This window comes from Micromonospora sp. CA-246542 (assembly GCF_050942905.1).
Taxonomy (GTDB): Bacteria; Actinomycetota; Actinomycetes; order Mycobacteriales; family Micromonosporaceae; genus Micromonospora.
On sequence record NZ_CP192040.1, the window covers coordinates 113,400 to 170,060 of the forward strand.

Genomic DNA, 56,661 nt, shown 5'->3' on the forward strand with positions numbered 1-56,661 from the left:
GACCGGTGACACGTGGCACGCGCCGATCTTGCGGTTTCGGTGGTTGAAATGAGTGGGCAGCTCCTTTTGTCGCCACAGAAAGTGCAAGATCGTGAGGGATGGAAACGACACCCGTCGGTGAAGATGGGGCGATGCGGATTCGGCCCGTTGGGGCGCACGCCCTTTTGATCGAGTTCAGCGCCACCGGCCTGACCGCGTCTGAACTCGTGGAGGCGTGGCGGGCCGAGTTGTGGCAGCGCCGCGAACACGGGGACCTGGCCGCAGTGGAGATCGTCCCCGCAGCCACCACGGTCCTACTGGACGGGCTACCAAACCCCACCGCAACCGCCGCCCTGCTGTCCCGCTGGGCACCCGAAGTCACCGCCGCCGCGAGCGCCCCCTCCCCTCCCGCCGATCTTGCACTTTCTGCGCCGACGAAACAGCCTGATCAGGTCATATCGACAACAGAAACTGCAAGATCGACGCACGAGGCCCATGGCGCGGACGTCGTCGTTCCGGTTTTGTTCGACGGGCCGGACCTGCCGGTCGTCGCCGAGCACTGGGGCGTCGACGTGCCGGCGGTGCGGCGTCGTCTGACCGACACGCCGTTTCGGGTCGCGTTCTGCGGCTTCGCCCCTGGCTTTCCCTACCTGACCGGGCTCCCCGCCGAGCTGGCGTTGCCCCGGCTGCCCACCCCACGCCCACGGGTACCGGCCGGCTCGGTCGCCCTGGCCGGCCCGTACGCCGGGATCTATCCCAGCGCGTCCCCCGGCGGATGGCTGCTGGTCGGCCGGACCGACCTGCCCCTCTTCGACGTCGACAGCGACCCGCCCGCCCGGCTCGGCCCCGGCACCCGCGTACGGATGGTGACGGCGTGACAGGTCCCGCCGAGATCGAGGTGCTGCGCGCCGGGGCGCTCACCACCGTGCAGGACCTCGGCCGGCCCGGCTGGGCGCACCTCGGCGTACCCCGCTCCGGCGCGCTCGACCCGGCCGCCCTGCGCTTCGCCAACCGGCTGGTCGGCAACGCCGAGGAGGCCGCCGGCCTGGAGATCACCCTGACCGGCTGCGCGCTGCGGCTGACCCGCGCCACCACCGTGGCCATCACCGGCGCGCCGGTGACCGTCCGGGCCGGGGACCGGGCGGGCGACACCGGACGCCCGCTCAGCCTGCCCGCCGGTACGGTGCTGCGCGTCGGCCCGGCCCGTCAGGGCGTACGGAGCTGGCTGGCCGTGGCCGGGGGCATCGACGTGCCGACGGTGCTGGGCAGCCGCTCCACCGACACCCTCGCAGGTCTCGGCCCGGCCCCACTGCGCGACGGTGACCGGCTGCCGCTCGGCGTACCGACCGGCGAACCCCCACCGGTGGACGTGACAATCGGTGCAACCCCCGCGCCGGAACTGCGTTTGGGCGTACGCCTCGGCCCCCGTGACGACTGGTTCACCCCCACCGCTCTCGACCGGCTGTTCGGCAGCGCGTACACCGTGAGCCCGGTCAGCAACCGGGTCGGCGCGCGGCTCGCCGGCGCGCCGCTGCCCCGCGCGGTGGCCGGCGAACTGCCCAGCGAGGGCATCGTGCTCGGCGCGGTGCAGGTGCCGGCGGACGGCCAACCCCTGATCTTCCTCGCGGACCATCCGACCACCGGCGGTTACCCGGTCATCGGGGTGGTCACCGACGTGACCCCGCTCGCGCAGGCCCGCCCAGGTACTACCGTCAGGTTTCATGGACCTCAACGCTGACCTGGGCGAAGGATTCGGCATCTGGCGGCTCGGCGACGACGACGCCCTGCTGGCCCTGGTGACCAGCGCCAACGTGGCCTGCGGCTTCCACGGCGGCGACCCGTCGACGATGCGACGGGTCTGCGAGGGCGCGGTGCGGCACGGGGTGGCGGTGGGCGCGCAGGTCGGCTACCGGGACCTGGCCGGCTTCGGGCGGCGGCGGATCGCGTACGACTTCACCGAGCTGCGCGACGAGATCACCTACCAGTTGGGGGCCCTGGACGCGTTCTGCCGGATCTTTCGGACCCGGGTGCGCTACCTCAAGCCGCACGGCGCGCTGTACCACGCCGCCGCCACCGACGAGTCCCAGGCAGCGGCCGTGGTCGCCGCAGTCAGCGACCACAACCCCGACCTGCCCGTGCTCTGTCTGCCCGGCTCCACGCTCGCCCAACTCGCCGTCGGCGCGGGCCTACCGGTGGTCGCCGAAGCCTTCGCCGACCGCGGCTACCTGCCCAACGGGGCGCTGGTGCCGCGCGGTACGCCCGGCGCGCTGATCAGCGACCCGGAGGAGGTGGCCACCCGGGCGGTACGGATGGCCACCGAACGGACCGTCGTGGCGGTGGACGGCACCGTGATCCCCTGCCCGGTCGAGTCGATCTGCGTCCACGGCGACACCCCGGGCGCGGTGTCCGCCACCGAGCTGGTTCGCGCCAGCCTGATCGACGCCGGAGTCACGGTGGCCCCGTTCGCCTGAGCGCCACGCACCGGGGCCGCAGCGCTACGGGCCCGCCGCGTTACGCGTCGAGGCCGCGCAGCACCAGGGGCAGCCGGGTTGTGGCGCCGTCGACCAGGCGTACCGGGACCCCCCAGTCCTGCCGGGTCAGGTGGCAGGCCGCGTGCTCGACGTCCGCGTCGCAGGTCGCCGCCTGCGCGGTCACCTGGAGCACCCCGCCGGTGACCTCGCCGTTGAGCACCAGCCGGCGGGACAGTTCGGTGCCCGTACCGCCGCCGTCGAGCAGCAGCTCCGGCGGGGACGCCGAGACGACCAGACGGGTGGACGGCCCGTACGTCTCGTCCAGCTTCTGGCCCGGGGCGGGGGTGAAGACGATGTCCAGGGTGACCTCGCCGGCCGCCACGTCGGTCGGCTTGCGCTCGGTGCGGTGCCGAGGGCCGTCCACCGTGCTCGCGCCCGCCGCCGACAGGGCGCCCGGAGCGAGCCGGGTCAGCCGGTGCGCGGCGGACTCCACCACCAGCACCTCACCGGACGGGGTGAGCACCAGGTCGCTCGGCTCGGCCAACCCGTCCGCCACTGTCGAGACCTGGTTGCTGGCCGGGTCGAAGCGGCGCACCGCGCCGTTGTAGGTGTCCGCGATCAGCACCGAGCCGTCCGGCAACGCGCACACGCCCAGCGGGTGTTGCAGCAGCGCCGACTCGGCCGGCCCGTCCACGTGCCCGAAGTCGAACAGACCCTGGCCGACGGCGGTGCCCAGCACCCCGTTCTCGACGTACCGGACGGCGCTGGTCTCGCTGTCGGCCACCCAGAGCCGGACGCCGTCCGCCGAGACGGACAGCCCCGACGGCTGCGCCATCCACGCCTCGGGCAGCGGCCCGTCCCGCAGCGCCTCCACGGTGGTGCCCGCGTACATGCCGGCGGTCCGCTTGATCGGGTCGAACCACCAGAGCTGGTGGATACCCGCCATAGCGATGATCAGCTTGTCGTCGTACCAGGCCAGGTCCCACGGGGAGGAGAGGTCCACGGCGAGCGCGTCGTGGGCGTGGTCGTCGACCGAGGCACGCCACTGCCGGCCGCTGCCGGCGACGGTGACCACCTCGCCGGACTCCAGCCGTACGCCCCGCAGCAGGTGGTTGACGGTGTCGGCGACCACCAGGTCGTAACCGGCCACCTCGGCGACGTGCGTGGGCAGCAGGCACAGGCCCTGCGGCTCGGAGAAGGTCGCCGAGCCGACCGGCCCGTCGGCTCGACCCCGCTCGCCCGAGCCGATCCGGCGTACCGGCGTTTCGCCGTCCGGGGCCACCTCGACCAGCGAGTGCCGCGCCGAGTCGGAGACCAGCAGGTTGCCGTCCGGGAGCAGCACCGCCTTGCCCGGGAACCGCAGCGCCGTCTCCGGCGCCGGCGGAGGAACGTACGGCCCGTCGCCCCGGTGCAGGGTGCCCTTCGCCTCGTGGGTGGCGATCAGCTCGTCGATCAGCCGGGCCAGCCCTTCGGCGTGACCCTCGCCGGCCATGGTGGCCACCACGTACCCCTCGGGGTCGATCACCGACAGGGTCGGCCAGGCACGGGCCGCGTACTGCTGCCACATGTCCAGCTCAGGATCATCGAGTACGGGGTGGTGCACCCCGTACCGTTCGACGGCGGCGACCAGCGCGTCGGCGTCCTTCTCATGCTCGAACTTCGGCGAGTGCACGCCGATCACGACGAGCACGTCGCCGTACTTCTCCTCCAGCGGCCGAAGCTCGTCCAGCACGTGCAGGCAGTTGATGCAGCAGAAGGTCCAGAAGTCGGCAAGAACGATCTTGCCACGCAGATCCTGGAGAGTCAGATCCTTGCCGCCGGTGTTGAGCCACTGCCGGCCCCGAAGCTCGGGTGCCCGTACGCGCGCTGTCGTTCCCATGCCTGCCAGCCTGCCACGCGGCATCGGTGCGGCCGTCGTGACCCGGACGACATCACGCGCCGGGACCACCCGGACGCGAAGCGGCGGGGTCACGGTCGCCCGTGACCCCGCCGTCGTCGGTCCTACTTGGTGGCCGGCTTCAGGCAGAGCACCCGGTTGGTGCCCTCGCCGGGCAGCACCACGTGGGGCTGCGCCGGGTCGGCGCACTTGTCCTTGGCATCCACCTTGGAGACGATCGTGAACGCGCCCGCGTCGGTGCAGGGCACCTCCGAGGCGCCCTGGCCGACCTGCTTGACGCAGGTGCCGACCGCCGGGTCGAAGGCCGGCGTGTCGTTCCCGCCACCGAACTTGCCGAGCAACATGAGCAGACCGAGCGGCACCGCCAGGATGAGCACGGCGGCGATCAGCACCGCGGCCAGCACCCGCCCGTTGCGCACCTTCGGCGTGGGCGGTTCCACCTTGGGCTCGTCGGCGTCCGGCTTGAACGAGTCGAACCGGCCCTGGTCAGATTGGCTGGCCTCCTGGCCCCAGGACGGCGTGGGCTGCGGCGGTGGGAAGGCCGGGAACTGCGCCCCCGGCGGCTGCTCGACGGCTGGTCCGAAGCCCGCAGCGCCGTTCGGCGTGGCGGTGCCGGCGGCCGGCGCGCCCGGTCCGAAGCGGTCGTCCGGACGCTCACCGCCGGACTGCGGCCGAACCCCGTTCATCGGCCGGTTGTTGCCCGGCGCGTCGACGAAGGACGGCACACCGGGCGGGAAGGCCGGCGGCGCGGCGGCGGCCGCTGCGGGCGGCTCACCGAAACCGTTCGGTGCGGACGGCGCTTCCTCGCCCCACCCGGGAAGCCCTGCCGTTCCGGCCCGTTCTGCCAGTCCGGCGGGCTCGGGCGCTCGGGTGCCTGCTGCCAGTCGGGCACGCCGGGACGACCGGCGTCCTGCTGCCAGTCCGGTACGGCCGGGCGGTCGGGCGCCTGCTGCCAGTCGGGCGCACCCGGGTGTTCGGGGCTCGGGCTGGCCTGGAACGCCGCCGGACCCGCCTGCTCCGGCTCGTCCTCGTCGGGCCGGGACGGACGGCCGTACACCCGGGGTTGGGGTGCGGCCGCGCTGGCCGGCCGCATCGCCTGGTCGGCCGGGGGCATCACGCGGCTGGCCAGGGGCACCGAAGCGCTCGCCGAGGCGCGGCCCGCCGGGCCGGCGGACGAGTCGGCGTCCGCCGCCGGTACGACCGCGCGGCCCGCCCCGGACTCCGGCGAGGTACGCGGAGCGGGCACCACGGCGGCACCCGCGGAGGCCTCCTCGCCCCGGCCCCAGCCGACCGGCTCGGCGTCGTGCTGCACGTCCGGGGTGTCCCGCTCGGGGAACGCCGGCTGCTCGGGGAGCGCGGCGAACGGCGTCGGGGGCACGTAGTCGGCCGGTGGGGCGGCGGCGAGGCTCGCACCCGGCACGCGCTGCTCCTGCGGTGGCAGCGGCACGGCGTTGGCGGGTGAGATGCCGGGCGCGGGCGCGGGCTGGTACACCGGCGGCTCGTCACCCCGGTCGGCGTCCCAACCGCCGCGGGCCTGTGCGGATGCCTCCGCCTCGGCGCGGCCCCACACCTCGCCCGCTGCCCACGGCTCGGTGTGGGCGACGCCGGGAGAGGCCGGCGCCTGGTTGTCCGGGCCGGCGGCCGCCCAGCCGGGCGTCACGTCGGTGCCGGGCACGCTGACGCTGGCCCGGGCGGTCGCGGGGCCGGCCTGCTCGGCTTGGGGCCATGCGGTCGGTTCCGGACGCTCGACGGGCTGGTCCTGGGACGGAAGCACCCAGTCCGGCTGCTGCGGACGACTCTCTGCGCCACCCCAGGCCGTCGGCTGCGGGGCCTCGTCCTGCGCGGGCCACGCACCGGCCGGGACCTGGGCCGCGCCGCGCGCTTCGGCCGGCGCCCAGCCGGGGATGCCTGTTCGGCCTGCTCGGCCGGTTGGCCCCAGGTCTGGGGCGGCTGCTCGGCCGGCGTCCACACGGGCTGGTCCTCCCGGGCGGCGGCGGCACCGACGGGCCATCCGCCCGATCCCGACGGGTCGTCCTGCTGCGCGGGTACGCCAGCGCGGCCGGCGTGCTGCGCCGGCTCGGCGTGCCACTGGGGGGCTGACGGGCTGACCGGGGCAGCGCCGGCGGCCCATCCGCCGGAGCGGGACGGGTCGTCCTGGGCGGGCCAGGCGGCGGTAGCCGGGGGCACCTGGGCGGCGCCACGCGCGGCCGGTTGGGCCTGCGCCCAGTCGGGCTGCTGCTCGGAGGCGGCGGGCCAGGCGGGGGCCGGCTGCTCGGGTGGCGTCCAGGCCTGCTGCGCGGGAGTCCACTGGGCGGTCGGGGCCGGCTCCGGAGGGCCTCCGGCGGCCCAGGCGGGCTGCGCCGGATCGCTGGGCTGCGGCGCGGCGGCAGCGCCCCATGCGGGGTTCGGTTGCTGCTCCACCTGGGTCGCCCAGGACGGGTTCGGCCGCGCGGGCGGCGGGGGTGGTGCCCAGCCCAGGTCGGGGCCGGCGGCGTTGTTGCCGTTGTCCGGCTGCGCCGGGCGGTCGCCGTACGGCGCCGGTCCGCCGGCGCCCGGTGACACCTCGTCCGGCTCCTGGCCGGGACGGTGCGGGCCCTCGGACGTCATGGGTGCGCCTCCTCCATCACATGTCGGCCGCCGGTGCCGATCGGTCTCCTCGGCATGGCTGCCGGCGTCACCGGCGTACCGCCGTGCCGGCTCCCCGCACCGTATCCGGTGGCCCCTTGGGGCGTCCAAAGGAGCACCGGTCGTCACTGCCCGTCGCCGGGTGGTGTCGAGTAGCTTCTATCGGCTCGGCGTCGGCCGGGCCGGCGGACGGCGACCGAAGCCCACCGTACCGGGCGCTGCGGCGGTGCGGAATCCCGGTGTCACGTGCCGGCGTCCCGGTGTGACGCACGGGCGGAACGCCGATGGCCCACCCGGTGGGCCGGGTGGGCCATCGATCTGGAGGAGGTGAGGAAAGTTGTGGAGCGTCAGCTCATGTGACGCTGGGCGATGACGAGAAGCTCCTCGCGCACGGCCGGCGAGTTCGCCGAGCGCAACGCGTGCTCGATGGCACGGGCGCGGCGGTTGGCGTCGCGGTGGTTGCGGATTCGCTCGATCATGCTGCTCATTGCTGGGTCCCCCTGGCTATTCGGTTGTCGGCCCCTGATGTGTCTATTCAACCGCAGAAGCCGGCCAACTTCCATCGATTATTAGGTGAGCTGAGACACCTGCCTAACAATCAAAGGTCAACAGGGCTCGACGCCGACGGTTCCTTCGCCCAACGGACACGGCCGGTGTGCCGGGCGTTAACCCGTGGCACATCGGCCGTGGCTGGCGTCTCGAACCGTCAGGTCCAGGCGAGCAGCGCCGCCTCGGGGTCCGCGAGGAAGTCGCCGATGTCGCGCAGGAACTTCGAGCCCAGCTCACCGTCGATGATTCGGTGGTCGAAGCTCAACCCCAGGGTGGTCACCTGGCGGACCTTGACCTTGCCCTTGTGCACCCAGGGCATCTCCCGCACCGCGCCGAAGGCGAGGATCGCCGACTCACCCGGCGGCAGGATCGGCGTTCCGGTGTCCACGCCGAACACCCCGACGTTGGTGATGGTCAGGGTGCCGCCGGACATGTCGGCGGGCGAGGTGCGGCCGGACTTCGCCGTCTGCACCAGACCGTTGAGCGCGTCGGCCAACTCGCGCAGCGAGAGCCGGCCGGCGTCCTTGACGTTGGGCACGATCAGGCCGCGTTCGGTCGCCGCCGCGATACCGAGGTTGACGTACTCCTTGACCACGATCTCGTCACCCGCCCAGGTCGAGTTGACCATGGGGTGACGCTTGACGGCCAGCAGCACGGCCTTCGCCACCAGCAGCAGGGGCGAGACCCGTACGTCGCGCCACTCGCGCCGGCCACGTAGGCGCTCCAACGCCCTCATCGCCCGCGTCACGTCGACGGTCAGGAACTCCGTCACGTGCGGGGCGGTGAACGCCGAGCGCGACATGTTCTCGGCGGTGAGCTTACGGACCCCCTTGACCGGGATGCGCTGCTCACGGTCCGCGCCGAAGCTCGCGGCGCTCGTCGCGGTCGAGGTGGTCGCGACCGGCTCGGCCGCCACGGCCCCGCGGGACGCCTGCTGTACGTCCTCCCGCGTGATCGAGCCCAGCGGCCCCGACCCGATCACCGCCCGCAGATCAACCCCAAGATCCTTGGCAAGCTTCCGAACCGGCGGCTTAGCCAGAACGCCTGCCCCGCCGAACCCCGCCCCGTCGCGTCGATCATGGACTCGTGGTGTCGTACTTGCGGGAGTTGGGATGTTTTTGTCACCCACCACAATTCCATGATCGACCCCAGCGGTGGTCGCGGTGGTCGCGGTCTGTGCCGGGACGGCACCCTTGCGGGGGCGGCGCTTTGCCGTTGTCGTACGGGGGCCGTAGCCGACCAGGACCGCCGTGCGGCCGCCCGGGGCGGGACCGCCGATGAGACCGGGCTCGACCATGCCCTCGGCCGGGGCCACCTCCACTGCCGCCAGCGATGCCGCCGACGGAGTGGGCAGGTCACCGGCGGGCGTGGCCGTGGTGGACGGGACGTCCAGCGGGCCGGCGCCCGGGTCGGTGTCGATCGCGATGATCGGCGTACCGACCTCGACCGTGGTGCCCTCCGGGTGGTGGATCGCCTGCACCTGTCCGGCCCACTTCGCCGGGATCTCCACCGCCGCCTTGGCCGTCTCGACCTCGACGATCGGCTGGTTCAGCTCGATGGTGTCGCCGACCTTGACCAGCCAGGCCAGGATCTCGCCCTCGGTCAGCCCTTCGCCCAGGTCGGGCAGGTTGAACGTCTTGATCCGGGACATGTCGCTCACCAGCCGAAGGTGCGGTCGACGGCGTCGAGCACCCGGTCGAGGTCGGGCAGGTACTCCTCCTCCACCCGGGCCGCCGGGTAGGGGGTGTCGAAGCCGGTGACCCGCAGCACGGGCGACTCCAGGGAGTAGAAGCACTCCTCGGTGATCCGGGCGGCCAGTTCGGCGCCCAGCCCGATGTTGGACGGCGCCTCGTGCACCACGACCGCGCGGCCGGTGCGCTTCACCGACTCGTAGACCGCGCCCAGGTCCAGCGGGGACAGCGTGCGGAGGTCGATGATCTCCAGCTCCCGGCCGTCCTCGGCGGCGGCCGTCGCGGCCTCCAGGCAGGTGCGCACCATCGGGCCGTACGCCAGCACGGTCGCGTCCGTGCCGGGCCGCACCACCCGGGCCGAGTGCAGCGGGTACGCGTCGGACAGCGGCGCGTCCAGGTCCACCTGGCCCTTCTCCCAGTAGCGCCGCTTGGGCTCCAGGAAGACGATCGGGTCGTCCGAGGCGATGGCCTGCTGGATCATCACGTACGCGTCCTGCGGGTTGGCGCAGGTCACCACCTTCAGGCCGGCGGTGTGCGCGAAGTACGCCTCCGGCGACTCGGAGTGGTGCTCGACCGCGCCGATGCCACCGCCGAACGGAATCCGGATGACCATCGGGATGCGGAGCTTGCCGCCCGAGCGGTAGTGCATCTTCGCCACCTGCGACACGATCTGGTCGTACGCCGGGTAGACGAAGCCGTCGAACTGGATCTCGCAGACCGGCCGGTAGCCACGGATGGCCAGGCCGACGGCGGTGCCGATGATGCCGGACTCGGCGAGCGGGGTGTCGATCACCCGTTGGTCGCCGAAGTCCTTCTGGAGCCCGTCGGTGATCCGGAAGACGCCGCCGAGCTTGCCGACGTCCTCGCCCATGATGACGACCTTGCTGTCGTTCTCCAGGGCGCGGCGCAGACCGGTGTTGAGGGCCTTGCCGAGGGTGAGCGTCTCCGTGGCCATCAGTGGGCGCTCCCCTCGAACGACTCCATGTAGCGGTTGAACTGCGCACGCTGCTCGTCAAGCAGCGGGGAGCCGTTGGGGTAGACGTGGTCGAACATCGTCACCGGCTCCGGGTTGGGCATGCTGAGCACCCGCTCGCGCAGGTGCACCGACTCAAGGCGGGCCTGCTCGTCGACCTCGGCGAAGAAGGCCGCGTCGGCGATCTGCTGCTTCTCCAGGAAGGTCTTGACCCGCAGGATCGGGTCCTTCGCCTGCCACGACTCCACCTCGCTGGCGATCCGGTAGCGGGTCGGATCGTCGGAGGTGGTGTGCGCGCCCATCCGGTAGGTGTACGCCTCGATCAGGCTCGGGCCCTGCCCGTGCCGCGCGTTGTCCAGCGCCGTGCGGGTGACCGCGTACGACGCCAGCACGTCGTTGCCGTCCACCCGTACGCCGGGGAAACCGAAGCCGGCGGCCCGCTGGTAGAGCGGGACACGGGTCTGCCGCTCCAGCGGCTCGGAGATCGCGTACTGGTTGTTCTGGCAGAAGAAGACCAGGGGCGCGTTGAACACGCTGGCCCAGACGAATGCCTCGTTGACGTCGCCCTGGCTGGTGGCCCCGTCACCGAAGTAGGCGATCGCGGCCTCGCCGTCGTCGGTGCCGACCTTGCCGTCCATGGTGATGCCCATGGCGTACCCGGTCGCGTGCAGGGTCTGCGCCCCGATGACGATCGTGTACATGTTGAACTTGAACTCGTTCGGGTCCCAGCCGCCCTGGTCGACGCCGCGGAACAGGCCGAGCGGCATGATCGGGTCGATGCCCCGGCAGTAGAGGACGCCGTGCTCCCGGTAGGTCGGGAAGGCCATGTCCTGGGTACGCAGGGCGCGCCCCGAGCCGACCTGCGCCGCCTCCTGGCCGAGCAGGCTGGCCCAGAGGCCCAGTTCGCCCTGCCGCTGCAACGCGGTCGCCTCGGCGTCCAGCTTGCGGACCAGCACCAGGTCGCGGTAGAGCCCGCGGTACTCCTCGTCGGTGAAGTCGACGCGGTACTCGGTGCCGTCCGGTCCGGTGGCGCTGTCGATCCGCTCGCCTTCGGGGGTGAGCAGCTGCACCAGCTCGGGGTTGCCGGCCGCGCCCTTTCTGGAGCGGGGAGCTGCCCGCCTGCTGCGGGTGGTGCCCCCGGGGTCGCCCTTTGCCATCGGTCTCTCCCTGTCGTGTCTGCGTCGGCACCGGGGGGTCACCCGGCCACGCAACTCGTGCGCCTGTCCGGCTGCTGCCGGACCGGTTCCTGGCGGCCGCGCCTAGCCCGGGTGGGGGTTGCCGCGCGGCGTGAGCCGGGTTCTGGCCGAACCCGGATCGGGAGCGCCGGCGCCGGGCCGCGCCTGCCGCGGGGGTGCGCGGAGGTCGCGGCTGCGTTGCCGTCGTGTTCCATATTCGCAGAGCAGGTGAGCGTGCCCACAGTACGCCCAGGTCGCATTCCGACCGTCTACGGTTTGCCACCCTTTGTCGCCATCATGCCGCTGCGCGTCCACCGGGTGATCCGGTGCTGATTCGTCACCGTTCGGTCAGTGCCGCGTGTCGACACGCGGTGGGTGTTGGCTGACGGACCGTAACTGGGCGAGGCTGATTCCGCAGGATCGCGCCGATCGGGTGATTAGCCGGATTAACACCGTCGCGCGGTGCCGACAGCGACCGCAGGGTCCGACGACGAGGGGTGTGCGGTGGACGAGTCAGGTGACGGGCCCGGCACACCCGTGCTCGGCCGCCACCGTTCGCCGGGCGGCTACCGCCGGGTGATCGGAGCGCACCGGGCACCCGGCGCGGGTGGCCCCTCCCGGGGATACCTGCTCACCGTCGCACTTCTGGCCGGCACCGCGTCGATGCCCGTGCTCGCGGCGATCAGCGCGGGCTCGGCCACTCCCGGCACCTCCGCGCTGCCGGACGCCGGTACACCGTTCATCCCGACCCCGTCGGTCGGACCGGTGGTCATCCCGATGCCGGTGACCAGTCCGCCGCCGCCGCCCGTGCTCCCGTCCCCCGGCAACCCCAGCGCCGGCCCGACCGCGACCACCGGCTGGCTGCCCGGCGCGCCCCGGCGTGTCCCGGACGACTCGTGGTACGGCCCGCACGTCGACGACCGGCTGCCCACCCGCCGGGTGGTGTCCGCGCCGCCGGCGCCCCGGCCCACTCGCAGCGCCCCGCCGGCCGGGCCACCGGCCAGCCCGTCGCCGGTGCCGTCGCCGACCGCGCCACCGGATCCGGACCCGACCGAGACGTCCACCCCGAGTCCGTCGCCGACCGATCCGACGACCCCCACCGCCACCGACCCGGGGACGCCCGCCACGACTGACCCGGCGACCCCCACCACGACCGAACCGGGAACCCCCACCGCCGTCCCCACCAGCACCTTCTCCGCCCCGGCGACCACAGCCCCGCCGTCGCCCACCCCACGCCCGTCCCCCGCCCCACGCCCAACCGCCACCCCACGCCCGTCCCCCGCCCCACGCCCAACCGCCACCCCACGCCCGTCCCCCGACCCACGCCCAACCGCCACCCCACGCCCGTCCCCCACCCCACCCGAGCCCACCACCGCGCCGTCACCGACGCTCGCGCCCAGTCCCACCGCCGCACCCGGGGACCCCCACGATCTTGCACTTTCTGTCCCGACATAAGACTTCGATACGGCCCATATCGACAACACAAACCGCAAGATCGGCGCGATCGTGCGGGCCCTCGCCCGGACCGACGACGTCAAGGGCTCCGGCGACCCAGCGCAGCCCATCACCCGCGGAACTCCGGTGATCAAGAGCTTTGCGTCAAGGATCGTGGTCGCGGTGACGCAAACTTCTTGATCACCGCGAGCGGCCGCGGGGGTGGGGGTGGGGGCCATTGGGTGGGTCGGGCTGGTGGTGGCGGGTCCGTCCGTCGGCGGCCGGACCCGTGCATTCGGAGGCCTTCTCGGCGGTACGGTGACGGGCAGGTGTCGCCAGGACGGCGCTGGTCAGCGGTGGCGCGTATCAGGGGGGTGGCGTGGGCGGCGGTGCGGAACCCCGCCCGGTCGCCCCTCGTCCCGGTCCGGGGCTGCGGGTCGCCCGGCTCGTCACCGAGCTGACCGCGCCGGCAGTGCTGGTGTCGCTGCTGATCATCACCGTGAGCTGGCACAGCAGTCGGGACAGCGTTCGAGGGCTGGTGTGGGGCCTGCTCGCGACGGTCTTCGTCACCGGCATCCCGTTCGCCTACATCGTCGGTGGGGTCCGCCGGGGGCGACTCACCGACCACCACATCGGCCGTCGGGAGCAGCGCCGGGTGCCCCTGCTGGTCGGACTCGGCTCGGTCACCGCCGGGCTCGCCCTGCTCGTCGTCCTCGGCGCACCACGGCCCCTGCTGGCGCTGGCGGTGGCGGGGCTGGTCGGACTGGTGGTCGCCGTGTCGGTGAGCCACTGGTGGAAGATGTCGATCCACTCGGCGGTCTCCGCCGGCACCCTGGTCATCCTGGCGCTGACCTTCGGACGCGGGCTCCTGGTCGCCGCGCCGCTGTTGGGCGTGGTCGGCTGGGCCCGGGTACGCCTGCGGGACCACACCGTCGCGCAGGTGCTCGCCGGCGGGGTGCTCGGCGCGCTGATCGCCGCGGTCGTCTTCGGTGCCCTGCGCTGAGCGCACACCCCACAGAGGCCCTGCGCTGAGCGCCCACAGAGCAGGCGAAGTCGAGCGGGCGACGCGGAGAGGCCGGCCGGGACCCGCCGTGACCCATCGGGCGGGCGGCCTGGTGCTGCCACCCGCCCGGGTGCCGTCAGGCGCCGTCGTCGGCGAGTCGGTGCCGGTTCGCCTCGATCCAGGCGTCCAGCGCGGCCGGGTCGTCCGGGTCCACGCCGTCGGCCATGAGTTGCGCGACGGCCGCCGTGGCCGGGCTACGCCGTTCGCCGGTCGAGTAGAGCCGCGCGAACTCCGGCACCATCTCCTCGATCGCCTCGTCGGTCCGCTCGGCGGCGGCCTCGGGCAGCCCGCGCTGCTGTGACGCGTACCGGGCCCAGGCGCGCAGCACCCGGGGCAGCATCGCCGCGTCGTCCATGTCGAGCACGGCACGGCGGTGCACCCAGTCGAGCAGGAAGAGCCCGGACACGGCCGGACTCCACCGCATCGGGTCGGAGTCGGGGAAGGACGCCGAGTGGTCCAGCAGCAGGCTCAGGCAGAAGTGCAGCGACGCGAGCTCGGGACCGTCGACGCTGTCGAGCCCGAACCGGGCGGCCTCCGGCGACGCCAGGAACCGCCGGACGAGGTCGGTGCGTTCGGCGGCGGACAGCGGTTCGACCTCGGCCGGGCCGGTCGGCACGGCGGCCATGGGCAGCACCGCGAGCCGGGCGCCCACGAGCGCGCGGTCGGTGGCGAGCGAGCCCTCGCCAGGCAGCTCGCCCAGGTCGTCGGTGACCGAGAGGTGACGGGCCACCTCGCCGCGCAGCCGGGACGGGTCCTCGGTGCGGAACCAGGTCAGCTCGTCGTCCGCGCACATCTGCCGGACCTGGTCCAAGATCCGTTCGGCGGGCCCGCCGACGAAGATGTCCTTGGTGATCCCGATGTTGTGGTCGACGAGGGCCACCAGCGCGTGCTCCGGGCCTCCGGCCGCGTCGTCGTACGCGAACGTGGCGAGGTAGGAGGTCTGGTCGCCGTAGACGTCGCCGTACGCCCAACTGCCGGTGAGGTGCACCCGACCGAGCTGGCTGGACCAGGCGGGGGCCTGGCTGCCGGGGCGTACCCGCTCGACGCCCTGGGCGGTCGGGACGAGCGCGGCGAAGACCTGGCGGATGGTGGTCGCCGCCGCGATCCGGCGGCGGGCGGTGGCGGCGAGGAAACCGGTGACGAACTCCCGCATGGCGGTGTCGCGGTCGGTCTCCGCGATTGCGTAGACACTGCCCAGCAGCGCGCTGCCGAGCATCTCGGCGTCGAGGGCGGACTCCAGCTTGGTCACGTCGCGTGCGGCGTGCAGCACCGCGTCGTAAGGGGTCTGAGGCGTGGCCATGCTTCGACCCTACGCCGCTCGGGGCGTACGCAGAGGCGTCAGCGGCGGGCAGCCTCACCGAGCGCGTCGCGCGCCTGCGCGTACGAGGTGAGCACGATCCGTACCGGGGCGAGCACGTACTCCTCGCCGACCTCGGCGACCCGGACCGTCAGCCGCTGCCGTGCGCGGGCCCGCGCACGTCGGGCCGCCCAGCGCACGACCGGTCGGGTCAGCGCCGCCGTCAGCAGCCCGGCCAGCAGGCCACCGAGCAGCAGCACGGTCGGCATCGGCACCTGCCCGACCATGGGGTTGTCCAGCGCGGGAAGGCCGAGCGCCCGCAGCGCGTAGCCGAGCGCCAGCCAGCCCAGGCCGACCACGGCGGCCAGGGTGACCAGCCACTGCACGCCGCCGACGACCCGCCACCACACCGGCTGGTGGTCGAGGCCGAGGTCCGTGCCGGCGATCGCGCGGTCCAGCGCGTCCGGCAGGTCGTCGAGGCGGGACCGGGCCGCGGAGGTGACCGCCGTCGGCCAGGCGGCGGGCAGGTCGCCGCCGGCCCGGTCGGCCACCGCACGGATCGCCAGGCCGAGTGCCGACCGCTGGGCGGCCGTCGGATCGGGCACCGAGGTGGCCGCCACCAGGCTTTCGGCGGGGTCGGCGTCCGCGCCGGCCGGGCCGGGCAGGTGCAGCCGGCGCAGCGGGTCGGGCCGCAGCCGCCGCCAGCCCCGGACCACCGGCCAGCCGGTGGTCGCGCCGGCCCGATGTCGGTACGCCCGCTCCACCGCCTCGCTGACCGCCGGTACTCCGGCGGCGCCGGCCAGTGCCCGGTTCAACCCGGCGACGGTCGCGTCGTCCGGGCCGCCCCGCGGCCGGGCCGAGCCGATCATCTCGTCCAGCCCGGCGACCACGGTGTCGACGTCGCCGGCCAGTCGACGCAGGGCGGCCTGCCGCTCGGCGACCGTACGCTCCAGCGCGCTGCGCAGCCCGACCATCCCGGCCGGGTCGATGGCGGTGGTGGCGAGCAGGGGTACGCCGGTCAGCCCGTCGGAGTCGAGCAGTCGGCGCAGGTCGTCCAGGACGCGGGGCAGTTCGGCCGCCGGCAGCCGGTCGGCCTGGTTGAGCACGACCAGGGTGACGTCCCGGTGCCGGTGGAACTCGCGCAGGTAGCTGTCGTGGATGACCCGGTCGGCGTACTTCTGCGGGTCGACCACCCAGACCACCTGGTCGACGAGGCCGAGCAACCGGTCCACCTCGAGGCGGTGGGACCGCTGGACCGAGTCGAAGTCGGGCAGGTCGAGCAGGATCAGGCCGTGCAGGGGCGTCTCGTCGTCGCCGTCGAGCGCGCTCTCGCGGACGAAGCGGTGCCGGGGCAGCACCCCGATCCAGTCGAGCAGCCGGTTGGCGTCCTCCAGTGGCCCCCACACGCACGCGTGCGTCACGCCGGTGGTGGGTCGGCGGACGCCGACCGGCGAGAGTTCGAGTTGGGCCAGCGCGTTGAACAGGCTGGACTTGCCGCTCCCGGTCGCGCCGGCGAGGGCGACGACGGTGTGGTCGCGGGACAGCGCGAGTCGGGTGCCGGCCCGTTCGACCAGGGTGTGCGCGGGCACCAGTTCGGCGTCGGGCAGCAGACCGTCGACGGCGGTCAGGAGGCGGCGTACGGCGTCCAAACGGGCGATCAGCCCGTCCGGGTCGATCCGCTGGTCGCCGCGGAAGGCTTCGCGTACCCGGCCGGCGATGTTGCTCATCGCGAACCCTCCTCGTCGCCGGCCGGCACGGTGCCGTCGTGGTCGGCGAGGCCGCTGCGGTGCCGGGCCAGCTCGACCCGCCCGGCAGCCTGGCGCAGCGTCTCGCCGGCCGCCTCGGCGGGCCGGGCGTCGGCGGTGCGGGTGAGGAAGCGGTCGGCCTCCGCGTCCAGCAGCGTCCGCACCCGCGCCAGGAGGTCGACCCGGGCCTTGGCGGCGAGGGTACGCACCGCCTGGTCGCCGAAGATCGCCTGGAGTACGGCCTGCGCGGCGACCGTCGTGCCGGCCCCCGTCGCCACCTCCAACCCGGTGGGGATGAACGCGGTCGAGGCGAACACGGCGATCATCACGGCCAACCCGGTGGCGTTCACCGCGTACGCGGCCGTCCGGGCCACGAAGCGCTTGTCGCCGCCCTCGACGCGGACCAGCTCCAGCACCCCGCGCTGCCAGTCCCGGACCATCCGCTCGGCGCGTTCGGGCAGGTCGCCGCTGGGGTGGGCGAGCGCCGGGTCGAGCAGATCCGCGCCGGCCGGGTGCGCCTTCCACCCGGTGTACGCGGATTCGGCGGCCTCGGACGCCACCCCGCGCAGCAGGGTGACGAGCTGCGACTCGATGGCGTTGCGCAGCTCGGCGGCGGGCGCGGGGCGGCCGGTGACGGCGGCCACCAGCCGGTCCCGGAGACGCCCGATGCGGGCCTCCAGCGTGCGGAAGAACTCGCCCGTGCCGACGAACTCCTGCCAGCGGGCCAGCACCTCGCCGCGGAGCAGCCGACCGTCCCGCAGGCCCTGCTCGACGGTCCGCTCGGCGGCGCGGTACGCCGCCCGTACCCTCTCGTCCAGCGCGTCGGCGGCGGTGACCTGCTCGTCGGCGGCGTCGGCCAGCTCCTCGACGGCGGGGTGCAGGGCGGCCAGCGCGCCGTCCAGCGTCTGCCGGACCACCGCGGCGCGGGCGTCGGCGTCGGCGGCCAGTCGGGCGAACCACTCGGCCAGCGGCGCGGTGACCCCCTCGGGCAGCAGCCCCTGACCGTCGACCCAGGTCTCCGGCAGCACGAACAGGGGGGCGCGCTCCAGGCTCTGGGCGGCGAGCATCTCGGTGAGGTGCGCGGCGATCTCGTCGCTGGCCTCGGCGGGTACGCGGTCGAGCACCATGGCGATCACGGCGCCCCGGGCGCGTGCGCTGCGGAGCAGCTCCCAGGGGACCGCGTCGGCGTACCGGGCGGCGGTGGTGACGAAGAGCCAGAGGTCGGCGGCGGCGAGCAGTTGGCTCGCGAGCGCGCGGTTGGCGTCGACCACCGAGTCGATGTCCGGCGCGTCGAGGAACGCGAGGCCCGGGGGGAGGGCCGGAGCGGTCACCAGGTGCAGGGAGCGCGGGTCGTCGCTCGGCTCGGTCGTACGCGTCAACCCGGGCAGCAGGTCGCCCTGCCGGAACCAGGTCGCGTCGGCCGGGTTGCACACCAGCACCGGGGACCGGGTGGTGGGCCGCAGCACGCCGGCGGCGCTGACCCGGGCCTTGACCAGGCTGTTGACCAGGGTCGACTTGCCCGCGCCGGTGGAGCCGCCGACGACCACGAGCAGCGGGGCGTCCAGCCGGGCCAGGCGGGGCAGCAGGTAGTCGTCGAGCTGGTCGGTGAGGGCGTGGGCGGCCTGCCGGGCGGAGCTGGCGGAGGGCAGGGCGAGCGGATAGCGGGTGGCGCCGATCGCGGCCCTCAGGCCCGACAGCGCGCCGGGGAGGCTGTCGTCCCCGGTCGTGACGGACGGCTCCTCCGCGGCGTCCGGAGGGACGGTGCGGGCGGCGACGGCGGGCGCGCCGGAACGGGTGGCGGAGTCGCCGTGCGTCGTCACCGCTAAAGCGTGCCCGACCGATGCAAGGGAAGACAACCGGACGGTAATAACGTCTGGGTTGCGTCGGGTCGGCTCAACTCGACTTGACGATTCGCGGGCGCGTGGCACTATTGAGTCAAGTTCACTCAACTTGTGGTGGGGCCCGCTGCGGGCGGCGCCCGCCGAGCAGTCACGGGCGGTGCCCGTCACCTGCACAACCTTACGAAGCGAGGAAGCGAAGATGGCACGTGCGGTCGGTATCGACCTCGGCACGACGAACTCCTGCGTCAGCGTTCTCGAGGGCGGTGAGCCCACCGTCATCGCCAACGCTGAGGGCTCGCGGACGACCCCGTCGATCGTCGCGTTCGCCCGCAACGGCGAGGTGCTCGTCGGTGAGGTCGCGAAGCGCCAGGCGGTGACCAACCCGGACCGGACGATCCGTTCGGTCAAGCGTGAGGTCGGCACGAACTGGTCCGTCGACATCGACGGCAAGAAGTACACCCCGCAGGAGATCTCGGCCCGGACCCTGATGAAGCTCAAGCGGGACGCCGAGGCGTACCTGGGCGAGCAGATCACCGACGCGGTGATCACCGTCCCGGCCTACTTCAACGACAGCCAGCGCCAGGCCACCAAGGAGGCCGGTGAGATCGCCGGCTTCAACGTGCTGCGGATCGTCAACGAGCCGACCGCGGCCGCCCTGGCGTACGGGCTGGACAAGGGCTCCAAGGAGCAGACCGTCCTGGTCTTCGACCTCGGTGGCGGCACCTTCGACGTGTCGCTGCTGGAGCTGGCCGAGGGCGTCATCGAGGTCAAGTCGACGAGCGGTGACAACCACCTCGGTGGCGACGACTGGGACCAGCGGATCATCGACCACCTGGTCAAGACGTTCCGTGGTGAGCACGGCATCGACCTCGGTCAGGACAAGATGGCCCTCCAGCGCCTCCGTGAGGCCGCCGAGAAGGCCAAGATCGAGCTGTCCGCCGCCACCACCACCAACATCAACCTGCCGTACATCACCGCCGGCTCCGCCGGCCCGCTGCACCTCGACGTGACGCTCAGCCGCGCCGAGTTCCAGCGGATGACGCAGGACCTGCTGGACCGCTGCAAGGGCCCGTTCGAGCAGGCCGTGAAGGACGCCGGGATCAAGATCTCGGACGTCGAGCACGTCATCCTCGTCGGTGGTTCGACCCGGATGCCCGCCGTGACCGACCTGGTCAAGCAGCTCACCGGCCGCGACCCCAACAAGGGCGTCAACCCGGACGAGGTCGTCGCCGTCGGCGCCGCCCTGCAGGCCGGTGTGCTCAAGGGTGAGGTCAAGGACGTCCTGCTGCTCGACGTGACCCCGCTGAGCCTGGGCATCGAGACCAAGGGCGGCATCTTCACCAAGCTCATCGAGCGCAACACCACCATCCCGACCAAGCGCTCCGAGGTGTTCACCACGGCCGACGACAACCAGCCGTCGGTGCTGATCCAGGTGTTCCAGGGCGAGCGGGAGATCGCGGCCTACAACAAGAAGCTCGGCACCTTCGAGCTGACCGGCCTCCCGCCGGCGCCGCGCGGCGTGCCGCAGATCGAGGTCGCCTTCGACATCGACGCCAACGGCATCGTCAACGTGCACGCCAAGGACCTGGGCACCGGCAAGGAACAGAAGATGACGATCACCGGCGGCTCCTCGCTGCCGAAGGACGACATCGAGCGCATGCGCCGGGACGCCGAGGAGCACGCGGAGGAGGACAAGCGTCGCCGCGACGACGCCGAGACCCGCAACGTGGCCGAGGCGCTGCAGTGGCAGACCGAGAAGTTCCTCGCCGAGAGCGGCGACAAGCTGCCCGGCGAGAACCGGGAGCAGCTCAACGAGGCGCTCGGCGAGTTGCGGGGCGCCCTGGGCGGCCAGGACATCGAGAAGATCAAGTCGGCGCACGAGAAGCTGGCGCAGGTCTCCCAGCAGGCGGGTTCGCTGCTCTACGCCCAGCAGGCCGAGCAGGGCCAGCCCGGTGGCGAGGCCGGCCCGGGTGCGACCGGCGCGACCGGTGCCACGGGTGGCGCCCAGACCGGCGGTGCGGACGACGTGGTCGACGCGGAGATCGTGGACGAGGACGGCAAGAAGTGACTGCCCACCTCCGACACGTATCCACGGCGAAGGGATGAGGTAGCCCCATGACGCAGAAGCCACGAGCCGCCGACTCGGACGACACCGGGTCGACGCCGGGTGGCTCCGCGCCCACGGAGTCGACCACCGGCGCCGAGGAGCGGGTCGTCATCCGCAACAACCGCAAGCTCAGTGACGCGACGGAGCCGGAGGGCACCGCCGCCGACGCGGAGACCGGCGTGCCGGCCGAGGGTCTGGTCGAGGACGCCGAGGTCGTGGTCGACGAGATCGAGGTCGAGGTCAACGCCACCGACGGGCCGGAACCCTCCGGTCCGCCGGTGGTGGACGCCCCGGCGCAGCCGGTGGACGGCGGCGGCACGGGGACCACGCTCGGCGCCGAGCTGGAGGCGCTCCGCGCCGACCTCGACGAGCGGACCAGGGACCTGCAGCGGGTGTCGGCGGAGTACGCCAACTACCGCAAGCGGGTCGACCGCGACCGTGCCCTGGTGCAGGAGCAGGCGACCGGCTCGGTGCTGGCCGCGCTGCTGCCGATCCTCGACGACCTGGACCGGGCACGGGAACACGGCGACCTGGTCGGGCCGTTCGGAACGGTGGCGGACCAGCTCACCGCCGCGCTGGGCAAGTTCGGCCTGACCGCCTTCGGCGAGCAGGGCGACCCGTTCGACCCGACCCGGCACGAGGCCGTCGCGCACCAGACCTCGGCCGAGGTCGGCGAGCCGACCTGCGTGCAGGTCATGCGGCGCGGCTACCAGCTCGGTGAGCGGCTGCTGCGCCCCGCGCTGGTCGCGGTCGCGGATCCGGAATAGTGCGAGACGGTGACCGGGCCGTCCCGTCCCCCGCGCTGCGGTGGACGGGGCGGCCGGGCCACGACGGTCGGAAGGGGGTGGACCGGTGAGTTCGAAGGACTGGCTCGAGAAGGACTTCTACGCCGTGCTCGGCGTGGACAAGGCCGCCTCCGCGGATGACATCAAGAAGACGTACCGCAAGCTGGCCCGGGAATCGCACCCGGATCACAATCCGGGCGACCCGAAGGCCGAGGAGCGGTTCAAGGCCGTCTCCGAGGCGTACAACGTGCTGTCGGACGCCGGCCGTCGCCGGGAGTACGACGAGATGCGATCGCTGTTCGGTTCGGGTGCGTTCCGGCGCAACGCCCGCGCCGGCGGCCAGCCGGGCGGGATGCCGTTCGACGTCTCCGACCTGTTCGGCGGCGGAGCGGGCGGCGCCGATCGCCGTTTCGGTGGTGGTGCCGGTTTCCAGGATCTGTTCAGCTCGATCTTTTCGGGCGGGCAGGCCGGTGGGCAGGCCGCGGCGCGTGGTCCGGCCCGGGGCCGGGACGTCGAGACCGAGGTGGCGCTCGACTTCGGCGACGCGGTGCGCGGGGTGACCCTGCCGCTGACGTTGCGCGCTCCCGGTGTCTGCGATACCTGTCACGGCAACGGCGCCAAGCCCGGCACCCAACCGCGTACCTGCCCGGTCTGCCACGGGGCCGGGGTGACGACCCGCAACCAGGGGTCGTTCAGCTTCTCCGAGCCGTGCGGCAACTGCCAGGGCGTCGGGACCGTGGTGGAGGAGAAGTGCCCGGAGTGCCACGGCAGCGGCGGGGTCACCAAGACCCGCACGATGAACGTGCGCTTTCCGGCCGGGGTAGCCGACGGCCAACGCATCCGGCTGGCCGGGCGCGGTGAGCCGGGCGAGCGTGGCGGCCCGGCCGGCGACCTGTTCGTGCACGTGAAGGTTCGACCGGACGAGTTGTTCGGGCGTACCGGAGACGACCTGACGTTGACGGTGCCGGTGACCTTCCCGGAGGCCGTGCTCGGCACGGACCTGCGGGTGCCCACGCTCGACGGCGCGGTGACGCTGCGGGTACCGCCGGGCACGCCCAGCGGGCGCGTGCTGCGGGCCCGGGGCAAGGGCGTGGTCCGCCGCGACGGGCAGGCCGGCGATCTGCTGGTCACCCTGGACGTGGTGGTGCCCGCCCGACTGACGGACGAGGCGCGGGCCGCGCTGGAGGCGTTCGCCGAGCAGAGTCCTCCGGCGGCGCGGGAACATCTCGACGCGCGAGTGCGTCGGGTCGGATAGTCCGGTGGGATGGACGCGGAGGTGAGCGGGATGTCGGGCGAGTTCCTCGGTTCGGGTGACCCTGCCTACGAGGCCAAGGTGCTCATGATCTCGGTGGCGGCGCGGATGGCGGGGATGCACCCGCAGACCCTGCGCCAGTACGACCGGCTGGGGCTGGTGCAGCCTGGCCGGGCGGCTGGCGGTGGTCGTCGCTACAGCGTCCGGGACGTGGTGCTGCTGCGCGAGGTGCAGCGGCTCAGTCAGGACGACGGGATCAACCTCGCCGGCGTCAAGCGGATCATCGGCTTGGAACGGCTGCTAGAGCAGGCGCAGCAGCGGGTAGCGCGGTTGGAGGCAGAGTTGGACGCCGCCTACCGCCGGGTGGCCGAGCTGGAGTCACTGGCGCGCTTCCCGGGTCGGGACCTGGTGCCGACCAACCGCACGTCCACCGCGTTGGTGGTCTGGCGTCCCCGCCGCAACACCGACCGCTGACCCCACCTACCGCTTCCTCGGCCCGGCCCGCGCTCCGATTTCCCGGCGCGGACCGGGCCGCTTCCGTTAACCTGTCGATACGGGGTCCAAACGGCTTAATTCGGGCCTACCGGCATGGCGAGGGGGAGCGATGGCGGAGCCGGCGAAGAAGGTCGCTCAGCAGACGGAGGAGCGGTTGGAGGGCCTGGCCGACACCGTCCGCGAGAAGTTCGACAAGGTCACCGAGGGAACGTTCCGCGACCGGATCAAGGAGGGGCGATTCGCCGAGCAGGGCGAGCCGACCCGACCAGAACCGGACCGCAAGCGCGACTGACCGGCGACCAACGTACGGGCCGGGACCCACGGGGGGTCCCGGCCCGTTCGTCGTGCCGTGCGGGCCGGCCCACGCCGCCCTGCCCCGCCGATCTTGCACTTTCGGTCGGTGAAAGGTTCCGCTTTGCGTAGTAAGTCGGCACAGAAAGTGCAAGATCGGCGCGAACACGGGCGGGGAGACGCGCGCGGGGCGGTCAGCCGAGGCGGCGGTTCTCGCGGACCAGGCCGCCCTCGCACCAGTCGCGGTACACGAAGAGATCCGGCCTCGCCAGCAGTACGCGGCCGTTGTGCGCCCAGATCCTCATCAGCTCGTCGCCGTCGCGCTCGGCCTGCTCCACGAGTTTGCGGAAACGGCGCTTGGGATGGGCCCGGAAGTTCGTCCGGATGCCGTCGGCGGCGTAGATGTAGAGGCAGTGCAGCGCGAAGCGCCGGGCCGGGCACGTCGGATCCATGGCCAGCTCGAAGAGCGTCAACACCAACCGGTCACCCGAGACCAGAAGGTCCCAGTCGGGTGGCATGGACGCCAACGGCACCGAATCCGGTTGGTACGCCCAAGCTCGCAACTCCGCCGGGCTCGGATCGACGGGGTTCGCGAAGCCGTGGAACGTCGACTCCTGCACGCTCACCGGCCAACCTTCCGCTCTCGCCCGCGGGTGGCAACGCTGCCTGCGGACCCTGGCTGCTGGGGCGAAACGGTAACCCGCCGTCGGTTACTGCGGTAGTACCCGTAAGGCGCAATTCGGCAACCGTTGGCCGGCCCGGCCCGAACGGCCGTTCGGGTGCCCTGGCCAGCGCCGCTGTCGTACCTCGTGAGGTACGACAGCGGCGGCCGACGTCAGTCGTGGACGGGAACCGGTTGTTGCCGCTGGGCCAGGGCTCGGTTGCGCAACCACCGCTTGAACCACGGGAAGTCGGGCAGCCGGGCCAGGATCGGTCCGGTCACCACGGTGATGAGGACGTACGTCGCGGCGAGCGCGGCCAACCGTGGCTCGACGCTGCCGGCCGCGACCGCGAGGCCGGCGATGACGATGGAGAACTCACCCCGGGGTACGAGCGCCAGACCGGCCCGCCAGCGACCGGGTTCGGCGATGCCGACCCGGCGGGCGGCCAGGTAGCCGGTGAGCGTCTTCGTGCCCATGGTGACCACGGCCAGCGCGAGCGCCGGCAGCAGCACCGGCGGGATGTCCTGCGGGCTGGTGGTCAGGCCGAAGAACACGAAGAACACGGCCGCGAACAGGTCCCGCAGTGGGGAGAGCAGCTCGGTGGCGTGGTGGGCCACCGGGCCGGAGAGGGCGATGCCGACCAGGAACGCGCCGACGGCCGCCGACACCTGGAGCGACGCCGCGATGCCCGCGATCAGCAACGTCAGGCCGAGTACGCCGAGCAGCAGCGCCTCCGGGTCCTTCGCCGACAGGGCGGACGAGATCAGATGGCCGTACCGGATGGCGACCACCAGCACGATCAGCACCGTGCCCACCGCGACGGTGAGCGCGATCCCGCCGCCGAGCAGGCCGGTGCCGGCCAGTACGGCGGTGACCAGCGGCAGGTAGAGCGCCATCGCCAGGTCCTCGATGACGAGCACCGAGAGGATCACGGGAGTCTCGCGGTTACCGAGCCGACCCAGGTCGGCGAGGACCTTGGCGATCACGCCGGACGAGGAGACCCAGGTGATGCCGCCGAGTACGAGGGCGGCCACCCAGTCCCAGCCGAGCAGCAGAGCGAACCCCGCTCCGGGCAGCGCGTTGAGCACTCCGTCGATCAGACCGGCGGGTGCCGCCGAGCGCAGGTTGCCGACGAGCTCGTTGGCCGAGTACTCCAGGCCGAGCATCACCAGCAGGAGGATCACGCCGATCTCGGCGCCGACCGCGAAGAACTCCTCGCTGGCGTCCAGCGGCAGCAGCCCGCCGTGCCCGAACGCGAGCCCGGCGAGCAGGTAGAGGGGGATGGGAGAGAGACCGAAGCGACGACTGAGCCGGCTCAGGAGCCCGAGCAGCAGCAGAAGCGCACCGACTTCGATGAGCAGTGTGGTGAAATCGTGCATCCGCCTCAGCCGTCCGGGTCACTGTCGGCGAGGATGGCGGACACACCGTCGAGACCTCTGCGGGTCCCCACGACGACCACCACGTCACCGGCGGCGAAGCGGAACGAGGGGAGCGGCGAGACGATGACCTCGCCGTCACGCAGCACCGCCACGATGGAGGCGCTGGTGCGGGTACGCGCCTTGGTGTCCGCGAGCGGACGGTTGACGTACCGCGACCCCGCCGGGATGGCGATCTGCTCGGTGAGCAGCCCGGCGGCCTGCTCGCGCAGCCCGGAGAGCTGACCGAGCATGAGCGACGCGCCGAGGATGTCGGCCAGCGCCTCCGCCTCGTCGTCCGTCAGCGGGATGTCCGCCTGGCAGGCGTCGGGATCGTCGGGGTCGTAGAGGACAAGATCACGCCGGCCGTTGCGGTGGGAAACCACGCCCAGGCGGCGGCCGGATTCGGTCACCAGATCGTGACGCACTCCGATGCCCGGTAAGGCAGTCTGTTCCACGCGTACTCGCACCCGGGCAAGGCTACCGCTTCGGAGACGCCGATGATCGGATGGATGTCTGGGCGGGCAGCGGTGCTGCTGCTCGTACCTCTGTTGGCTGGGTGTTCGATCGGCGATGTCCGCCGTAAACCGCCGACCGCGTCGTCCGGGGCAACCGTCACCGCGCCGTCTCCAACGGCCGCCGTCGCGCAGGAGCGCCGCGTCCGGGTCGCCGTTCCCCAGCGGTACGACCCGCCGTACGTCGAGTTCGTCGACGCCGAGCACGGCTACGCCCTCTTCGCCAGCTGCGGCGAGCCGCCGCCCGGCGACGACTGCCCGGCGCGACTGTTCACCACCCTTGACGGCGGACGGTCCTGGCGGGAGTTGCGACATCCCCACCCGGCGGCGGAGAACCACCAGCTCTACGCCGCGCCGGGGGTTCTGACGCTGTGGAGTGAGCCGCACGGCTGGTGGACCTCGACCGACGGTGGCACCTCGTTCACGCACGCGCTGGACGGGCCGCCGCCGCAGTGGGTCGGTGCCCAGCATCGATTTCAGGTGATCGAGGCCGGTGCTCAGATCGGCGAGTGGGACGGCCAACGGCTGCGCCCGTTGGCCGCGCAGCCCCGCGTACCCGGATTGAACGCGGTCGACGCGGGCGACGGCCCGCTGGTGGTCGCGACCGGGGAGAAGGACGGGAAGCTGTACGCGGCTGTCTCATTCGACCGGGGGCGGAGCTGGCAGCAGACCCCGGTGCCGGCACCCGACGGGCAAATCGCCGCTCTGAACGCCCACGTGGAGGGGGACGGGACGGCCTGGCTGGTCGGGACGCGGCCGGACCGCAGATCCTTCCCGGCGCTCTGGCGACTGCGCCGAGGGTGGGATCCGATCCGCGTCGACGGCGCTCCGCCACAAATCCAATCCGTCGCACCGATCGGCGGCGGGCTGCTCGCGGTGACCGGCCCGGCGGGCGCAGGGGCTGTCGGGGGCGACGGCCGCTACACCGAGTTGCCCTGGCCGATCGGCCCCGACCGCAGCCTGTCCGTGCTGACCGACGGCACGATCGTGGCCGTCGGCGGGGACGGTGGGATCCTGCTCGGCGTCGGCTGGGTGGCCGAGCGTCGCTGGACGAAGATCACCCTCGACAACGCCTGACGTCTCGCCTGATCGACTCGACGTCACGCAAGTCGGGGTGTCTGGACCTCCAGGACACCCCAACTTCCGGGAAACCGAGTCGATCAAGGCCGAGCGAGGTCAGAGCTGCGCGAAGAAGTCGCGGAGGTCTTCGACCAGGACGTCGGTCGCCTGGTGGGCGGCGTAGTGGCCGCCGACGTCACCGCGTCCCTCGACATCCGTCCCGTAGGCCGTCCAGCGGACGATGTTCGCGTGGTCCCGATCGGCGAAGCGGCGGATGGACTGGAAGTCGCCGGGGAACATGGCCAGCGCGGTGGGCGCCGTGGTCGGCTCGGTCGGCTGCTCGTCGGCGTGCGCGTCCTCCCAGTAGAAACGGATCGCCGAGGCGGCCGTGCCGGTGAACCAGTAGAGGGCCACGTTGGCCAGGATGAAATCGGCGTCCAGGCTCTCGTCGAAGAGTTGCGCGTTCCAGGCCAGCAGCCCGACGGGCGAGTCGGCCAGCGCGTACGCCAGGGTCTGCGGCTGCTGGCTGTGCACCTGGTTGAAGGAGAACTTGTTCTCGTAGAACCACTGGAGGTGCCCCAGCGCCGCCTGGTCCGCCTCGGAGAGGTCGGCGAACTCGGCCGGGTCGCCGGAGGGGAACGAGAAGAGCTGGGTGACGTGCACGCCGAGCACGTGCTTACGGTCGATCCGGCCCAGCTCGGGCGAGATCATCGAGCCGGCGTCGTTGCCGACCGCGCCGTAGCTGTCGTACCCCAGGCGGTTCATCAGCTCGGCCCAGGCGCGGGCCGTGCGGTGCCGGTTCCAGCCGGCGCTGTGGGTGGGGCCGGAGAACCCGAAGCCCGGCAGCGACGGGATGACCACGTGGAAGGCCGGCGCGGCCGGGTCGCTCGGTTCGGTGAGCGGGCCGATGACGTCCAGGTATTCGAGCACCGAGCCCGGCCAGCCGTGGGTGAGCACCAGGGCGGTGGCGTCCGGCCGGGACGACCGGACGTGCAGGAAGTGGATCTGCTCGCCGTCGATCTCGGTCACGAACTGCGGGTGGGCGTTGAGCTGAGCCTCGACGGTTCGCCAGTCGAATCCGTCGCGCCAGCGGTCGGCGAGCGCGCGGACCCGGTCGCCGCTCATCCCGTACGCGTCGCCGACGCCGGGCAGCTCGGCGGGCCAGATCGTGCGGTCCAGGCGGGCGGCCAGGTCGTCGAGGGCGGTCTGCGGGATCTCGGCGCGGAACGGGCGGATCGCGGTGCCGGTCATCTCGGGCTCCTTCGGAACGGAATGTTTCGTTCTGCAATCACGGTAGCAGACCGGAACGATCCGTTCCAGTGGTAGCCTCGAGCCATGTCGACGAAGCCCTTGGCCGGCCGCCGCGCCCAGGCCGCCCGTAACGACGAGGTGATCCTCGAAGCCGCCCGCGCCGTCTTCCTCGACGACCCGAAGGCACCCATCGCCGCCGTCGCGGACCGCGCCGGCGTGGGGATCAGCGCGCTCTACCGGCGGTACGCGGGCAAGGAGGCCCTGCTGCGCCAGCTCTGCCACGACGGGCTGCGCCGCTACATCGCGGTGGCCGAGGAGGCGCTCGCCGAGCCGGACGACTGGGCCGCGTTCGCCGGTTTCCTGGCCCGGGTGGTCGACGCCGACGTGCACTCGCTCACGGTCCACCTGGCCGGCACCTTCACGCCGACCGAGGAGATGGGTCGGGACGCGGTGCGCGCGGGCGAGCTGGCCTCGGCGCTCGTCGAGCGGGCGCACGCCAGTGGGCGGCTGCGCGCCGACGTGGTCGTACAGGATCTGGGTCTGGTGTTGGAGGGTGCGCGGCCGTGCGCGTACCCGACGGGGAGCGCACCCGTGAGCTGCGCCGCCGGCAGCTCGCGGTGCTGCTGGGCGGTCTGTCGACGGTGTCGGAGGCGGGCGAGCTGCCCGGCCCGGCGCCGGCTGCCGGGGAGTTCGACTGGCGGTGGCGACGCCGCGAGTGACGGGCGTCACACGGTAAGGTTGAGTGGAATACGCTCAACTCTGGTTGCGTCCAAGACAGTGGACAACGCCGATCCGGGGGAGCCCATGAACACCGAGAAACTCACCACCAAGAGCCGCGAGACCATCACCGGCGCCGTGTCCCTGGCCAACCAGCGTGGCCACGCGACCGTGGAGCCCTGGCACCTGCTGCTGTCCCTGCTCGACACCGAAGGCTCGACCGCCGCCGGTCTGCTGCGCGCCGTCGGGGCCGACCCCGCCGAGCTGCGCCGGGCCACCGAGCGTGCGGTCGACGCCCTGCCGGCCGCGCGGGGCTCCAGCATCGCCGAGCCCACCCTGGCCCGCGAGTTCGTCAACGCCATCGGGGCCGCCGAGCAGATCGCCCGCCCGCTGGGTGACGAGTACACCTCCACCGAGCACCTGCTCGCCGGCCTTTCCCGCGTGGGCGGTGCCGTGTCGGCGGCGCTCAAGTCGGCCGGCGCCACCGAGGAGGCGCTGATCGCGGCCTTCCCGACCGTCCGGGGTGGGGACCGGCGGGTCACCACCGCCGACCCCGAGCAGACCTACCAGGCGCTCAGCAAGTACGGCGTCGACCTCACCGCCAGCGCCCGCGACGGCAAGATCGACCCGGTCATCGGCCGGGACTCCGAGATCCGCCGGGTCATCCAGGTGCTCTCCCGGCGTACGAAGAACAACCCCGTGCTGATCGGCGAGCCCGGCGTCGGCAAGACGGCCATCGTCGAGGGTCTCGCCCAACGGATCGTGGCCGGTGACGTGCCCGAGTCGCTGCGCGACAAGAAGCTGGTCTCGCTGGATCTCGGCGCGATGGTCGCCGGCGCGCAGTACCGGGGCCAGTTCGAGGAGCGGCTGAAGTCCGTCCTGGAGGAGATCAAGAACTCCAACGGGCAGGTCATCACGTTCCTCGACGAGCTGCACACCGTCGTCGGCGCCGGCAAGGGCGAGGGCTCGATGGACGCCGGCAACATGCTCAAGCCGATGCTGGCCCGTGGTGAGCTGCGGATGGTCGGCGCCACCACGCTGGACGAGTACCGCGAGCACATCGAGAAGGACCCGGCGTTGGAGCGCCGCTTCCAGCCGGTGCTGGTCGGCGAGCCGACGATCGAGGACACGATCGGCATCCTGCGCGGGCTCAAGGAGCGCTACGAGGTGCACCACGGCGTACGGATCACCGACGCCGCGCTGGTCGCCGCCGCCACGCTCTCCGACCGGTACATCACCGACCGGTTCCTGCCGGACAAGGCGATCGACCTGGTCGACGAGTCCGCGTCCCGGCTCCGAATGGAGATCGACTCCCGGCCGGTCGAGGTGGACGAGATCGAGCGGGCCGTGCGCCGGCTGGAGATCGAGGAGATGGCGCTGGCCAAGGAGCCCGACGCCGCCTCCGCCGAGCGGTTGGCGCGGCTGCGCCAGGAGTTGGCCGACAAGCGCGAGCAGCTCACCGTGCTCTCCGAGCGCTGGCAGACCGAGAAGAGCCACATCACCAAGCTCTCCACCGCCAAGGAGGAGTTGGAGCGCCTGGGCGGCGAGGCCGAGCGGGCCGAGCGCGACGGCGAGTTGGAGCGCGCCGCCGAGCTGCGCTACGGCCGCATCCCGGCCCTGAAGGTCGAGTTGACGCAGGCCGAGGAGGAGCTGGCCCGGCTCCAGGCCGACGGCGCGATGCTCAAGGAGGAGGTCGGCTCGGACGACATCGCCGCGGTCGTCGCCTCCTGGACGGGCATCCCGGCGGGCCGGCTGCTGGAGGGCGAGACGGCGAAGCTCCTGCGGATGGAGGAGTCGCTCGGCAGCCGGGTGGTCGGCCAGGCCGAGGCCGTGGGCGCGGTCTCCGACGCCGTACGCCGGGCCCGGGCCGGTGTCGCCGACCCGGACCGTCCGACCGGTAGCTTCCTGTTCCTCGGCCCAACCGGTGTCGGCAAGACCGAGCTGGCCAAGGCGCTCGCCGGGTTCCTCTTCGACGACGAGCGGGCCATGGTCCGCATCGACATGAGCGAGTACGGCGAGAAGCACACCGTCGCCCGCCTCGTCGGCGCCCCGCCCGGCTACGTCGGCTACGAGGAGGGCGGCCAGCTCACCGAGGCCGTACGCCGCCGGCCGTACTCGGTGATCCTGTTGGACGAGGTGGAGAAGGCGCACCCGGACGTCTTCGACGTGCTGCTCCAGGTGCTGGACGACGGTCGGCTCACCGATGGCCAGGGCCGGACGGTCGACTTCCGCAACGCCATCCTGATCCTCACCTCCAACCTGGGGTCGTCGGTGATCAGCGACCTGACGCTGGCCGAGGAGCAGCGCCGCGAGGGCGTCCTCGCCGTGGTCCGGTCGCACTTCAAGCCCGAGTTCCTCAACCGGCTCGACGACATCGTGGTGTTCGCGGCGTTGCGCGGGGACGATCTGCGCTCCATCGTGGACATCCAGCTCGACCGGATGCGACGCCGTCTGGCCGATCGACGACTCGGCCTGGAGATCACCGAGGCGGCGCGGGGCTGGCTGGCCGAGCACGGCTACGACCCGATCTACGGTGCCCGCCCGCTGCGCCGACTGGTGCAGACCGCCATCGGCGACCAGTTGGCCAAGGCCCTGCTGAGCGGAACGATCAGGGACGGCAACACGGTCAAGGTCGACCTGAGCCCTGCCGGAGGTGCCCTGACGGTCACCCCCGCCTGAGCCCCGTGATCAAGAGGTTTGCGTCATCGGGACGTCTTCCCATGACGCAAACCTCTTGATCAACAGGGTGAGAGGCGGGCCGGCGGGGAAAGGAGTGGGGCATGTTCGGGATGAGTAGGTGGGAGCGGGACCTTCGGGCGGCGGTCGACGAGTTGATGACCGCCGACACGCTGGCCTTCGGCGGTGTCGGGTTCGCCGGTGAGGTTATGCCGGTGACCGAGGCGTACCACCGCGTCGAGGCAGCACTCGACGACCACCCCGAGGAGGTACGCCGGCAACTCGACCACCTCCTGGCGGAGGGCTCGCCCGCCGGCCGCGCGTACGCGGCGACGCTGCTGGAACGCCTCGACCCGTCGGCCGCCCAGGCGACCTGGACGTCGCTGCGCGACGACTCCACCGAGTTCACCACCTTCGTCGGCTGCGTCATGGGCCGCTCCACCCTCGGCGACTACGCCACGCAGCGACTCGCGGCGGCCTGACAATCGCCGCACACCCCCACGCGTTCGGCGGTCCGTCGTGGGTGGCTGAGCTTTCGGTCACGACGCGACTCATTTCGGTGCGCCAGGTTGTTACCGTCTGCGCCGACGTACCTGGGGAGGTGGTCGGGTGGACGGGTCGCTGGCGTCCCTGGTGGGGGCCGTTGTCGTACTCATGACGGTCGTGCTCGTGGTCGTCGTGCGCGCCCGGCGGCGGGCCGCGGCCCGGCCCACCGGCCTCCCGCCGACCCGCCGGCTGGCCCCGGGTGATCGCGTGCGGATCCGCCAGCGGGAGTACGTCGTGAGCGGCACCATCCGACTTGTCGAGGGGGGCTGGACCTGGGTGCAGCACCTCCTCGACGACGCCTCCGGCACGCCGCACCGGCTCTCCGTCGAGGGTGACGGTGGTCCCGAACTGGAGCTGGTGCTCTGGACCGCCGAGCCCGGCGCGACAGTCACCCCCGGTGCCCCGGAAATCGACCTCGGCGGGCAGCGGTACACCTGGGCCGAGACCGGGCAGGCGCGCTACACCGCCATCGGGGAGACCGGCCTGCCGGCGGCGGGGACGATGCGTTACCACGACTACGAGTCGGGCGGGCGTGCCCGACTCTCCTTCGAGGCGTACGGCGAAGAGGGCTGGCGGGTCGCGCGCGGTGACCTGCTCGATCCGGCCGACCTGGCGATCCGACCCGTCGACGACGCGCGCTGAGCGACCTCGCCGGGCGCGCCGCTTTCGTCACGGCATGCCGGAGTGGCCGGTTGCCGATACGGTGTGGGCCCAATCTAGGAAAGGAGAATCGTGGTCGACTCCCCGAGCACGCCGACCCGCCAACGGCCCTCCACCGTGACGATTTCCAGCTACCTGCTCTACCTGTTCCTGGCGTGCCAGGTGATCAGTCTCATCATCACCCTTTCCACCATCGGCAAGACCCGGGACGTGCTCCGCGACGCGTACGCGGGCAGTTCCGCCGACGGTGCCGACCAGGTCGCGAACTTCTTCTACGCGTTCGGCCTGGGCAGCGCCATCATCGTGCTCCTGCTGGCGGTCGTGCTGGGCGTGCTGGCGATGTTCAACAACCAGGGCAAGAACGGCGCCCGGATCACCACCTGGATCGTCGGCGGCATCATGGTCTGCTGCACGGGTGGCAGCCTGCTCAGCGGCGCGGCCGGCGGCTTCAACACCGGTGGAAACACCGGCGGTGACATGCCGAGCGCCGAGGAGATCCGGCGCCGTCTCGACGAGGCGCTGCCCGGCTGGGTCACCCCGGTCAGCCTGCTGCTCGGCGTGGTCAGCCTGCTCGCTCTGCTGGCGGCACTGATCCTGCTGGCCCTGCCGAAGTCCAACGAGTTCTTCCGCAAGCCCGCCGCCGCGTGGGAGCCGCCGACCCCGGGCGCCAGCTACCCGGCCTACCCGCAGGCGTCCGGCCAGCCCGGCTACCCGCAGGCGTCCGGTCAGCCCGGCTACCCGCAGGCGCCCGGTCAGCCCGGCTACCCGTCGACTCCCGGCCAGCCGTCGAGCGGGGAGCCGGCCTACCCGTCGACGCCCGGCCCGGCGTCCGCCCCGGAGCAGCCGACCGCCCCGCCGGCCGACCCGTCCAGCTCGGACCGTCCCGACGACACCCCGCCGACGGACCGCCCCGGCACGACCCCGCCGTCGACGAGTTGATCCACGGATAGGCACGACGCCGACGATCCCTCCGAGTAGGTTGCAACCCGACGCCTATCGGAGGGATCCGTCGTGTCGTACCCCGAACCGGCACCGCCCCGCCGGCCCGCCGTGGTCCCGGTGGCCACGGCCGTGCTGTTGCTGATGGCGGTCGGCGCGCTCGCGTACACCGCCGTCGACCTGGCGGTGCTGGGCCGGACGGTGGACGAGTTCCGCGCCGCGGCGCGGGACACCTCGGCCAGCCCGCAGCAGATCGACGACGTGGTGACCCTGCTGCGCGCGTCGGCGGCGCTGACCGCGGTGGTGGCCGCGCTGTCCGCGCTCGTGCTCGCCGGCCTGGCCCTCGGACTGTTGACGGGTCGACGGGGCGTACGGGTGGCCACCTGGGTGGTCTGCGGGCTCGGCCTGCTCGCGGGCTGTTGCAGCGTGGCGGTGCTCGTCGGTGAACGCGCCGCGCCGCTGCGGCTGGGGGCGGACGAGCGGGCCACCGCCGAGCTGTTGGGTCTGCTCTCGGACGCGTACCCGTCCTGGTGGATTCCGCTCAATGCCGGGCTTTCGGTCGGGCAGGCCCTCGGTTACCTTGTGGTAGCCGCGCTGCTGGCCCTGCCGGCGGCGAACGCCTGGTTCGGTCGACACCGCCGCACGGCACCGACCGCGCCGTCCGCGTTCCCGCCCGCGTCGCACCAACCCCCGCAGGCGCCGGCCACGCCCCCGTACCCGCCCAGGTGAGGACCGCCCGTGACGCTCGAATCCACGACCGCCGAGCGACGGGCTCTGATCACCGGTGCCACCGCCGGCATCGGCGCGGCGTTCGCCCGGCGCCTGGCGGCCGACGGCTGGCACCTGGTGCTGGTCGCCCGGGACGCGGATCGACTGGCCGCGATGGCCACGGAGTTGGGCGCCCGACACGGGCACGACGTCGAGACGCTGCCGGCGGACCTGTCCACCGATGACGGCTGTGCCACCGTCGAACAGCGGCTGGCGTCCGACAACCCCGTTCACCTCCTGGTCAACAACGCCGGCATCAGCCTGAACAAGCCGTTCCTGCGCTCCACAGCGGAGGACGAGGCGCGGCTGCTCCGACTCAATGTGCACGCCGTCATGCGATTGACACTGGCGGCGCTACGTCCGATGACCGAACGGCGCGACGGGGCAGTGATAAATGTCTCTTCGGTTGCTGGGTTCGGCGCGGTGATGCCCGGGTCGACCTACTCGGCCAGCAAGGCGTGGGTCACCAATTTCAGCGAGTCCGTGGGTCAGTCGGCCCGCCCTTTCGGCGTCCGGGTGATGGCTCTGTGCCCCGGCTACACCCGTACCGAATTCCACGAGCGGGCCGGCATCAACATGTCCAAGACGCCGAACTGGATGTGGCTGCGAGCCGAGGACGTCGTCGGAGAGGCCCTTCGTGACCTGCGCAAAGGCAAGTTGGTGAGTGTTCCGGCGTGGAAGTACAAGGTGGCCGTCGCCGGTCTGCGGCACGCGCCGCGCCGGCTGCTGGAGGTGGTCTCGCGCGACACCCGCGGCCGGATCGGTCGCGAGGAACGCTGAGCCCCCGGCGCGTCGTCGCGCCGGAGACGCCGCCGTGGGTGGTTGGCGCACCGCGACCGGACCGGTCGCTGAGCGTAGTCGGACATCGCCATTCATCGGTGTCTCACCGCCCCGATTCGGCAGGCCCGTCCACACGGCGTTCAGAGTTGCGCAGTAACCTCTATCGCCATGGGGGACCACGACGACCTGCGCAAATTCATTACCGACCTGGCTGTGGTCCACGGACGGGTCACGTTGTCATCGGGGCGTGAGGCCGACTGGTACGTCGATCTGCGACGCGTCACGCTCCATCACCAGGCCGCTCCGTTGGTCGGTAAGGCGCTGCTCGACCTCACCGCCGACTGGGAGTACGACGCGGTCGGTGGCCTCACCCTGGGCGCGGACCCTGTCGCGCTCTCGATGCTGCACGCCGCCGCTGGAACCGGCCGTGCCCTGGACGCCTTTGTGGTGCGAAAGGCGGGCAAGGCCCACGGTCTGCAGCGACGGATCGAGGGACCGGAGGTGGCCGGCCGCCGGGTGTTGGCGGTGGAGGACACGTCCACAACGGGCGGAAGTGTGTTGACTGCCGTGGAGGCTCTTCGCGAGGCCGGAGCCGAAGTCGTGGGCGTGGCGGTTATTGTTGATCGAGGCGCCGGCGACGCGGTGCGAGCCGCCGGATTGCCGTACCGGGCGGCCTATACGTTGGCTGACCTCGGCCTTGTGGCGTAAAAGTCTGCCGATTCGTATCTGCTGATATGCAGGCGGATCGATGCTGCTGGTGGAAGGATGGAATACGTGGGAACTGCGTTGGCCGAAATGACTATGCCTCAGATCTCGCCGCTTGCCGGTGAGCCGATCGAACGTGCCGATGCCGAGCGTCTCGCGGGGGTCCTCAAGGCCCTTGCGGATCCCGCCCGGCTCCGGCTGCTCAGCCTGATCCAGTCGGCCCCCGAGGGCGAGGCGTGCGTCTGTGACTTGACCGCGCCGCTCGGCCTCTCCCAGCCGACGGTCAGTCACCACCTGCGTATCCTCACCGAGGCCGGCTTGCTGGAGCGGGAGAAGCGCGGTGTCTGGGCGTACTACCGGCTGGTCCCGAGCGCGATCGCGACGATCGCCGACCTGCTGACCCCGCCGCGTAAGCGGGCCACCAAGAAGGCCCGCTGACGTAAGGCGCTGCGCACCGTCTCGTACCCGGGGCGGTGTCCGGTGGCGAACCAGGGGTGGCGCCACCGGTAGCTGATACCTGCTCGTCCCCGGCCGCACCGCCGGAGGCCGGGTCCGACATGCCGACGGCCGACCCCCGCACCAGGGGGCCGGCCGTCGTCGTATCTCAGGTCAGCGCTCGTGCCCGCGACGGTCGTGCGGGTTCTCGTCGTGGTCGAACTTCTCGCGCACCGCGTCGACTGCGCCCGCGGCGCTGGCCGCCGCGACGACCGCGACCGCCTCGCCCCGCTTGCGCGCCCGCCGGTCGCGGAGGAACTCGAAGAAGATCGGCAGCACCGAGATCAGGATGATCAGTGCGACCACCGGCAGGATGTAGTGGTCGATCTTGTCGCCGATCGCCTTGTAGATCCGGTCGGCCAGCAGGTAGCCGATCAGCAGGATGCCGTCGACCCAGAGCACCCCGCCGACGATGTTCCACAGCAGGAACTGCCGAGCCGGCATCCCCAGCGCCCCGGCGACCGGGTTGAGGAACGTCCGCACGATCGGGATGAAACGCGCCAGCACCACGGCCTTGGCCGGGCCGAACTTCTGGAAGTAGTACTCGGCCTTCTCCACGTACTCCTTCTTGAAGAGCCGGGAGTTGGGCCGCTCGAACATCCGTCGGCCGTACCGCGCGCCGAGCCAGTGCCCCAGCTGCGCGCCGAGGATCGCGCAGATCGGCCCCCCGATCAGCAGACCGGCCAGCGAGAGCCGGGTGCCGTCGCCGAAGATGGCGTCCGCCACCGGCGAGGCGGCCACACCGGCGAGGAACAGCAGCGAGTCGCCGGGGAAGAAGAAGCCCACCAGCAGGCCGGTCTCGGCGAAGAGGATCACCCAGACGCCGACCAGCCCGAAGGTCTGCAACAGGTCCTTGGGATCGAGCGGGTTCAGGGCGACGCTCTCCGTGAGAGCGCGGGTCTTCTCAGCTGTGTCCACGGCCACAAAGGGTACCGAAGCCCGCAGTCCGGGCCGCGCCGGACCGGTGCTCACCACCCGGTCGCCGGATACGACGGTGCCCCGCCGACCAGCGTGGTCGACGGGGCACCGGTACTGCCGGGATGGATCAGGCGACGAAGCGGGTCCGGCGGCGCTTGGCCACCAGGTAGCCGCCGACGCCCGCGGCGAGCAGCAGCGCGCCCAGGCCGGCGAGCAGGCCGGTCGACTGACCGGTGATCGGCAGCGAGCCGCCGTCGCCGCCACCCTCGCCGCCACCATTGCCGTCGGTCGCACCCTTGATGGTGAACGCGGCGGTGTCGTTCTTCGGGTCGAGGTCGGTGATGGTCGACCCCTCGCCATCGAGGTTGAAGTGCAGCAGGTGCACAGAGCCCGGCGCGCCGGCCAGCTTGTCGATCCGCAGCCCGAACTCGAACACGGCGGTGTCGCCCTTGTGCAGGGTCTCGTACCACTCGCAGAGGTAGGCGCGAGCGCCCGGATCGCCGTACCAGCCGACCACTTCACCGTCCTTGAACGGCGAGCACTCCTGCGGCGCCGTCACGACGGTCGCGCCGGCCGGAATGGTGATCTCGGCGGCGGTGGTCAGCTGGCCCGGCGAGTACGTGTTGATCGCCGCTGGCCCGTTGTTGACGAAGCCGACCTTGGTGTTGACCGTCTTGCCGACGGCACCGGCAACTACGGCCCCGTTCGCGACCACGTCGGCCCGCTGGTTGCCGGTCACGGTCGCCGTGATCCACGTGATGTTGTTGTACGGGTCCTTGTCGGTCTGCTTTAGCTGGCGAGCCTGCGCCGTCGGCGCCGGAACCAGGGTCAGCGCCGGCCCGGCGCCCTTCTGCCACGCGCCGTCCGGGAACGGGGACTCCGCGAGGAACGCGGCCCAGTCGCCATCGGCGAACCACTCGGCCGATCCGTTCAGCTCGCTCGGCGCCCAGGTGTCCGAAGCGATCTTGAGGGTGGACGTCGGGTCCAGCTGGACGACGGCCCCCGGCTCGATCTTCTGGTCCAACGTGCACTGCGCGAAGTTGGTACCGAACGCGTAGAGGTAGGAGCAGTTCGAGTGCTGGGCCGCGCTCAGACCGCTGCCGATCAGCAGCAGGACCGCGCCGTTGGTGGTCTTGTCACCGACGTTCGCGACCCGCAGCGGCGCCTTCACCGTCGCTCCTGGCGCTCCCGAGATCTCGAGGGCGTCGTCCGCCTTGAGATCCACGCCCTCGCCCACCTCGAGGGTGGACGTGGCGGTGACGTTCGCCTTGCCCTTGGTGGCCATCGTCAGGGTGAGGTCACCCTTCTTGCCGACCGCCGCGGTGTCCTTGGCCTTGACCGTGAGGTCGAGGACGTAATCGATGGTGGTGGCACCCCGGAGATTGCAGGTGATGAGCGTTCCGCTCTCCGAGCAGCCCGGCACCGGGTTGCTCAGCGTGACGGTGGCGAAGTCGGACACCGCGGCGCGGTCAACCGTGACGGTGAAGTAATCCGGCAGCGCCTCGGCGAACGCCTGAAGGATGACGGACTTGGCCTCGCCACCGGCGGCGAGGAGAGCGTTGTTCGCGTACAGGAAGACCTCGTTCGAGGGCTCCTCGGCGGCGGCCGGGCTGGCGGAGGCGGCGACGAACGCGCCTGCGACGCCCAGTCCGGCGAGCCAACGCCGGGTGGAGTGCGTGAGCATGAGGGGGGATTCCTCCAGTTGGGGGATTCAGGTGCAGCCCGTGGATCTTAAGGAACCGCTAAGGTTCGGCGTCGCCCCTGATCACCGCCTGGTGAGCAGGACGAACCGAAAGGCTGATCACCGCCACCGCAATGTTCGGCGCGTCCGCTCCCGTCATCTGAAGCAGGACCCCGGGAGGTGCAGTGACGTACGAGGAGTTCGCGGACACGCGACTTGCCCCGCTGCTGCGGTACGCGGTGATGCTCACCGGTGATCCGCACCAGGCGCAGGATCTGGTGCAGGAGACGATGGTCCGGGTCCAGCTGAACTGGCGGCGGGTCGCCCGCGCGGACTCGCCCGAGCGGTACGTGCGCCGCATGCTCACCAACCAGTACGTCGACTGGAAGCGCGGCTCGTGGATGCGTCGGGTGCTGCTGCGCGGGGAGCCCGACGAGTCCCTGCCGGCGGCCGCCGACCACGCCCAGTCCGCCGTGGACCGGGACCAGATCTGGACCTGGCTGTCCCGGCTGCCGCGCCGGCAGCGCGCCACCCTCGTGCTGCGCTACTACGAGGATCTGCCCGACGCCGAGATCGCCGACATCCTCGGCTGTGCCGTTGGGACCGTCCGTTCGTCCATCTCCCGGGCCCTCGCGACGCTCCGGGCCGAGTACGTGGAGGTTCCCTCATGATCGAGGATGACCTGCGTGCCGCCTTCGCCCGGCACGAGCCGCTGACCCCGCCGACCGGCCCGCTGCGCGCGGCGATCGACCGCCTGACCATCCGCCGTCGCCGTCGGCGTCGCCGCTGGCAGGCTGGTGGTGTCGCGTTGGCCCTGCTCGGGGTGCTGGGGATCGGGGTGCCGCTGCTGACTCCCGAGCGCGGGGGTCCGCCGCCGGCCGCCGAACTGCTCGGTGAGTCCGCTCGACCGGCGCCAACCGGCGCTCTGAACATCCTGCTGCTCGGCCTCGACGGCGACGGGCCGGCGGCGACGCGGTCCGACGCGGTGCTGTTGGTGCACATCCCGGCCGACCGCAGTCGCCCCTACCTGGTGTCACTGCCCCGCGACCTGGGCGTGTCGATCCCGGGCCACGGCACCGACAAGCTGAGCGCCGCTTTCCCGGCCGGCGTCGGGTCGACCCGGCCGGAGATGACCAAGGGGTACGAGCTGACCCGGCGTACGGTGGCCGAGCTGACCGGGGTACGGGTGGATGCCGGCGTGGTGCTGACGTACCGCGCCGTGAGCGCGCTGACCGACGCCGTCGGCGGTGTGCCGGTCTGCCTGAGCGACCGGGTGCGTTCCGTCCACACCCGGCGGGTCTTCCCGGCCGGGTGCCAACGCCTCGACGGCGCCGCGTCGGTCGACCTGCTCCGTCAGCGCTACGGTCTGCCCTGGGGGAGCCAGGACCGGGACCGCAACGCCCGTCTCTTCGCCGCCGGCCTGGTCCGCCAGGCCACCGGCCAGGGCATACTCACCGATCCGGTACGCCTCGCCAGACTGCTGGCGGCCGCCGGCCCGGACCTCGTGGTGTCACCCGACCGGGCGGCCATCCTGGACCTGCTGCGGCTCGTGCCCACGCTCCGGTCGGTCGAGCCGGTCGGGCTCGGCCTGCCGGTCGTCTGGCCGACCGGGAACGACCGCTTCCTGCGTACTGATCCGAAGCTCGCGCCGGAGTTCCTGACCGCGCTGCGGGAGGACCGGCTCGGCGACTGGGCGGCCCGCCATCCAAGGCTGGTCGACCGCACCCGGTGACTCCGTGGAGAGCGACGGCACCCCGCCGCCCAGGGAAGGGACGGCGGGGTGCCGATCAGGCGGTGCGGGTCAGGCGACGAAGCGGGTGCTCCGACGTCGGGTGAGCAGGTAGCCGCCCAGACCGGCGGCGAGCAGCAGGCCACCGATGCCGGCGAGCAGGCTCGTGGGGGAGCCGGTGATCGGCAGCGAACCACCGCCACCGCTGCCTCCGTCACCGTCACCGTCACCGCTGCCGCCGCCCTGGCCCGGGTTGACCAGGATCACGGCCCGGTCGTTGGCCGGCTTGATGTCGCCCCTGAAGCCCCCGCCGGCGGGACACTCACACGGCGCGTTGACCCACACCGTGCCGTTGGCGTTGGGGACGACCCTGTCGATACGCAGCCGGAAGTCCACGGTGTAGGTTTCGCCGGCCACCAGCAGCATCTCCGAGGCGCACTGGTACGTCCGGGTGCCCGGTCGCAGTTGGCAGCCGACGGGAACCTCGACGGCCGTGGTGCCGGGCGGCAGCTCGACGAGCGTGTGGGTGGCGGCCTCCCATTCCTCGCTCACGTTGTCGAGCGTCGCCGGGCCGTTGTTCCGGAAACCGACGGTCGCCGTGACGACGGTGCCGGCCCGGCCCTTGAGCGTGGCGCCGATCGCCGCGAGGTCGGTGCCGTTCCTGCCGGTGACCTTGATGATCCAGCCGGTGTAGTCGTAGCCCGGGCCGACGTCGGTCTGGTCGGCCTGCCGCATCCCGCTGGCTGCCGCGGTCAGGCTCAACTTGGGACCATTGCCACGCGCGCCCTCTCGGACACCAACGGCTTCGCGAACCCGGGTCAGGTCCTCGAAGTCGGCAACGGTCATGAACTGGGCATAGCCGGAAAGGTTGGCCGGGGCGTAGGCGTCCCGGGCGAGTTCGAGGTTCAGCGTGCCGGTGAGCCCTTCGCCCACCGGGATCTCCTCGTCGAACTGGCAGGAGACCAGGTGGTCGTCGGAGTAGACGCAGTTGCTGAACCGATCCTTGGTCCGGATCGCGTACGGAAGGTCGAAGACCGCGACGAATCCGGTGATGGTCTTGTCGCCGACGTTGGACACGGCCAGCGGTACCGAAACCTTCCCGCCCGGCTTCGAGGAATGGTCGGTGAACGGCCCGCCGGCCAGGTCGACGCCCTCGCCGATGCGGACCCGCGAGGTGTAGCTGCCCTGCCGCCCGCCCGCAGCCTCGAAGCTGATCACCACGTCGCCGGAGTCGCCGAGCTGCGCGTCCTGGGTAGCGGTCAGGGCCACCCGTTTGGTAACGCCTCGGTAGATCCCGCTGCCGAGCGGCGGCAACTCGTTCAGGGTGACGCCGAAGGACTCCGGGCAGACGAGAACGCCCGGCTCCGGTGTGGCGCACTCCTGCTGGTCAAAGGGGGCAATGGTGATCTTGCCGGCTAGTGAGCGGTAGTCGTACCGCACGGAGACGTCGCTGAGGCTCGTCGGCTCGTCGGCGTACAGAAACAGGCTTCTGACCTTCTCCGAGCCGACGGCCAGGGTGGAGTCCTGGAAGTACGGCTCGATCGTTGCCGCGGCGACGGCGGGGGTTGCCGAGGCAGCGATCAACGCTCCGGCGGCACCCAGCCCCGCGAGCCATCGGATCGAATGCTTGAGCATGGGGGTCCTCCCGATGAGACCGAGGTGGCGCGCTCGTACAACCTAGGGAGACCCCGACACTTTCGATGACCCGGTGCTATCGATATTTGTCGAACGAACCGAACGGCCGGGGACCTCTGCCCCAACGGACAACGGTCCTGGAGCAGGTCAGCGGTAGTCGTCCTCGTCCCCGGTGACCACCCGGGCCTGCTCCATGGCGTCCCAGTCGTCGACCTCCATGCCGCGGTGTGGCTCGCCGTCGACGTCGGCGGGGTCGACCGAGGTGGCCTGTTCGACCGCGTCGGCCGGCTCCGCCTCCGGATCGCGTTCGTCTGCGGCGAGGTGGTCGCCGGGGGTGAAGTCCTCGTCGGGCTGACCCATCGTCCCTCCCGGGGTCTCGGGGCACGGCTCCCACCACCGTACGGGCTGCGTCCGCTCCGCGCCGGCAAGCCGAGTCGGCCGAATCACCCCGGGACGGCGGGAGCCGGTGCCAGGATGGTGCCGTGGGCTTCCTCATCCGACTGGCGATCACCGCGGTCGCGTTGTGGGTGACCACGCTGATCGTGCCCGGGGTGGACGTGCACGGCCGCTCGGGTGGCAACACCGTGCTCACGCTGATCGTGGTGGCGCTCATCTTCGGTGTGATCAACGCCGTGCTCAAGCCGGTGATCAGGGTGGTCGGCTGTGTGTTCTACCTGCTCACCCTCGGCCTGTTCGCCCTGGTGGTGAACGCGCTGCTCTTCCTGCTCACCGACCGGATCGCGCGCGGGCTCGACCTGCCGTTCCAGGTGGACGGTTTCTGGGCGGCGTTCTGGGGAGCGATCGTGATGACCGTGGTCACCTGGCTGATCAGCGTGATCGTGCCGGACCGTCTGGACACCCGGTGAGGGGCTGACACCCCCTCGGTTGGTCCTGCGCACCTCACCTGCGGGATACTGCCGGGCGGAGGACAGCGCGGTCCGGCGCACAGACGAACAACAGCGGCCAGCACGGCCGAGAGTGGTAAGTAAGGAGCACATCACATGCCCATCGCTTCCCCCGAGGCCTACGCGGAGATGCTGGACCGCGCCAAGGCTGGCCGGTACGCGTACCCCGCGATCAACGTGACCTCCTCCCAGACGCTGAACGCGGCGCTCAAGGGCTTCGCCGACGCGGAGAGCGACGGCATCATCCAGGTCTCCACCGGTGGCGCGGAGTACCTGTCCGGTCCCTCGATCAAGGACATGGTCACCGGCGCGGTCGCGTTCGCCGCGTACGCGCACGAGGTGGCCAAGAAGTACTCGGTGAACATCGCCCTGCACACCGACCACTGCCCGAAGGACAAGCTGGACAAGTTCGTACGTCCGCTGATGGGCATCTCGCAGGAGCGCGTGAAGCGCGGCGAGGAGCCGCTGTACCAGTCGCACATGTGGGACGGCTCGGCCGTGCCGGTCGCCGAGAACCTGCAGATCGCTTCCCAGCTCCTCGACGAGGCCGCCAAGGCCAAGATCGTCCTGGAGATCGAGGTGGGCGTCGTCGGTGGTGAGGAGGATGGCGTCGAGAACGCCATCAACGACAAGCTCTACACCACCACCGAGGACGGCCTGGCCATGGTCGAGGCGCTCGGCCTCGGCGAGAAGGGCCGCTACATGGCGGCGCTGACCTTCGGCAACGTGCACGGCGTCTACAAGCCGGGCAACGTCAAGCTCCGCCCCGAGATCCTCAACCAGATCCAGGAGGCGGTCGGTGCCAAGTACGGCAAGGACAAGCCGCTGAGCCTGGTGTTCCACGGCGGCTCGGGCTCCCTGCTCAGCGAGATCCGTGAGGCGCTCGACTACGGCGTGGTGAAGATGAACATCGACACCGACACCCAGTACGCCTTCACCCGGCCCGTCGCCGACCACATGCTGCGCAACTACGACGGCGTGCTGAAGATCGACGGCGAGGTCGGCAACAAGAAGCAGTACGACCCGCGCGCCTGGGGCAAGGCCGCCGAGGCCGGCCTGGCCGCCCGGGTCGTCGAGGCGTGCGAGCACCTGCGCTCCACCGGCACCACGATGACCAAGTAGTTGCTTGAAAGGAAGGGCCCCCTGTCAACAGACGTCTGTTGACAGGGGGCCCTTCCTTTCACGCGGTCAGCAGGCGGACGGCTTCGCGGACGTCGTCGGTGAGGTGGATCGTCGACGACAGGTCACCGAACGGCGAGGCGGCCAGCAGCGGACGCAGCAACGCCTCCACCGGCAGCTCGCGCGTCCAGTAGGAGCGGTCCAGGAAGATGTACGCGCCACTGGCCCCGTCGGTGCCGTAGTAGGTCTTGGTGGCCGCCTGGAACACCTCCTGCACCGTGCCCGCCCGCCCCGGCGCGAACACGATGCCACCCCGGGCGAGGCGCAGGATCGTGTCCTCCCGGATCGCGTTCGAGAAGTACTTCGCGATCCGTCCCGCGAACAGGTTCGCCGGCTCGTGCCCGTACAGCCAGGTCGGGATGGCCAGCCCACCGGCCCGCGCCCAACCGAGGTCGTCGCCCCGCTGGCGGGGTACGCCCGCGTACCGCTGCCGGACCGTCAACGCCACCGCCGTGTACCGGTGGTGGTCGGTGAAGTCGGGCGCGGTGGCCAGCAGGTCGATCGCCGCGGTCAGGTCCGCCGCCGGTCGGTCCGCCAGGTAGGCGCCGAGGTTCGCGGCCTCCATCACCCCGGGACCGCCGCCGGTCACCACCAGCCGGTCGGCCCGCGCCAGCTCCCACCCCAGCACTGCCGCCATCCGGTACGGGGGCTGCCGCGCCGCACCGCGTGCCCGCCCATGATGCCCACCACCGACTGCGACCCGTGGGCGGTCAGCCAGGCCCGGGTGGCGTCACCCAGCGCGTTGTCCACGCCGTGGTCGTGCAGCCGCTGGCCGAGCGCCTCCTTCACGTCCGGCAGCGCGCCGCCGTGCGCCCGGTAGTGCTCGTACACCCGGGTGTCGTACATGCCGGAGAACCCGCCCTCGACGAACCCGGCGGCGAGGTCGTCCGGGGTGTAGAGGTGCGCCGGCTGGGTCGGGTACGGCAGCCCGGAGAACGGCGGCACCACGTTCGCGCCGCGCCGGACCAGGTCGGCGCCGACCTCCCGGGAGGCGAACCGGCAGCCGACGAAGAGAGCGCCGGTGACCTCGACTCCGGTCAGGTCGGGCACCGGGGCGAGGTCGAGGCGTAGCCCCTGCACGGTCAGCCCGGTCAGCCGGCCGGTGACCAGTTGCCGGTCGAATTCGTCCCGGGTCTGGATCTCGTCGGCGTGCAGGTGCGGTTCGATGACGTCGGTGGGTGGTGGGGTCGGCACCGGGCCATCCTGCCCCTTCGGCGGGGTCGGCCAAACCCCGGACGGCCCGGGACGCGACAGGAGCCCGGCGGTCGTGGCCACCGGGCTCCTGCGTAACCGGGTCCTGGGGAGGCTCCGGACCATTAGTTGTAGTGGAAAACACCTGGCGGCGGCATAGGCCGCAGGCGTGATGAACTCCTCAGCCGTTCAGCGGGACGCGTCCGCCGACCCGCTCGCATGTCGCCCTGTCCAGCGGGTTGAATGGGGCGATGCAGAACCTTTTGCCGGAGCCACCGGCCACCCTCCTGCCCGCGAACGACGAGGCCGACGCCGCCCTGGCCGCTGCCCAGGAGGCCGGCACCGACGAGGCGTACGCCGAGGTCGCGGCCCGCTTCCCGACCTTCAGCGCGGCGTGGGGCGCGCTCGCGGCCCGGGCGTTCGCGGCCGGCGCGGTGGTGACGGGCTACGCGTACGCGCGCACCGGCTACCACCGTGGCCTGGACCAGCTCCGCCGCAACGGCTGGAAGGGCCACGGACCCGTGCCGTGGTCCCACGAGCCCAATCGGGGCTTCCTGCGCTGCCTGTACGTGCTCTCCCGGGCCGCCGACGAGATCGGCGAGGCCGACGAGGCGGCCCGCTGCGCCCAGTTCCTGCGCGACTGCGACCCGGCAGCGGCGGACGCGCTCGCCAGCAACTGACCCCGTTCCGACGGCCGGCCCGGCACCGGGCCGGCCGTCGGCTGCTCAGAGCCCTTCGGCGACCGCTGCGGCGATCTTCAGCCAGGCGTCCCGGGTGGCCGCGGAAAGACCGCCGTACCGGATCGGCTCGCCGCTGTCGATGAGCCGCTCGTACGGCGCGAGCAACACCGCCCTGGTGCGAGCCGCGAAGTGCTCCTGGATGGCCGGCAGGTCGATCTCCTTGCGGGACGGCGGCATCGACACCACCGTCACCGCCTGCCGGACCAGCCGCTGCCGGCCGCTCTGCTCCAGGTGGTCCAGCATCCGGGCGGCGGTCTCCGCCGAGTCGTTACGGGCGGACATGGTGACCACGAGCTGGTCGGTGGCGTCCATCGACGCCTGCCAGTTCTGCGCCCGTACGTTGTTCCCGGTGTCCACGAAGATCAGCTTGTAGAACCGGCTGACCACCTCGCGGATCTCGGCGAACGCGGCTGCGGTCAACATCTCGCCGCCGGTGGCCGACTCGTCCGAGGCGAGTACGTCGAACATGCCCTCGCCCTGTGACCGCACGTACTGCGACAGGTCGCCGACCCGCCCGTGCGCGCCCTGGAACTGCCCGAGGTCGCGCAACATGTCGCGCACCGTGCGGGCGTGGAAGTCCTGCTGGGCGCGCATCCCGAGGGTGCCCTGGGTCTCGTTGTTGTCCCAGGCCAGCACGTAGCCGCCGCGCTTCTGACCGAACGTCATGGCGAGCAGCAGGATGGCCACCGTCTTACCCGCGCCGCCCTTCGGGTTGACCACGGTCACCTGCCGCAGCCCGCCGAAGTTGCGGCGCACCATCTCGATGTCCCGCTTGAGCTCCTGCTCGTGCCGCCCCGGAGAGAGCCGGAGCAGGCCCATCTTGTTGACCACCGCCCGTACGCCCATGGTGGCCACCGGGTCGGCGGGCCGGACCTGCCGACGGCGGGCGAAGTCCTCCGCCGTCGGCGCGGCCGTGGTCTCCGGCGTCCATGTGGCGTCCGGGTAGCCCGTGGCCGGCACCCGCGCCACCGGGTCGGTCTCCTGGTACTGCTGCGGCGGGCCCGGTGGAGTGCCCGCCGCGCCCTGCTGCCAGGGCGGCGGATACCAGCCCGGCGACGGGGGAACGGCCCCGGCGGCGGGGTCGGCACGGCGTCCTGCTGCGGTGGTTCCGCCGGGCCGGCCTGGCCGGGGATCGCCGCCTGACCGCCGTAGACCTGCCCCGCGTACGTCTGCCCCGCCGCGCCGCCGCTGTCGACGGCGGGTGTCGGCGCTGGCGGAACCGGCGGGGTGGGGATCGGTGGCGGCGGGATGTCGACCTGCTCCGGTGCCGACGGGGTCGGGCTGGCCGGTCGCTGCGGTGGATACGCCCAGGGTGATTCGGTCGCGGGCCGAGCGGCCCCGACGGCAGGCGCGGTCTCCCCGCCACCCTGCGACACCGGTTCCGCGGCCGGCCCTGCTGCGGTCGGGCCGGCCTTGCCCGCGTCCATTGCGGCTGGACCGGCAGCCGTGCCAGGGCTTGCGGTGGCCCCTACCTCGGCGGCTAGGACCGGCGGGCGGTCCAGGGAGAACGGCAGGTCCAGGTCCACGCCGCCGGACGGCCCGGGGACCGGGCCGGTGCCGGAGCCGTCCGGTGGCCCCGCCTCGGGCGGGCTGCCGGCTGCTTCAGTCGAGGCGGCAGTCGGTCCGGCGACGGTGCCTGCCGCTTCCGGTGCGGCACCGGCCGCCCCGGTGCCGGTTGCGCCGTTCGCGCCGCCGGGCGACGCGGCGGTGGCCGCCGGGTTCGGCGTGGCGCTGCCGGTGGGCGCAGTGCCGGGCCCGATGAGCCCGCCCACCGCGGGCGGTAGCGGTGGCGTCGGCGGTGCGGGCGGCGCCGAAGGAGCGGGCGACGTCGTCGACGCGGGTGACGCGGCCGGCGGGTCGGCCGGAGGCCAGCTCGGTTGCGCCGGCGCCCAGCCCGTGCCCGGCCCGCCCGGCCCGTTCGCGCCCCAGCCGGTCGGCGGTGGCACCGCCCCGGTCAGCGACGGATAGTCCGACGGAGACGGCGGCGGCAGGGCCGCCGCGCCCGGCTGCCCGGGGACGCCCGGACGGCCGACCGACGGCGCCGTGATCGGTGGTGCGGCGACCGGCGGCGACACGGCCGCCGGCGCGGACTGCGACGGGGCGACCCGCTGCTCGGCGACCGCCGCCCACGGCGGTACCACCTCTGCGCCCTGCTCGGCCGGATCCGGCGGCCACAGTGGTTCGATGTCCCGCTCCGGCACCGGCTGCTGGCCGGGCACCTGCGCCCGGTCGGCGTTCTTGTCCATTACGGTTCCTCCCCAGTCCTCCTGCGAGGATAGGCCCACCGGCCGACCGGGGCCGGTCGGCGCAACGGGGGTCAGACCACCCAGACCGCCCACGCACCCGGTTCGACCCACCACGAACGCTTGCGGGTCAGCTCACCCTCGACGCCGTCGTCGAGGTAGGGCACCTTTCCCTCGCGGGGCAGCACCGACACTGCCCGTCCGCGAGCCCGCCGCACTTCGAGGCGTACCCGCTTGCGACCCCACGCCGACCTGACGACCACCGGAACGGCCACCGCGACCTCGACCCGGCCGTCCGCCGGGTCCGGCGCGGCCAGCAACGTCACCTCGTCGAGCGACGCGTACCCGCCGGCGTTGCCGACCGCGCAGGCCAGCAACGGTTCGTCACCGTTCGTGAGGACGGTGTCGTCGACCTCCACCCGGGCCCGCCATTGCAGCGGCCGACCCGCGTCGTCGGCGGCCCCGAACAGGGCGCCGTCCAGGGTCACCGAGCCGCCGTCGTTGCGCAGCAGATCCAGCCGACGCGGCGTGCCGTCGAGCACCGCGGCCGCCACGGCCGCCGGGTCGCGGGGCAACCCGAGCTGCGCGGCCAGGTCCCGCTGGGCGCCGCCGCGCGCCGGGTCGAGCGGGAGTACGGCGACCGGCGGCAGGTCGGGCAGGGTCCGATCGTCGCGCAGGTCAGCCGGGCGACGGCTCGGCGCTGGCGCGTACCGCCGAACGAGCCGGCGCAGCACGGCGCGCAACTGACCGTCGCTGGCCGTGGCGACGACCAGCCGGGTCTTGCCGTCCGTGTCCGGCCAGGTGAGGCCGTCCGGACGGGCCGGGCCGTCGAGCTGCGCGAGTACGGCGTCGATCTCCGCGTCCGAGCGGGCGGTGACCATCTGCACCCGGGCACCCCGGGCGGTCAGCGCGTCGGCGCAGGCCAGCACCGGCACCCGGGGCCGGTCGGTGGCGCAACTGTCGGCGTCAGCCGGCGTCGGTCCGGTTCCGTCGACGCCCGCGCCGGTCGCGTCCGCGCCGCCGCAGCAGGCCTCGCCGCTGCCGCACCCGCCGGAAGCGTCCCGCTCCGACGAAAGGGTGAGCAGCACCACGTCGTACACCGAAGGAGCCTCCCGCCTCTCGACGCGACCCCTGCCGGTCGCGCCGTCACTACTTGTTAACCTGACACCCCGGGCTCGCCAACCGGTCGCCATCTGGCACCCGAGCCTTCTGGAGGCGGAAGAGATGCCAGCGATCGTGCTCATCGGCGCTCAGTGGGGCGACGAGGGCAAGGGCAAGGTTACCGACCTGCTGGGTGAGCGGGTCGACTACGTCGTGCGCTACTCCGGCGGCAACAACGCCGGGCACACGGTGATCACCCCGGACGGCCAGAAGTACGCGCTCCACCTGATGCCCTCCGGGGCGCTCTCGCCGAGCGCGATGATCGTCATCGGCAACGGCGTGGTCGTCGACCCGAAGGTGCTCCTCGCCGAGATCGACGGTCTCGCCGAGCGTGGCGTGGACGTGTCCCGGCTGCGGATCTCCGGTGACGCGCACCTCATCATGCCGCACCACCGGGCACTGGACCGGGTCGTCGAGCGGTACCTCGGCTCGTCCCGGATCGGTACCACCGGTCGGGGCATCGGCCCCGCGTACGGCGACAAGGTCGCCCGGATGGGCATCCGACTCCAGGACCTGCTCGACCCGGGCATCCTGCGCAAGAAGCTGGAACTCGCGCTGCGCGAGAAGAACCAGATGCTGTTCAAGGTCTACAACCGCAAGGCGATCGACCTCGAGGCCACCGTCGAGGAGTACCTGGAGTACGCGGAGCGGCTCAAGCCGTACATCGCCGAGACCCGGGCCATGCTCTGGGACGCCCTGGACCGGGACGAGACGGTGCTGTTGGAGGGCGCGCAGGCCACCATGCTGGACATGGACCACGGCACGTACCCCTTCGTGACCTCGTCCAACCCGACCGCCGGTGGCGCCTGCGTGGGCGCCGGCATCCCGCCGACCGCGATCAACCAGGTGATCGCGGTGAGCAAGGCGTACACCACGCGGGTCGGCTCCGGGCCGTTCCCGACTGAACTGTTCGACGCCAACGGCGCGCACCTGCGCAAGATCGGCGCGGAGTACGGCACCACCACCGGCCGGGAACGCCGGTGCGGGTGGTTCGACGCCGTGGTGGCCCGGTACGCCTGCCGCCTCAACGGTGTCACCGACCTGGTCATCACCAAGCTTGACGTGCTCACCGGGCTGCCGAAGGTGCCGATCTGCGTCGGTTACGAGATCAACGGCAAGCGGGTCGACGACATGCCGATGAGCCAGACGGACTTCCACCACGCCACCCCGGTGTACGAGGAGCTCGACGGGTGGTGGGAGGACATCACCAAGGCCCGCACCCCCGAAGACCTGCCCGAGAACGCCCGCCGCTACATCGCGAGGGTCGAAGAACTCTGCAACACGAGGGTGAGCGTCATCGGCGTAGGCCCAGGCCGAGACGAAAACGTAGTCCAACACCCCCTCCTCCCCTAACCCCCCGCCGCCCGCCCCCGGGTCCGGCCCCCGTGTCCTGCCCCGTTGATCAAGAGGTTTGCGTCAATTCCGAGCCGATTTCTGACGCAAACCTCTTGATCAACGGAGATCGGGCGTGCGGGTTATCCACAGGGCGCCGGGGGTTATCCACAGGGGCTTTGGTATGGGTGCCGCGGTGGGCAGGGTGTGGGGGTGGGACCACACCAGGTGCTTCGTGATGTAGCGGCCGGGCAGGACGGGATCGTCACCCTGACGCAGGCCCTGCGCGCCGGGCTGACGAGAGACAGGTTCGACAGTTGTGTCGGTCCGGCAGGTGGCAGGGGATCCTGCGCGGGTGCTACGTCCCGGAGGCAGAGTCGTCCGACTCGACGCTGCGGCGCGCCCGCATCCGGGCGGCGACCGAGAGCCTCGGGCCGACCGCCTTCGCGGTTCTCGACACCGCGCTCGAGGTGCACGGCATCGCCGGTCTGCGCCGGACGACGCAGGTTCACGTATCGGTGCCCGTCGACGGGCCTCGGCCTCAGCGCGCGCCGGCGCCCTGGCTGGTCGTACACCAGTTGACCGTCGGTACCGGCGACATCGTCACGGTCGCTGGTGTCCGGGCGACCTCCCCGCTCCGCACGATCTCGGACGTCATTCTGCGTGCTGACCGGTACTCGGCGGTCTCCGTTGTCGACTCGGCGCTCCACCAGGGTCTCGTCACGCCGGCCGACCTCAACGTGATCCCGCGTCTGGTTCGGGGGCGACGGGGCGCGGTCGCGGCGCGACCATGGCTGGCGGAGGCGGACGGGCGAGCCCAGTCGCCCCTGGAGACGCGTTCCCGACTCCGCTGCGTCGACGGTGGGGTGCCGCCGGACGCCTTGCAGTTGGAAGTGCGCGACGATGACGGATACCTGCTCGGTATCGGCGACCTCGGTTGGCGCGCGCCGAGGGTGATAGCGGAGGCCGATGGTCGCACCGCCCATGACACCCCGGAGGCGGCCTTCGCTGACCGCCGCCGTCAGAATCGCCTGGTCAACGCGGGCTGGACGATCCTCCGTTTCACCTGGCAGGACACCCTGCGCCCCGACTACATCCCCTGGACCGTCCGCAAGGCGATCATGAGGAACCAGGACCAACCGCGTCGATCAAGAGGTTCGCGTCAGATTCGCGCCTCTTCCTGACGCAAACCTCTTGATCACCGGGAGGCAGCGGGGGTGGGGGTGGGGTGGGCGGGGTGGCGGCGGGGATCGGGGGTGGGGAGGGGTGGGCGGTAGGATGGCGCGTTGTGCGGGTTCTCTTGGTGGGTGGTGGAGGGCGTGAGCATGCGCTTGCCCTCGGGTTGGTTCGCGATTCGGCTGTCGACGCGCTGATCGCCGCTCCAGGTAATCCGGGGATCGCCGAGGTCGCCGAGGTGAAGACCGTTGCCGCGACCGATCCGGCCGCCGTGGCGGCGCTGGCGGTGGAGACCGCAGCCGACCTGGTGGTGATCGGGCCGGAGGCGCCGCTGGTCGCCGGTGTCGCCGATGCCGTACGCGCCAAGGGCATCGCCGTTTTCGGCCCGTCGGCCGAGGCCGCCCAGTTGGAGGGTTCGAAGGCGTTCGCCAAGGACGTGATGACCGCCGCCGGCGTGCCGACCGCCCGGGCGTACGTCTGCACGGACGAGGAGAGCACCGCGCGTGCGCTCGACGAGTTCGGCGCGCCGTACGTGGTGAAGGACGACGGTCTCGCCGCCGGCAAGGGCGTGGTGGTGACCGACGACCGGTCCGCCGCGCTGGCGCACGCCGCCGAGTGTGGCCGGGTCGTGGTCGAGGAGTTCCTCGACGGTCCGGAGGTCAGCCTGTTCGTGGTCACCGACGGCGAGGCGGCCCTGCCGCTGCTGCCCGCGCAGGACTTCAAGCGGATCGGCGACGGCGACACCGGCCCAAACACGGGTGGCATGGGCGCGTACGCGCCGCTGCCGTGGGCACCGCCGGGCCTGGTCGACGACGTGATGCGCGACGTGGTCCACCCGACGCTGGCGGAGTTGCGCCGCCGGGGCACGCCGTTCGCGGGCCTGCTCTACGTCGGCCTGGCGATGACCGCCGCCGGCCCCCGGGTGATCGAGTTCAACGCGCGCTTCGGTGACCCGGAGACCCAGGTGGTGCTCGCGCTGCTGGAGACTCCCCTGGGTGGGTTGTTGCACGCGGCGGCCACCGGCACGTTGGCCGAGCACCCGCCGCTGCGCTGGCGGGACGGCGCCGCCGTCACCGTGGTGCTCGCCGCGCAGGGCTACCCGGCCGCGCCGCGCACCGGCGATGTGATCACCGGCGCGGACCGGCCGGGCATCATCCACGCGGGCACCGCCCGTCGGGCCGGCGACGGCGCGTTGCTGTCCGCCGGCGGCCGGGTTCTCTGTGGTACGGCCACCGGGCGCGACCTCGCGGCTGCCCGGGACGCGGCGTACGCGCTGGTGGACGGGGTGGAGTTGGCGGGCTCGCAGCACCGCACCGACATCGCCGCCGCCGCGATCGACGGCCGGATCACGATTCCCGGCTGAAGCCGTTGGCCGCTCCGGCATTGGCCGGCCCAGCGCGGCCAGCGTCGAGGTCGACGAGCTGAAGCCGCTTCTCGGCGTGGGTCAGGCCGGGGTCGTCGAATCCACGCCCCGACGCCGGATCGGGGCGCGTCGCCACCACGTCAGGCACCGCCACGCCCACTCGACCGGGCCGTACCGGAACGACCGCAGCCAGAGCACGCTCCACACCGCCTGGACGATGATGATGGCGACGGTCAGTCCCACGATTCGGGGCAGGTCGCGGGTGCTGTCGATGCCCAGCGGTGGACCGGCGAGCAGGAACAACGCGGTGGCGCTCAGGTAGTTCGTCAGGGCCATCCGGCCCATCGGCGACAACACCGCGGACAGCGCCGGTCCGACCCGCGTGTGTAGCAGCAGCACCAGACCGCAGCAGTACGCGAGGCCGGTGGCGATGCCGGCGAGCGGGGGTAGCAGGCTCACGCCGCCGCCTGGCCCGCCGAGGACGTTGACGAACGGCAGGTCCACCTCGCGGAGGGTCAGCACGATCCAGGTCACCGCGAGCGCGGCGAGGACGACGAACGCGGTCGCCACCCGGGCGACGCGACGATCGAGCGCGGCCGGCACGCCCAGCTCTGCCAGCGCGTAGCCGAGGGCGAGCAGGCCCGGGATGGGCCCGTAACCGACGACGAGTTGCGCGCCGACGAGCAGCAGCAGTACCGCGACGACGAGGGCCGCGCGCCCGCCGAGGTAACTCAGCGGCAGCAGTACGAGAAGACCGGCCAACGCGTACGCGGTCAGTGCCTCGCCGGGGTGGACGACGAAGTGCGCGAGACCGATCAGCAGGAGGACGACCAGTCGGCGGGCGAGCACCACGCGGGGCCGGGTGGTCCGGGTCGCGGCGCGTCGGAGGAAGATGCCGAAGCCGACACCGAACAGGATCGAGAAGATCGGATAGAACCGCTCGTAGAAGAGCAGTTGCACCGCCTCGGGTAGCTGCGACGAGGTGCCGGCCGCCTCGCCGCGGAAGACGACCTGCTGGTAGATGTTGATGATCAGGATGCCGCAGAGCGCGAAGCCGCGCAGCGCGTCCAGCGCGCCGATCCGTGGCCCGACGGTGGAGACGTCGGTCGATTCCGGTGGCCGGTCAGTCGTCCGTACCGATTCGGTCATGGGTCGATCCCACCGTGGGGCCGCCGAGCGTCGTCAGCGGAGAAAGTCGTGACCGCTACCTCCTTTCGTCGTATGCCGGTCGTGGTTCGTCGGGTCCCCGCACGCGTGGCGGGCCGTTTTCCGGGCGCCCCGTTACCCTGCTGCCATGGGCCGAGACCGGGTGTTCCGGGTCGCCGTGGACGTGCTGTTGGCGCTTCTGGCGACAGCGGCCGGCGGTGGGCTGGAACTGGCGGATCGGGACGTCGACACCAAGCTGATCGCCGCACCCACCTGGGCCTACGTGGCCGCTCAGGTGGCCGCCGCGCTCATGCTGCTGATGCGTCGGCAACGCCCGTACACCGCCGCGCTGACCATCGCCGGGATCAGCCTCTTCGCGCCGGCCTGGGCGGCCGTCCTCGTTCCGTATGCCGTCACGGCGTACGGCCGGGGTCGACGGTGGCGACAGTGGACGGTGCTCGGGCTGCTGACGGTGGCGTTCCTGGCGGGGGCGAGCGCGTGGTCGATCGACGACCCGTTCACCGCGCCGACCGTCATCCTCGCCGCAGCGGTTCTGGGCATGTACGTCCGGGCCCGGCGGAGCCTGCTGGCGGAGTTGACCGACCGGGCGGAGCGGGCCGAGCGGGAGCGCCTGCTCCTGGCCGATCAGGCGCGCGCCGAGGAACGGGTGCGGCTCGCCGCCGAGATGCACGACGTGGTGACCCACCGGATCAACCTCATGGTGTTGCAGGCGGGCGCGCTTCGGGTCACCACCACCGATCCGACGGCCCGGGCGGCGGCCGAGGAACTGCGGGCGACCGGCTGCCAGGCCTTGACCGAGCTGCGCGACCTGGTTGGGGTGCTGCGGGGCGAGGACGGACACCCACGGGTCGATCCGGTCCCGGACGACACCCCCGAGTTGGTCCGGTTGGTCGACGACTCCCGTGCGGTCGGTCTACCGGTGCGGCTCGCCGAAGTCGGCGACCCGGAGGGACTCTCGGCGACGGTACGCAGAACGCTGTTCCGGCTGGTCCAGGAGTCGCTGACGAACGTGCACAAGCACGCGCCGGGTGCCACCGCCACCGTGTCGATCGAGTACGGCGGGCAGACGGTGCTCGTCACGGTGTCGAACACCCCGGCGGGTCGGTCACCCGACGGTGCCCTGGCTGCCGCCGGTGGTGGCACCGGCCTGGCCGGCTTGCGGCACCGCGTCGAGGTGCTCGGCGGGACCTTCGCGGCCGGACCGACGGGGTCGGGTGGCTTCGCCGTTCACGCGACGCTGCCGGTGCGGGTGTCGACGGCGGTGCGGTCGTGATCCGGGTACTCGTCGTCGACGACGAGCGGATGGTCTGTGCCCACCTGCGCACGATCCTCGGGTCCGCGCCGGACCTGACGGTCGTCGGCGAGGCGTACGACGGGGCGGAC

The 56,661-nt window shown here is 72.2% G+C and carries 51 protein-coding genes and 3 pseudogenes (1 of these 54 cut by a window edge); 31 read left to right on the plus strand and 23 right to left on the minus strand.

The genetic code is table 11. From position 1 onward, the window contains the following. Window positions 1–131 precede the first annotated feature (131 nt). Genes ACQP0N_RS00555 through ACQP0N_RS00565 form a run of 3 tightly spaced genes read left to right on the plus strand, consistent with a single transcriptional unit; the run spans window position 132 to window position 2,450 of the window. Window positions 132–857, plus strand: coding sequence for a 5-oxoprolinase subunit B family protein (locus ACQP0N_RS00555; RefSeq protein WP_433116701.1), 726 nt, complete (start codon window positions 132–134; stop codon window positions 855–857). Continuing rightward, on the plus strand, window positions 755–1,717 hold the full coding sequence (locus ACQP0N_RS00560; protein ID WP_433116703.1) for a biotin-dependent carboxyltransferase family protein: 963 nt from the start codon (window positions 755–757) through the stop codon (window positions 1,715–1,717). The genes ACQP0N_RS00555 and ACQP0N_RS00560 overlap by 103 nt, the downstream gene beginning before the upstream one ends. After that, complete coding sequence (locus tag ACQP0N_RS00565; RefSeq protein ID WP_433116705.1) at window positions 1,701–2,450, plus strand: LamB/YcsF family protein; 750 nt, start codon at window positions 1,701–1,703, stop codon at window positions 2,448–2,450. Before ACQP0N_RS00560 ends, ACQP0N_RS00565 begins: the two co-directional genes overlap by 17 nt. A 40-nt stretch (window positions 2,451–2,490) precedes the next feature. Here ACQP0N_RS00565 and ACQP0N_RS00570 read toward each other — a convergent pair whose 3' ends face one another. The 3 genes from ACQP0N_RS00570 to ACQP0N_RS00580 form a co-directional block, all read right to left on the minus strand. Continuing rightward, complete coding sequence (locus tag ACQP0N_RS00570; RefSeq protein WP_433116707.1) at window positions 2,491–4,329, minus strand: NHL domain-containing thioredoxin family protein; 1,839 nt, start codon at window positions 4,327–4,329, stop codon at window positions 2,491–2,493. A 122-nt stretch (window positions 4,330–4,451) separates the two neighbouring features. Further along, window positions 4,452–5,033: an LppU/SCO3897 family protein gene (locus ACQP0N_RS00575; RefSeq protein ID WP_433116708.1), complete on the minus strand. Its 582-nt coding sequence runs from the start codon at window positions 5,031–5,033 to the stop codon at window positions 4,452–4,454. Beyond that, window positions 5,030–6,022: a hypothetical protein gene (locus tag ACQP0N_RS00580; protein ID WP_433116710.1), complete on the minus strand. Its 993-nt coding sequence runs from the start codon at window positions 6,020–6,022 to the stop codon at window positions 5,030–5,032. The genes ACQP0N_RS00575 and ACQP0N_RS00580 overlap by 4 nt, the downstream gene beginning before the upstream one ends. Window positions 6,023–6,276: 254 nt before the next feature. Between ACQP0N_RS00580 and ACQP0N_RS00585 the strand changes: the two genes are divergently transcribed. Further along, window positions 6,277–6,447: a hypothetical protein gene (locus ACQP0N_RS00585; protein WP_433116712.1), complete on the plus strand. Its 171-nt coding sequence runs from the start codon at window positions 6,277–6,279 to the stop codon at window positions 6,445–6,447. Between the two features lie 872 nt (window positions 6,448–7,319). On the opposite strand, the gene ACQP0N_RS00590 is transcribed toward ACQP0N_RS00585, so the two are convergent. From ACQP0N_RS00590 to ACQP0N_RS00610, 5 genes are all read right to left on the minus strand, one after another. After that, a complete protein-coding gene (locus ACQP0N_RS00590) occupies window positions 7,320–7,460 on the minus strand; it encodes a hypothetical protein (RefSeq protein ID WP_357129538.1) in 141 nt (46 codons plus the stop codon). A 218-nt stretch (window positions 7,461–7,678) separates the two neighbouring features. Then, complete coding sequence (locus ACQP0N_RS00595; RefSeq protein ID WP_433121337.1) at window positions 7,679–9,172, minus strand: dihydrolipoamide acetyltransferase family protein; 1,494 nt, start codon at window positions 9,170–9,172, stop codon at window positions 7,679–7,681. A gap of 5 nt (window positions 9,173–9,177) precedes the next feature. Next, a complete protein-coding gene (locus ACQP0N_RS00600; protein WP_433116714.1) occupies window positions 9,178–10,167 on the minus strand; it encodes an alpha-ketoacid dehydrogenase subunit beta in 990 nt (329 codons plus the stop codon). Further along, entirely contained in the window at window positions 10,167–11,342 is a 1,176-nt protein-coding gene (gene pdhA, locus ACQP0N_RS00605) for a pyruvate dehydrogenase (acetyl-transferring) E1 component subunit alpha (protein ID WP_433116715.1), read from the minus strand. Before pdhA ends, ACQP0N_RS00600 begins: the two co-directional genes overlap by 1 nt. A gap of 584 nt (window positions 11,343–11,926) precedes the next feature. Next, entirely contained in the window at window positions 11,927–12,589 is a 663-nt protein-coding gene (locus ACQP0N_RS00610) for a hypothetical protein (RefSeq protein WP_433116717.1), read from the minus strand. Window positions 12,590–13,173: 584 nt separating this feature from the next. On the opposite strand from ACQP0N_RS00610, the gene ACQP0N_RS00615 reads away from it, so the two are divergent. Then, the gene (locus ACQP0N_RS00615) at window positions 13,174–13,797 is read left to right on the plus strand and encodes a phosphoesterase PA-phosphatase (RefSeq protein ID WP_355048472.1); all 624 of its coding nucleotides are present in this window, start codon (window positions 13,174–13,176) and stop codon (window positions 13,795–13,797) included. Between the two features lie 136 nt (window positions 13,798–13,933). On the opposite strand, the gene ACQP0N_RS00620 is transcribed toward ACQP0N_RS00615, so the two are convergent. Genes ACQP0N_RS00620 through ACQP0N_RS00630 form a run of 3 tightly spaced genes read right to left on the minus strand, consistent with a single transcriptional unit; the run spans window position 13,934 to window position 18,719 of the window. Further along, window positions 13,934–15,157, minus strand: a complete 1,224-nt coding sequence (locus tag ACQP0N_RS00620) for a hypothetical protein (protein ID WP_433116719.1) — start codon at window positions 15,155–15,157, stop codon at window positions 13,934–13,936. A 38-nt stretch (window positions 15,158–15,195) separates the two neighbouring features. Further along, on the minus strand, window positions 15,196–16,881 hold the full coding sequence (locus tag ACQP0N_RS00625; protein WP_433116721.1) for a GTPase: 1,686 nt from the start codon (window positions 16,879–16,881) through the stop codon (window positions 15,196–15,198). Further along, on the minus strand, window positions 16,878–18,719 hold the full coding sequence (locus tag ACQP0N_RS00630; RefSeq protein ID WP_433116723.1) for an ABC transporter: 1,842 nt from the start codon (window positions 18,717–18,719) through the stop codon (window positions 16,878–16,880). The genes ACQP0N_RS00625 and ACQP0N_RS00630 overlap by 4 nt, the downstream gene beginning before the upstream one ends. Window positions 18,720–18,939: 220 nt before the next feature. Here ACQP0N_RS00630 and dnaK point away from each other — a divergent pair, with 220 nt between their 5' ends. The 5 genes from dnaK (at window position 18,940) to ACQP0N_RS00655 (ending at window position 23,671) form a co-directional block, all read left to right on the plus strand. Beyond that, window positions 18,940–20,808, plus strand: coding sequence for a molecular chaperone DnaK (gene dnaK, locus ACQP0N_RS00635; RefSeq protein ID WP_396800780.1), 1,869 nt, complete (start codon window positions 18,940–18,942; stop codon window positions 20,806–20,808). A gap of 47 nt (window positions 20,809–20,855) precedes the next feature. Continuing rightward, on the plus strand, window positions 20,856–21,614 hold the full coding sequence (gene grpE / locus ACQP0N_RS00640; protein WP_396800778.1) for a nucleotide exchange factor GrpE: 759 nt from the start codon (window positions 20,856–20,858) through the stop codon (window positions 21,612–21,614). Window positions 21,615–21,699: 85 nt separating this feature from the next. Next, window positions 21,700–22,887, plus strand: coding sequence for a molecular chaperone DnaJ (gene dnaJ / locus ACQP0N_RS00645; RefSeq protein WP_433116726.1), 1,188 nt, complete (start codon window positions 21,700–21,702; stop codon window positions 22,885–22,887). Window positions 22,888–22,917: 30 nt separating this feature from the next. Beyond that, window positions 22,918–23,358, plus strand: a complete 441-nt coding sequence (locus tag ACQP0N_RS00650) for a heat shock protein transcriptional repressor HspR (protein WP_355048782.1) — start codon at window positions 22,918–22,920, stop codon at window positions 23,356–23,358. Window positions 23,359–23,488: 130 nt separating this feature from the next. Next, entirely contained in the window at window positions 23,489–23,671 is a 183-nt protein-coding gene (locus ACQP0N_RS00655) for a hypothetical protein (protein ID WP_355048465.1), read from the plus strand. A gap of 193 nt (window positions 23,672–23,864) precedes the next feature. Here ACQP0N_RS00655 and ACQP0N_RS00660 read toward each other — a convergent pair whose 3' ends face one another. From ACQP0N_RS00660 to ACQP0N_RS00670, 3 genes are all read right to left on the minus strand, one after another. Further along, entirely contained in the window at window positions 23,865–24,296 is a 432-nt protein-coding gene (locus tag ACQP0N_RS00660) for a hypothetical protein (protein WP_355048464.1), read from the minus strand. Between the two features lie 209 nt (window positions 24,297–24,505). Next, window positions 24,506–25,711 carry a cation:proton antiporter gene (locus tag ACQP0N_RS00665; RefSeq protein ID WP_355048463.1) on the minus strand — a complete coding sequence of 402 codons (1,206 nt, stop codon included), beginning with the start codon at window positions 25,709–25,711 and terminating at the stop codon, window positions 24,506–24,508. 5 nt (window positions 25,712–25,716) lie between these two features. Further along, window positions 25,717–26,217 (minus strand): cation:proton antiporter regulatory subunit, encoded by a 501-nt coding sequence (locus ACQP0N_RS00670; RefSeq protein ID WP_355048462.1) that lies wholly within the window; start codon window positions 26,215–26,217, stop codon window positions 25,717–25,719. 42 nt (window positions 26,218–26,259) lie between these two features. Between ACQP0N_RS00670 and ACQP0N_RS00675 the strand changes: the two genes are divergently transcribed. Next, entirely contained in the window at window positions 26,260–27,339 is a 1,080-nt protein-coding gene (locus ACQP0N_RS00675; RefSeq protein WP_433116729.1) for a hypothetical protein, read from the plus strand. Between the two features lie 99 nt (window positions 27,340–27,438). Here ACQP0N_RS00675 and ACQP0N_RS00680 read toward each other — a convergent pair whose 3' ends face one another. Continuing rightward, on the minus strand, window positions 27,439–28,572 hold the full coding sequence (locus ACQP0N_RS00680) for an epoxide hydrolase family protein (RefSeq protein WP_433116731.1): 1,134 nt from the start codon (window positions 28,570–28,572) through the stop codon (window positions 27,439–27,441). 84 nt (window positions 28,573–28,656) lie between these two features. On the opposite strand from ACQP0N_RS00680, the pseudogene ACQP0N_RS00685 reads away from it, so the two are divergent. The 9 genes and pseudogenes from ACQP0N_RS00685 to ACQP0N_RS00725 form a co-directional block, all read left to right on the plus strand. Next, window positions 28,657–28,785, plus strand: a pseudogene (locus ACQP0N_RS00685) (TetR/AcrR family transcriptional regulator); the annotation flags it as partial. Between the two features lie 591 nt (window positions 28,786–29,376). Further along, the gene (gene clpB, locus ACQP0N_RS00690; RefSeq protein WP_433121340.1) at window positions 29,377–31,968 is read left to right on the plus strand and encodes an ATP-dependent chaperone ClpB; all 2,592 of its coding nucleotides are present in this window, start codon (window positions 29,377–29,379) and stop codon (window positions 31,966–31,968) included. Between the two features lie 101 nt (window positions 31,969–32,069). Next, on the plus strand, window positions 32,070–32,447 hold the full coding sequence (locus ACQP0N_RS00695; protein ID WP_433116733.1) for a hypothetical protein: 378 nt from the start codon (window positions 32,070–32,072) through the stop codon (window positions 32,445–32,447). Window positions 32,448–32,574: 127 nt separating this feature from the next. Continuing rightward, window positions 32,575–33,153, plus strand: a complete 579-nt coding sequence (locus tag ACQP0N_RS00700) for a DUF4178 domain-containing protein (protein WP_433116734.1) — start codon at window positions 32,575–32,577, stop codon at window positions 33,151–33,153. A gap of 90 nt (window positions 33,154–33,243) precedes the next feature. Beyond that, window positions 33,244–34,110: a hypothetical protein gene (locus ACQP0N_RS00705; RefSeq protein ID WP_433116736.1), complete on the plus strand. Its 867-nt coding sequence runs from the start codon at window positions 33,244–33,246 to the stop codon at window positions 34,108–34,110. A gap of 72 nt (window positions 34,111–34,182) precedes the next feature. Beyond that, a complete protein-coding gene (locus ACQP0N_RS00710) occupies window positions 34,183–34,839 on the plus strand; it encodes a hypothetical protein (protein ID WP_433116738.1) in 657 nt (218 codons plus the stop codon). A 9-nt stretch (window positions 34,840–34,848) separates the two neighbouring features. After that, window positions 34,849–35,658: an SDR family NAD(P)-dependent oxidoreductase gene (locus ACQP0N_RS00715; protein ID WP_433116739.1), complete on the plus strand. Its 810-nt coding sequence runs from the start codon at window positions 34,849–34,851 to the stop codon at window positions 35,656–35,658. A gap of 168 nt (window positions 35,659–35,826) precedes the next feature. After that, window positions 35,827–36,366 carry an orotate phosphoribosyltransferase gene (pyrE, locus tag ACQP0N_RS00720; protein WP_355048453.1) on the plus strand — a complete coding sequence of 180 codons (540 nt, stop codon included), beginning with the start codon at window positions 35,827–35,829 and terminating at the stop codon, window positions 36,364–36,366. Between the two features lie 57 nt (window positions 36,367–36,423). Further along, the gene (locus ACQP0N_RS00725) at window positions 36,424–36,801 is read left to right on the plus strand and encodes an ArsR/SmtB family transcription factor (protein WP_007454255.1); all 378 of its coding nucleotides are present in this window, start codon (window positions 36,424–36,426) and stop codon (window positions 36,799–36,801) included. A gap of 171 nt (window positions 36,802–36,972) precedes the next feature. Here the strand turns inward: ACQP0N_RS00725 and ACQP0N_RS00730 are convergent, their stop codons facing one another. Both ACQP0N_RS00730 and ACQP0N_RS00735 read right to left on the minus strand, forming a co-directional pair. Beyond that, a complete protein-coding gene (locus ACQP0N_RS00730) occupies window positions 36,973–37,782 on the minus strand; it encodes a DedA family protein (RefSeq protein ID WP_355048452.1) in 810 nt (269 codons plus the stop codon). 121 nt (window positions 37,783–37,903) lie between these two features. Next, a complete protein-coding gene (locus ACQP0N_RS00735; protein ID WP_433116742.1) occupies window positions 37,904–39,460 on the minus strand; it encodes an LPXTG cell wall anchor domain-containing protein in 1,557 nt (518 codons plus the stop codon). A gap of 182 nt (window positions 39,461–39,642) precedes the next feature. On the opposite strand from ACQP0N_RS00735, the gene ACQP0N_RS00740 reads away from it, so the two are divergent. Together ACQP0N_RS00740 and ACQP0N_RS00745 are read left to right on the plus strand one after the other, a co-directional pair. Then, entirely contained in the window at window positions 39,643–40,128 is a 486-nt protein-coding gene (locus tag ACQP0N_RS00740) for a SigE family RNA polymerase sigma factor (RefSeq protein ID WP_355048450.1), read from the plus strand. Beyond that, complete coding sequence (locus ACQP0N_RS00745) at window positions 40,125–41,189, plus strand: LCP family protein (RefSeq protein ID WP_433116744.1); 1,065 nt, start codon at window positions 40,125–40,127, stop codon at window positions 41,187–41,189. Before ACQP0N_RS00740 ends, ACQP0N_RS00745 begins: the two co-directional genes overlap by 4 nt. A 69-nt stretch (window positions 41,190–41,258) precedes the next feature. Here ACQP0N_RS00745 and ACQP0N_RS00750 read toward each other — a convergent pair whose 3' ends face one another. Together ACQP0N_RS00750 and ACQP0N_RS00755 are read right to left on the minus strand one after the other, a co-directional pair. Continuing rightward, window positions 41,259–42,821, minus strand: a complete 1,563-nt coding sequence (locus ACQP0N_RS00750; protein WP_433116746.1) for an LPXTG cell wall anchor domain-containing protein — start codon at window positions 42,819–42,821, stop codon at window positions 41,259–41,261. Window positions 42,822–42,968: 147 nt separating this feature from the next. Next, window positions 42,969–43,181: a hypothetical protein gene (locus tag ACQP0N_RS00755; protein WP_433116748.1), complete on the minus strand. Its 213-nt coding sequence runs from the start codon at window positions 43,179–43,181 to the stop codon at window positions 42,969–42,971. Window positions 43,182–43,303: 122 nt separating this feature from the next. On the opposite strand from ACQP0N_RS00755, the gene ACQP0N_RS00760 reads away from it, so the two are divergent. Then, a complete protein-coding gene (locus ACQP0N_RS00760) occupies window positions 43,304–43,687 on the plus strand; it encodes a phage holin family protein (protein WP_355048446.1) in 384 nt (127 codons plus the stop codon). A gap of 135 nt (window positions 43,688–43,822) precedes the next feature. After that, complete coding sequence (fbaA, locus tag ACQP0N_RS00765) at window positions 43,823–44,848, plus strand: class II fructose-bisphosphate aldolase (protein WP_425891275.1); 1,026 nt, start codon at window positions 43,823–43,825, stop codon at window positions 44,846–44,848. Between the two features lie 58 nt (window positions 44,849–44,906). Here the strand turns inward: fbaA and ACQP0N_RS00770 are convergent. Beyond that, window positions 44,907–46,099 (minus strand): annotated as a pseudogene (locus ACQP0N_RS00770) (LOG family protein). 248 nt (window positions 46,100–46,347) lie between these two features. On the opposite strand from ACQP0N_RS00770, the gene ACQP0N_RS00775 reads away from it, so the two are divergent. Further along, complete coding sequence (locus tag ACQP0N_RS00775; RefSeq protein WP_355048444.1) at window positions 46,348–46,776, plus strand: DUF3151 domain-containing protein; 429 nt, start codon at window positions 46,348–46,350, stop codon at window positions 46,774–46,776. A 45-nt stretch (window positions 46,777–46,821) separates the two neighbouring features. On the opposite strand, the pseudogene ACQP0N_RS00780 reads toward ACQP0N_RS00775, so the two are convergent. Further along, window positions 46,822–48,608: pseudogene (locus ACQP0N_RS00780) on the minus strand (chromosome partitioning protein). Here ACQP0N_RS00780 and ACQP0N_RS00785 point away from each other — a divergent pair. Then, window positions 48,505–48,804: a hypothetical protein gene (locus ACQP0N_RS00785; protein WP_433121913.1), complete on the plus strand. Its 300-nt coding sequence runs from the start codon at window positions 48,505–48,507 to the stop codon at window positions 48,802–48,804. The pseudogene ACQP0N_RS00780 and the gene ACQP0N_RS00785 overlap by 104 nt on opposite strands. A gap of 349 nt (window positions 48,805–49,153) precedes the next feature. Here the strand turns inward: ACQP0N_RS00785 and ACQP0N_RS00790 are convergent, their stop codons facing one another. After that, complete coding sequence (locus ACQP0N_RS00790; protein WP_433116751.1) at window positions 49,154–50,179, minus strand: hypothetical protein; 1,026 nt, start codon at window positions 50,177–50,179, stop codon at window positions 49,154–49,156. Between the two features lie 124 nt (window positions 50,180–50,303). Here ACQP0N_RS00790 and ACQP0N_RS00795 point away from each other — a divergent pair, with 124 nt between their 5' ends. The 3 genes from ACQP0N_RS00795 to purD all read left to right on the plus strand — a co-directional run bounded on the left by ACQP0N_RS00795 (window position 50,304) and on the right by purD (window position 54,111). Beyond that, on the plus strand, window positions 50,304–51,593 hold the full coding sequence (locus tag ACQP0N_RS00795; RefSeq protein WP_433116753.1) for an adenylosuccinate synthase: 1,290 nt from the start codon (window positions 50,304–50,306) through the stop codon (window positions 51,591–51,593). A gap of 449 nt (window positions 51,594–52,042) precedes the next feature. Further along, a complete protein-coding gene (locus ACQP0N_RS00800; RefSeq protein WP_433116755.1) occupies window positions 52,043–52,756 on the plus strand; it encodes a DUF559 domain-containing protein in 714 nt (237 codons plus the stop codon). A 104-nt stretch (window positions 52,757–52,860) separates the two neighbouring features. Next, window positions 52,861–54,111 carry a phosphoribosylamine--glycine ligase gene (purD, locus tag ACQP0N_RS00805; RefSeq protein WP_433116757.1) on the plus strand — a complete coding sequence of 417 codons (1,251 nt, stop codon included), beginning with the start codon at window positions 52,861–52,863 and terminating at the stop codon, window positions 54,109–54,111. Between the two features lie 81 nt (window positions 54,112–54,192). On the opposite strand, the gene ACQP0N_RS00810 is transcribed toward purD, so the two are convergent. Continuing rightward, window positions 54,193–55,260 (minus strand): DUF418 domain-containing protein, encoded by a 1,068-nt coding sequence (locus ACQP0N_RS00810; protein WP_433116759.1) that lies wholly within the window; start codon window positions 55,258–55,260, stop codon window positions 54,193–54,195. A gap of 145 nt (window positions 55,261–55,405) precedes the next feature. On the opposite strand from ACQP0N_RS00810, the gene ACQP0N_RS00815 reads away from it, so the two are divergent. Both ACQP0N_RS00815 and ACQP0N_RS00820 read left to right on the plus strand, forming a co-directional pair. Then, entirely contained in the window at window positions 55,406–56,551 is a 1,146-nt protein-coding gene (locus tag ACQP0N_RS00815; RefSeq protein WP_433116761.1) for a sensor histidine kinase, read from the plus strand. Then, window positions 56,548–56,661: the 5' end (the start) of a response regulator gene (locus ACQP0N_RS00820; RefSeq protein ID WP_433116763.1), read on the plus strand. It continues 528 nt past the right edge of the window; 114 of the gene's 642 nt are visible here — the first part of the coding sequence; the start codon lies at window positions 56,548–56,550; its stop codon lies off the right edge, out of view. The genes ACQP0N_RS00815 and ACQP0N_RS00820 overlap by 4 nt, the downstream gene beginning before the upstream one ends.

Coding starts and splice junctions, on each gene's coding strand:
- ACQP0N_RS00555 (WP_433116701.1), top strand. CDS start 132: ATGCGGATTCGGCCCGTTGGGGCGCACGCCCTTTTGATCGAGTTCAGC.
- ACQP0N_RS00560 (WP_433116703.1), top strand. CDS start 755: ATGGCTGCTGGTCGGCCGGACCGACCTGCCCCTCTTCGACGTCGACAG.
- ACQP0N_RS00565 (WP_433116705.1), top strand. CDS start 1,701: ATGGACCTCAACGCTGACCTGGGCGAAGGATTCGGCATCTGGCGGCTC.
- ACQP0N_RS00570 (WP_433116707.1), bottom strand. CDS start 4,329: ATGGGAACGACAGCGCGCGTACGGGCACCCGAGCTTCGGGGCCGGCAG.
- ACQP0N_RS00575 (WP_433116708.1), bottom strand. CDS start 5,033: ATGAACGGGGTTCGGCCGCAGTCCGGCGGTGAGCGTCCGGACGACCGC.
- ACQP0N_RS00590 (WP_357129538.1), bottom strand. CDS start 7,460: ATGAGCAGCATGATCGAGCGAATCCGCAACCACCGCGACGCCAACCGC.
- ACQP0N_RS00595 (WP_433121337.1), bottom strand. CDS start 9,172: ATGTCCCGGATCAAGACGTTCAACCTGCCCGACCTGGGCGAAGGGCTG.
- ACQP0N_RS00600 (WP_433116714.1), bottom strand. CDS start 10,167: ATGGCCACGGAGACGCTCACCCTCGGCAAGGCCCTCAACACCGGTCTG.
- pdhA (WP_433116715.1), bottom strand. CDS start 11,342: ATGGCAAAGGGCGACCCCGGGGGCACCACCCGCAGCAGGCGGGCAGCT.
- ACQP0N_RS00620 (WP_433116719.1), bottom strand. CDS start 15,157: ATGGCCACGCCTCAGACCCCTTACGACGCGGTGCTGCACGCCGCACGC.
- ACQP0N_RS00625 (WP_433116721.1), bottom strand. CDS start 16,881: ATGAGCAACATCGCCGGCCGGGTACGCGAAGCCTTCCGCGGCGACCAG.
- dnaK (WP_396800780.1), top strand. CDS start 18,940: ATGGCACGTGCGGTCGGTATCGACCTCGGCACGACGAACTCCTGCGTC.
- grpE (WP_396800778.1), top strand. CDS start 20,856: ATGACGCAGAAGCCACGAGCCGCCGACTCGGACGACACCGGGTCGACG.
- ACQP0N_RS00650 (WP_355048782.1), top strand. CDS start 22,918: ATGTCGGGCGAGTTCCTCGGTTCGGGTGACCCTGCCTACGAGGCCAAG.
- ACQP0N_RS00655 (WP_355048465.1), top strand. CDS start 23,489: ATGGCGGAGCCGGCGAAGAAGGTCGCTCAGCAGACGGAGGAGCGGTTG.
- ACQP0N_RS00665 (WP_355048463.1), bottom strand. CDS start 25,711: ATGCACGATTTCACCACACTGCTCATCGAAGTCGGTGCGCTTCTGCTG.
- ACQP0N_RS00675 (WP_433116729.1), top strand. CDS start 26,260: ATGTCTGGGCGGGCAGCGGTGCTGCTGCTCGTACCTCTGTTGGCTGGG.
- ACQP0N_RS00680 (WP_433116731.1), bottom strand. CDS start 28,572: ATGACCGGCACCGCGATCCGCCCGTTCCGCGCCGAGATCCCGCAGACC.
- clpB (WP_433121340.1), top strand. CDS start 29,377: ATGAACACCGAGAAACTCACCACCAAGAGCCGCGAGACCATCACCGGC.
- ACQP0N_RS00695 (WP_433116733.1), top strand. CDS start 32,070: ATGTTCGGGATGAGTAGGTGGGAGCGGGACCTTCGGGCGGCGGTCGAC.
- pyrE (WP_355048453.1), top strand. CDS start 35,827: ATGGGGGACCACGACGACCTGCGCAAATTCATTACCGACCTGGCTGTG.
- ACQP0N_RS00725 (WP_007454255.1), top strand. CDS start 36,424: ATGGAATACGTGGGAACTGCGTTGGCCGAAATGACTATGCCTCAGATC.
- ACQP0N_RS00735 (WP_433116742.1), bottom strand. CDS start 39,460: ATGCTCACGCACTCCACCCGGCGTTGGCTCGCCGGACTGGGCGTCGCA.
- ACQP0N_RS00745 (WP_433116744.1), top strand. CDS start 40,125: ATGATCGAGGATGACCTGCGTGCCGCCTTCGCCCGGCACGAGCCGCTG.
- ACQP0N_RS00750 (WP_433116746.1), bottom strand. CDS start 42,821: ATGCTCAAGCATTCGATCCGATGGCTCGCGGGGCTGGGTGCCGCCGGA.
- ACQP0N_RS00755 (WP_433116748.1), bottom strand. CDS start 43,181: ATGGGTCAGCCCGACGAGGACTTCACCCCCGGCGACCACCTCGCCGCA.
- fbaA (WP_425891275.1), top strand. CDS start 43,823: ATGCCCATCGCTTCCCCCGAGGCCTACGCGGAGATGCTGGACCGCGCC.
- ACQP0N_RS00775 (WP_355048444.1), top strand. CDS start 46,348: ATGCAGAACCTTTTGCCGGAGCCACCGGCCACCCTCCTGCCCGCGAAC.
- ACQP0N_RS00795 (WP_433116753.1), top strand. CDS start 50,304: ATGCCAGCGATCGTGCTCATCGGCGCTCAGTGGGGCGACGAGGGCAAG.
- ACQP0N_RS00810 (WP_433116759.1), bottom strand. CDS start 55,260: ATGACCGAATCGGTACGGACGACTGACCGGCCACCGGAATCGACCGAC.
- ACQP0N_RS00815 (WP_433116761.1), top strand. CDS start 55,406: ATGGGCCGAGACCGGGTGTTCCGGGTCGCCGTGGACGTGCTGTTGGCG.